At 61.7% G+C, this 44383-nt stretch carries 45 protein-coding genes and 1 riboswitch; of the genes, 26 read left to right on the top strand and 19 right to left on the bottom strand.

Translation table 11 applies throughout. The features are described 5' to 3' along the window. Positions 1–27 precede the first annotated feature (27 nt). Positions 28–1283 (bottom strand): IS3 family transposase gene (locus tag BJD99_RS20550; RefSeq protein ID WP_143542010.1). Its coding sequence is split into 2 segments (ribosomal slippage): positions 28–1010 and positions 1010–1283, totalling 1257 coding nucleotides; the frame shifts between segments, so codons are not numbered across the junction. Positions 1284–1393: 110 nt separating this feature from the next. Here BJD99_RS20550 and BJD99_RS21070 point away from each other — a divergent pair. The 12 genes from BJD99_RS21070 to BJD99_RS20490 all read left to right on the top strand — a co-directional run bounded on the left by BJD99_RS21070 (position 1394) and on the right by BJD99_RS20490 (position 12738). Beyond that, a complete protein-coding gene (locus BJD99_RS21070) occupies positions 1394–1534 on the top strand; it encodes a hypothetical protein (RefSeq protein WP_179142455.1) in 141 nt (46 codons plus the stop codon). A gap of 347 nt (positions 1535–1881) precedes the next feature. Next, positions 1882–2220 carry a hypothetical protein gene (locus tag BJD99_RS20545; RefSeq protein WP_084349059.1) on the top strand — a complete coding sequence of 113 codons (339 nt, stop codon included), beginning with the start codon at positions 1882–1884 and terminating at the stop codon, positions 2218–2220. Next, positions 2217–3068 (top strand): hypothetical protein, encoded by an 852-nt coding sequence (locus BJD99_RS20540; protein ID WP_084349058.1) that lies wholly within the window; start codon positions 2217–2219, stop codon positions 3066–3068. The genes BJD99_RS20545 and BJD99_RS20540 overlap by 4 nt, the downstream gene beginning before the upstream one ends. 423 nt (positions 3069–3491) lie before the next feature. Further along, a complete protein-coding gene (locus tag BJD99_RS20535) occupies positions 3492–4085 on the top strand; it encodes a hypothetical protein (protein ID WP_179142454.1) in 594 nt (197 codons plus the stop codon). Positions 4086–4095: 10 nt separating this feature from the next. Continuing rightward, positions 4096–4371, top strand: a complete 276-nt coding sequence (locus BJD99_RS20530; protein ID WP_084349056.1) for a hypothetical protein — start codon at positions 4096–4098, stop codon at positions 4369–4371. Positions 4372–4524: 153 nt separating this feature from the next. Then, positions 4525–4791 carry a hypothetical protein gene (locus BJD99_RS20525; RefSeq protein ID WP_084349055.1) on the top strand — a complete coding sequence of 89 codons (267 nt, stop codon included), beginning with the start codon at positions 4525–4527 and terminating at the stop codon, positions 4789–4791. A gap of 84 nt (positions 4792–4875) precedes the next feature. Further along, entirely contained in the window at positions 4876–8568 is a 3693-nt protein-coding gene (locus BJD99_RS20520; RefSeq protein ID WP_084349054.1) for a phage tail tape measure protein, read from the top strand. Positions 8569–9310: 742 nt separating this feature from the next. After that, positions 9311–9502, top strand: coding sequence for an AlpA family transcriptional regulator (locus tag BJD99_RS20510; protein WP_084349052.1), 192 nt, complete (start codon positions 9311–9313; stop codon positions 9500–9502). After that, complete coding sequence (locus BJD99_RS20505; protein WP_084349051.1) at positions 9499–9681, top strand: hypothetical protein; 183 nt, start codon at positions 9499–9501, stop codon at positions 9679–9681. The genes BJD99_RS20510 and BJD99_RS20505 overlap by 4 nt, the downstream gene beginning before the upstream one ends. 113 nt (positions 9682–9794) lie before the next feature. Next, positions 9795–10466, top strand: a complete 672-nt coding sequence (locus tag BJD99_RS20500) for a hypothetical protein (protein ID WP_084349050.1) — start codon at positions 9795–9797, stop codon at positions 10464–10466. A gap of 122 nt (positions 10467–10588) precedes the next feature. Continuing rightward, a complete protein-coding gene (locus BJD99_RS20495) occupies positions 10589–12418 on the top strand; it encodes a phage minor capsid protein (protein ID WP_084349049.1) in 1830 nt (609 codons plus the stop codon). A 2-nt stretch (positions 12419–12420) separates the two neighbouring features. Beyond that, on the top strand, positions 12421–12738 hold the full coding sequence (locus tag BJD99_RS20490) for a hypothetical protein (RefSeq protein WP_084349048.1): 318 nt from the start codon (positions 12421–12423) through the stop codon (positions 12736–12738). Here the strand turns inward: BJD99_RS20490 and BJD99_RS20485 are convergent. Then, positions 12716–14140: a recombinase family protein gene (locus BJD99_RS20485; protein ID WP_084349047.1), complete on the bottom strand. Its 1425-nt coding sequence runs from the start codon at positions 14138–14140 to the stop codon at positions 12716–12718. The genes BJD99_RS20490 and BJD99_RS20485 overlap by 23 nt on opposite strands. A 381-nt stretch (positions 14141–14521) precedes the next feature. Here BJD99_RS20485 and BJD99_RS20475 point away from each other — a divergent pair, with 381 nt between their 5' ends. Continuing rightward, positions 14522–14827, top strand: coding sequence for a YbaB/EbfC family nucleoid-associated protein (locus tag BJD99_RS20475; protein ID WP_256895972.1), 306 nt, complete (start codon positions 14522–14524; stop codon positions 14825–14827). Between the two features lie 15 nt (positions 14828–14842). Further along, positions 14843–16108: a primosomal protein gene (locus BJD99_RS20470; RefSeq protein ID WP_084349044.1), complete on the top strand. Its 1266-nt coding sequence runs from the start codon at positions 14843–14845 to the stop codon at positions 16106–16108. 7 nt (positions 16109–16115) lie between these two features. Here BJD99_RS20470 and BJD99_RS20465 read toward each other — a convergent pair whose 3' ends face one another. From BJD99_RS20465 to BJD99_RS20455, 3 genes are all read right to left on the bottom strand, one after another. Continuing rightward, positions 16116–17204, bottom strand: a complete 1089-nt coding sequence (locus tag BJD99_RS20465; RefSeq protein ID WP_373270571.1) for an adenosine deaminase — start codon at positions 17202–17204, stop codon at positions 16116–16118. 87 nt (positions 17205–17291) lie between these two features. Beyond that, a complete protein-coding gene (locus BJD99_RS20460; RefSeq protein WP_084349042.1) occupies positions 17292–18575 on the bottom strand; it encodes a thymidine phosphorylase in 1284 nt (427 codons plus the stop codon). Further along, complete coding sequence (locus tag BJD99_RS20455) at positions 18568–18981, bottom strand: cytidine deaminase (RefSeq protein WP_084349065.1); 414 nt, start codon at positions 18979–18981, stop codon at positions 18568–18570. The genes BJD99_RS20460 and BJD99_RS20455 overlap by 8 nt, the downstream gene beginning before the upstream one ends. 262 nt (positions 18982–19243) lie before the next feature. Here BJD99_RS20455 and sdhC point away from each other — a divergent pair, with 262 nt between their 5' ends. From sdhC to BJD99_RS20430, 5 genes are all read left to right on the top strand, one after another. Further along, positions 19244–19654 carry a succinate dehydrogenase, cytochrome b556 subunit gene (gene sdhC, locus BJD99_RS20450; protein WP_084349064.1) on the top strand — a complete coding sequence of 137 codons (411 nt, stop codon included), beginning with the start codon at positions 19244–19246 and terminating at the stop codon, positions 19652–19654. Continuing rightward, complete coding sequence (locus tag BJD99_RS20445) at positions 19654–20109, top strand: succinate dehydrogenase hydrophobic membrane anchor subunit (protein ID WP_084349041.1); 456 nt, start codon at positions 19654–19656, stop codon at positions 20107–20109. The genes sdhC and BJD99_RS20445 overlap by 1 nt, the downstream gene beginning before the upstream one ends. Positions 20110–20125: 16 nt before the next feature. After that, positions 20126–21877 (top strand): succinate dehydrogenase flavoprotein subunit, encoded by a 1752-nt coding sequence (gene sdhA / locus BJD99_RS20440; protein ID WP_084349040.1) that lies wholly within the window; start codon positions 20126–20128, stop codon positions 21875–21877. 1 nt (position 21878) lies between these two features. Continuing rightward, a complete protein-coding gene (locus BJD99_RS20435) occupies positions 21879–22658 on the top strand; it encodes a succinate dehydrogenase iron-sulfur subunit (RefSeq protein WP_084349039.1) in 780 nt (259 codons plus the stop codon). Positions 22659–23125: 467 nt separating this feature from the next. Then, complete coding sequence (locus tag BJD99_RS20430; RefSeq protein ID WP_084349038.1) at positions 23126–24427, top strand: D-alanyl-D-alanine carboxypeptidase family protein; 1302 nt, start codon at positions 23126–23128, stop codon at positions 24425–24427. Between the two features lie 9 nt (positions 24428–24436). Here the strand turns inward: BJD99_RS20430 and yhjD are convergent, their stop codons facing one another. From yhjD to BJD99_RS20400, 6 genes are all read right to left on the bottom strand, one after another. Then, a complete protein-coding gene (yhjD, locus tag BJD99_RS20425; RefSeq protein WP_084349037.1) occupies positions 24437–25465 on the bottom strand; it encodes an inner membrane protein YhjD in 1029 nt (342 codons plus the stop codon). A 40-nt stretch (positions 25466–25505) separates the two neighbouring features. Continuing rightward, entirely contained in the window at positions 25506–26546 is a 1041-nt protein-coding gene (gene trpS / locus BJD99_RS20420; protein WP_084349063.1) for a tryptophan--tRNA ligase, read from the bottom strand. A gap of 45 nt (positions 26547–26591) precedes the next feature. Continuing rightward, on the bottom strand, positions 26592–27338 hold the full coding sequence (locus tag BJD99_RS20415) for an exodeoxyribonuclease III (protein ID WP_373270570.1): 747 nt from the start codon (positions 27336–27338) through the stop codon (positions 26592–26594). 113 nt (positions 27339–27451) lie between these two features. Continuing rightward, positions 27452–28840: a DUF6297 family protein gene (locus BJD99_RS20410; RefSeq protein ID WP_143542257.1), complete on the bottom strand. Its 1389-nt coding sequence runs from the start codon at positions 28838–28840 to the stop codon at positions 27452–27454. Next, positions 28828–29454, bottom strand: coding sequence for an ABC transporter ATP-binding protein (locus tag BJD99_RS20405; protein ID WP_084349034.1), 627 nt, complete (start codon positions 29452–29454; stop codon positions 28828–28830). Before BJD99_RS20405 ends, BJD99_RS20410 begins: the two co-directional genes overlap by 13 nt. Positions 29455–29517: 63 nt before the next feature. Continuing rightward, entirely contained in the window at positions 29518–29805 is a 288-nt protein-coding gene (locus BJD99_RS20400) for a DUF6412 domain-containing protein (protein WP_084349033.1), read from the bottom strand. 123 nt (positions 29806–29928) lie between these two features. Between BJD99_RS20400 and BJD99_RS20395 the strand changes: the two genes are divergently transcribed. Next, on the top strand, positions 29929–30270 hold the full coding sequence (locus BJD99_RS20395) for a DUF2200 domain-containing protein (protein ID WP_084349032.1): 342 nt from the start codon (positions 29929–29931) through the stop codon (positions 30268–30270). A 17-nt stretch (positions 30271–30287) separates the two neighbouring features. On the opposite strand, the gene BJD99_RS20390 is transcribed toward BJD99_RS20395, so the two are convergent. From BJD99_RS20390 to BJD99_RS20370, 5 genes are all read right to left on the bottom strand, one after another. Then, entirely contained in the window at positions 30288–31793 is a 1506-nt protein-coding gene (locus BJD99_RS20390; RefSeq protein ID WP_084349031.1) for a DUF4153 domain-containing protein, read from the bottom strand. A 53-nt stretch (positions 31794–31846) separates the two neighbouring features. Then, the gene (locus tag BJD99_RS20385) at positions 31847–32848 is read right to left on the bottom strand and encodes a HAMP domain-containing sensor histidine kinase (RefSeq protein WP_256895969.1); all 1002 of its coding nucleotides are present in this window, start codon (positions 32846–32848) and stop codon (positions 31847–31849) included. Then, positions 32845–33519 carry a response regulator transcription factor gene (locus tag BJD99_RS20380; RefSeq protein ID WP_084349030.1) on the bottom strand — a complete coding sequence of 225 codons (675 nt, stop codon included), beginning with the start codon at positions 33517–33519 and terminating at the stop codon, positions 32845–32847. Before BJD99_RS20380 ends, BJD99_RS20385 begins: the two co-directional genes overlap by 4 nt. A gap of 102 nt (positions 33520–33621) precedes the next feature. After that, complete coding sequence (locus BJD99_RS20375; protein WP_084349061.1) at positions 33622–34773, bottom strand: MFS transporter; 1152 nt, start codon at positions 34771–34773, stop codon at positions 33622–33624. A gap of 284 nt (positions 34774–35057) precedes the next feature. Then, the gene (locus tag BJD99_RS20370) at positions 35058–36281 is read right to left on the bottom strand and encodes an NADP-dependent isocitrate dehydrogenase (protein ID WP_084349029.1); all 1224 of its coding nucleotides are present in this window, start codon (positions 36279–36281) and stop codon (positions 35058–35060) included. Positions 36282–36626: 345 nt separating this feature from the next. Continuing rightward, positions 36627–36753, top strand: a riboswitch (SAM riboswitch). A 158-nt stretch (positions 36754–36911) separates the two neighbouring features. On the opposite strand from BJD99_RS20370, the gene BJD99_RS20365 reads away from it, so the two are divergent. After that, complete coding sequence (locus tag BJD99_RS20365; RefSeq protein WP_084349028.1) at positions 36912–38249, top strand: bifunctional o-acetylhomoserine/o-acetylserine sulfhydrylase; 1338 nt, start codon at positions 36912–36914, stop codon at positions 38247–38249. Continuing rightward, a complete protein-coding gene (locus BJD99_RS20360; protein WP_084349027.1) occupies positions 38246–39400 on the top strand; it encodes a homoserine O-acetyltransferase in 1155 nt (384 codons plus the stop codon). Before BJD99_RS20365 ends, BJD99_RS20360 begins: the two co-directional genes overlap by 4 nt. A gap of 20 nt (positions 39401–39420) precedes the next feature. On the opposite strand, the gene BJD99_RS20355 is transcribed toward BJD99_RS20360, so the two are convergent. The 3 genes from BJD99_RS20355 to BJD99_RS20345 are packed head-to-tail and all read right to left on the bottom strand — an operon-like array spanning position 39421 to position 41235. Further along, positions 39421–39696: a DUF3017 domain-containing protein gene (locus BJD99_RS20355; RefSeq protein ID WP_084349026.1), complete on the bottom strand. Its 276-nt coding sequence runs from the start codon at positions 39694–39696 to the stop codon at positions 39421–39423. Between the two features lie 6 nt (positions 39697–39702). Further along, positions 39703–40572: a bifunctional methylenetetrahydrofolate dehydrogenase/methenyltetrahydrofolate cyclohydrolase gene (locus BJD99_RS20350; RefSeq protein WP_179142453.1), complete on the bottom strand. Its 870-nt coding sequence runs from the start codon at positions 40570–40572 to the stop codon at positions 39703–39705. A gap of 54 nt (positions 40573–40626) precedes the next feature. After that, entirely contained in the window at positions 40627–41235 is a 609-nt protein-coding gene (locus BJD99_RS20345; RefSeq protein WP_084349024.1) for a pentapeptide repeat-containing protein, read from the bottom strand. A 34-nt stretch (positions 41236–41269) separates the two neighbouring features. Between BJD99_RS20345 and BJD99_RS20340 the strand changes: the two genes are divergently transcribed. The 4 genes from BJD99_RS20340 to ctaD form a co-directional block, all read left to right on the top strand. Next, on the top strand, positions 41270–41734 hold the full coding sequence (locus tag BJD99_RS20340; RefSeq protein ID WP_179142452.1) for a tRNA (cytidine(34)-2'-O)-methyltransferase: 465 nt from the start codon (positions 41270–41272) through the stop codon (positions 41732–41734). A 102-nt stretch (positions 41735–41836) separates the two neighbouring features. After that, positions 41837–42022: a hypothetical protein gene (locus tag BJD99_RS20335; protein WP_084349022.1), complete on the top strand. Its 186-nt coding sequence runs from the start codon at positions 41837–41839 to the stop codon at positions 42020–42022. A gap of 164 nt (positions 42023–42186) precedes the next feature. Beyond that, entirely contained in the window at positions 42187–42663 is a 477-nt protein-coding gene (locus BJD99_RS20330) for a DUF6764 family protein (RefSeq protein WP_084349021.1), read from the top strand. A 125-nt stretch (positions 42664–42788) separates the two neighbouring features. After that, positions 42789–44383, top strand: a 1595-nt coding sequence (gene ctaD / locus BJD99_RS20325; protein ID WP_084349060.1) for a cytochrome c oxidase subunit I, incomplete at its 3' end; no start/stop codon positions are given.

The raw sequence follows: 44383 nt of genomic DNA, 5'->3' as shown, positions 1-44383 counted from the left end.
TGAACCGTCCCGGGTTTCTTGCCGCTCCTACGCTTGCAACATCTCCGGGCGGAGTGCCGATTCTTGACTGTAGTAGACCTCCTCGAACTCTTCTGGTGTGAGGTAGTCGAGGGTGCTGTGGAGTCGGCGTTGGTTGAACCAGTCGACCCACCCCATCGTAGCAAACTCGACATCGTCGATGGTCTTCATCGGCCCGTTCAGGAACGGGCTCCGCTTCGATACCGCCTCGGTCTTGAATAACCCAATTGTGCTCTCCGCCAACGCATTGTCGTAGGCATCTCCGACACTTCCGATCGATGCCGCAATGCCCTCGAGCACAAGCGTTTCCGCGAACGCGATCGAGGTGTATTGGCTGCCGGCGTCGCTGTGATGAATGAGGCCGGGTCCGACGCGGTGTCCACCGTGATCTCGTCGCCACAGCGCCATCTTCAACGCGGTGGTGACCATAGTGGTGTCTTTGACCGTCGAGGCGTGCCAACCGACGATCGCTCGGGAGAAGCAGTCGATGACGAACGCGACGTAGACGAACCCCGCCCACGTCCTGGTGTACGTGAAGTCGGTGACCCACTTCCGATTCGGGGCCTCGGAAGTGAAATCACGGTCGAGCAGGTCAGGGGCCCGTGTGGAATTCTTACCGCCCTGAATCGTGGTGCGGTGCCGCCTGCCTCGGACAACGCCGGACATACCCTCGTCGCCCATCAGTCGGTCGACTGTGCAGGCAGCCGCGCTATGGCCCTTCCTGCGCAGGTGGCGATACATCTTGCGGCGGCCGTAGAGCTCTTCAGGTTCGCCGACCGTGTCGCGGAGCGCGGCGGTGAGGTACGCATCGGAGATCGTGCGGGCCGATGGTGGTGCGCTCTTCCAGTTGCGGTACGTGCGTGGGGCGACCTGCACGCCGTGCTCGGTGAGCACGCGGCAGATCGACTCGACCCGGTAGTTCTGTGCACGCATCTGATCGATGAACTGGACTATCTGCGGCGGCGAGGGTCGAGCTCCCTCGCGAAGAAAATCGATGCCGACTTCAGAATTTCGTTGGCTTCCTTGAGATCTCGGTTCTCACGCTCGAGTTCCTTGATTCGCTGTTGCTCCTCGGTCGTTGCACCGGGAGTTTGGTTGGCATCGATCTGAGCTTGGCGTGTCCAGAGCCGGAGTGACTCCGCGCCGACACCCAGTTTCGGTCCGATTGCCTTGCATGCGCCGTAGACGGAGTTGTACTCGTGGAGGTGGTCGAGGACCATCTTCACCGCACGCTCACGTTGCTCGGCCGGGTAACGCTTCGACATGTGCTTCATCCTTCACAAAGAACGAAGCGGCATCAAACCCGGGACGGTTCACTCTACCTCCCGAATCTGTAGGCGCAACGCTCCGACGTAGACGTGATGCCTCTCGGCGCATGCCAGCCCTCGATTGCGGATGCCGAGACGAGCATCGCTGCGAAGACGACTACGACCCAGCCGACCGCACCATGATCCTCGACGGCTTCGGAATGTTGAAGCGCCTCGAATACCGCGACGAGCTGTTCCTACGCCGATGACGACCCGTGATCCGTTCTACTTTGAATGGACCGCTGGCGCGATCGCTTTTATTGCATCGCGCAGGCATCCCAGCTACATCCCAGCCGATCATTCGCCACGCACAACTCAAGCCCCGAATGCTCTGGTGTCTGACCTGGGTTGGCGACGCGTGCGACGCAATGCCCGCCTGTCAATCATGCGATCAGGCAATCCTGGCGCACTGCCCGATGAAGCCAAAGCCGACGTTCGCGAACTGTGGAAACACAATCCAACCCTGGCAATGCGCATTGCCCGACATAACGGTTGGATCTCCACTCCCGCTTCACTCCCCAGCGCTGCCTGACCGACCGAAAGACTACGCAAGACTATGCATACCCACTCGAACACCGCAGAAGACCTTGACCGCCAATGGATCGACAATGTCGAGGTGGTTCCGTTCCCCCGCGCGGCGACACCTGAACCAGTGTTTCCCGTTTCCCACCCCCCTATCCGGGAAACGGGAAACACTGAAACTGAACGCGACCTCTACACCGACATCGCAGCCCTACTCGACGGCACAATCCCTGAACCGCCCGCACCGGAGATACTCCAACGCAGCGACGGACACGCACTCTTCTACACAGGACAAGTCAATCTCGTCTTCGGAGATCCAGAGTCCGGGAAGACATGGGTGGCACTCGCCGCCGGTGCCGAGGTGCTCTCATGAAGCTCGCAGTCATCGACTTGGACCACAACGGACCAGCAGCCACCACAGGCCGACTCCTCAGCCTCGGAGCGAAACCAGACAACCTCCGCTCCAGAGATCACTTCCGCTACGTCGAACCCGAAGATGGATCGCACCTAGTCCACGTCGTCAAAGACCTCATTGAATGGCAACCCGATGTCGTTGTGGTCGACAGTCTCGGAGAGCTACTCCCCCTCTTCGGATCCAGCTCCAACAGCGCCGACGACTTCACTTCAGTCCACTCTCGCGTACTGAAGCCGCTCGCAGCATGCGGTGCAGCCGTCATCCTCATCGACCACCTAGCCAAGGGCACCGACTCCAGAGCATCCGGCCCCGGAGGTACCGCAGCGAAAAGACGCGCCATCGGTGGAGTCTCAATCCGAGTCGCAGTGAATGTCGCATTCACCCCAGGATCCGGCGGTAGCGCATGGTTGACCATAAACAAAGACCGTCACGGCGGTCTACGCCAGCACTGCCCCACAGGCGACCGTGAACCGACAGCAGGCCTCTTCCGTCTCCGACAAATCTCGGATACACGCATGGTGTACGAAGTGAAGGCACCAGACGCAGGAGACAACCGGGCACCGACCGAAGTTACTGTCCCCTCCGCAGACATCGAAGCCATTGCGGCACTGGTCCCGCCACCGACAAGCCAACGAGACGCACGCGAACGGCTCAAATGGCGCACCGAACGCACGAGCCACGCAATGAAAGCTTGGAAAGAAAAACAAGCACACGAGCTTGAAAATGGAGTGTTTCCCGTTTCCCACATAGGGGGTCCGGAAACGGGAAACACCCCAGAACGCCACCTCAGAGGACTACCCGCGTGAACACGACTCATCCGAAGACACCAGCACAGATCGCAATCAGCCGCGCACAGAATGAAGCCGACCGTGAGCGAAGGTTACGCATCCGCGCAGAACAAGAGCTATCACTACTCCGAGCATCCCTGAACATCACACCGGACCGACAGGACCAGCCAGCATGAGCGAGGAAATCGATCGGTATGTAGCCCGCCTACTGGCCACCGCGCCACCCTGTCCAACTGAGCGCCTAATTCGCGTGGCATCCCGACTCGGCGTGACCACCAATGCAGAGCACATCGCCACCGTCACCCCAATCAGGACACCCCGACAAGGCGAGCGGCACCAGCAAGCCGCCTAGACAGCCACCGCATCCAACACAGACGCACCCAAAGGGGCTGGCCCACACCCAAGGTAGGGCCAGCCCCCCACACACGCCCAAGAGGCACCATGAACACAACACCCCAAGCACCACCAAATCCGGATTCGCCCCATAAAAAGGAATCGAGAGCGGAATCCATCGCTGACGATGTGAAGCGGCTACACGATTCAGGCATGAGCCGGAACGAGATAGCCGAGCATCTGAAAGCCGGCAAGCAGACAGTGACTGACGCCGGCAAGCTCCGCAACCTGACCTTCGACGGTGCCGCGATGGCTCACGCAACCGCAGTTGCGAAGCTGTCCAACGAGCAGCGCCTCGAAACCCTGCACGAGGCCTTCCTGAAAGTCGCAGGTCTAGGGCTGGCGAAGGTTGCACGCGCGCTCCCAGACCTTGAGGTGAAGACCGCCGCCGACTCATTCCACGTCGCCCGCGTCTCAGCGATCTTTCTTGATAAGGCGATGGTCATTCGCAACGATCACCGGCTGAATGACGGCGTCACAATCTCCGACGTAAAGGCATACCTCGACGAGAAACGTGGGGCCGGCCGCGGTGCATCCGTCTCCGAGGCACAGCAATACATGCAGTACATCCTCACCGGCGGAGAGCACGAGGACAACGAATCTCCACGCGCATACGTCATCCCCGACGACAACGATGAATAGGAACACCACCATGACTGACCGTGAACCATCCCCCGTGCAGTTGCCCGACCTCGACGGTGCCGGCATCACCTCCCTGCTCGACGAACGCCTACACCGAGCCCGCGCAGTCAGATACGACCAGCGCGCCCGCGTGAAGAAAGCCAAAGCAGAAGTCAAACGTGCGCACGCCGAACTGGACCATGCCACACGTGAACGGGACACAGCAGAAGCTGACTACGTGCTACTGATCGACCGCCAAAAGTGGGAAACACAGATCGCAGCAGTCGGTGGTACCGCAAAGAATTAAGGCAGATGCTCGGTGCACCCCGCGGCGATGCCCGTAGCAACGATATTGCTGGTGAACTCGCTCGGATGATCATCGCCGCTGAGCCGGACATCTGCTAACTGGGAACGACGAAAACGACAGAAGATCATTCATACAAATGAACCGGACAACAATATGACCACCACTCTCATCGGTAAAGAGGCGGGAGCAGTATCCGCCCACCTCGTCATCCTCATTCGCAGCGGGCAGCTCGAAGAAGCCCAGAAGGTAATCAACACCCTCGGGTACAGCAATCTCCGCGCAGTTCTCATTGAATCGCTGGTGTCACAGAACGTCATAGCCGGCGAGATGCAAGCCAAAGTCACGCAGCTACAGAAGAATTGCTTGACCATCCTCAGCACCTATGCCATGCAGCGTCAAGCGGCGCTACACGACAAGTAGCAAACCCCACAGCGCCACCCAACCCCGTACATCACCCGATGTGCGGGGTTTTTCTATACCCAACAACACTTTTGGAGGCCCACAGTGGCACTCGACACCGGCACCATCTACACACGACTCGAACTCGACGACACCCGCTTCACCCAAGGACTAGCAACCGCAGAACGAAACGCCCGCGGACTATCCACACAATTCGATCGAACCTCCCAATCCGTACGCAACTCCCTCCGCGACCCCACCACACAACTAGACCGCCTCGGCACCAACGCCCGCAACGCCGGACAAGACGTCCGAAGGCTCGACGAAGTACCCAGCGGCCTCGGATCCTCCGCACGGCGCGCCGCCGAAGAAGTCGACGGAATCAGCGGCGCGGCAGAACGTGCAGCAGGCGGCCTCAGCTCCCTCGGTGGCGGACTCTCCGAACGCGCAGGATCCTCCATGGGCGGCGGCATCCTCACCGGCCTATCGTCCAAACTAGGAGATCTCGGCAGCAAAGGCGGACCCATAGCCGGAGCGTTAGCCGGAGTCGCAGTCATCGGGCTAGCAGCAGGAGCCGTCCTCGCCGATGCGATCGCAGACGGAATGCAGCAACAAGCCGTCCTCGACAAAGTACAAGCCCAGCTCGACATCCCCCAAGATGTAGCCCGATCGATCGGAGCCGCTGCAGGTAACTCCTACTCGGCAGGGTGGGGAGAATCCGTCGAAGCGAACGTCGACGGTATCCGCGCCGCCATCCAAGCAGGACTGGTACCCCGCGACGCCGACACTGGCGCATTCCAAAGCACCATCGACCAACTCAACATCGTGTCGGATCTGATGGGTGAGGAAGTCCCCAAGGTTGCGCAGGCAGCAGGGCAAGCCGTCAAAAACGGGTTGGCCGCAAATGCCACCGAAGCGATGGACATCCTCTACCAAGGCCAAGTTAACAACCTCAATGTCAGTGAGGATTTGGCAGATTCGTTCGTCGAATACTCCACCCAGCTACGCGCACTCGGCCTCGAAGGCGCGGAAGGCTGGGCCTTGGTCTCTCAAGGTGCCAATAACGGTGCTCGTGACACCGATGTCGTAATTGACGCCCTGAAGGAACTGAAACTACGGGCCGCTGACGGCACCGCAGCCGCAGCGGAAGGCTTCGACAAACTCGGAGTCTCAGCAGAGGACTACCGCTCCGCAATGGTTCGCGGCGACGAGTCATCGCGCGACATGATGGCCACCGTTCTACGGAACCTCCAGCAAATCCAAGACCCGCAGGACAAGTACAACGCCTCGCTTGCCCTGTACGGCACCAAGTTCGAAGACATTCAGGCCGCAGCAGATCACATGAACCTCGACACTGCGATGGCCCAGTTCGGCCAGGTGGAAGGTTCGGTCAAAAAAGCCGGCGACACCATGGCCCAATCCGGTGCAGCATCCTTCGAATCCGCAGCACGATCAATCGAGACCAGCGCCGACGACATCAAGCTAGCCCTAGCCGATGCATTCGGCCCCGAACTCGCCAACCTCGCAGACTGGGTCACAGCAAACAAGGGTGAACTGATCGGCCTGTTTACCGCCCTCGCGACAGGCGCACTCGACTGCGGAATCGCCCTCGCCCAATTCTCGGCAGACACCCTCCGCGTCATGGCCAACCTGTCGGAGGGCACAGGCCGCGCACTCGGCTTCATCGTTGGCGGCATGGGCGAAGTCGTTTCCCTCGCAGGATCCCTCGCATCAGCTCTCGGCATGGACGATGTCGCATCGAAGCTGCAAGGCGTCGGTGAAGCCATGCAAGGATTCCAGCAGTCCACCGCGGCAGGTGCCGACACGATGCGCGGCATGGCCGACACTATCGACGGATCGATACCCGGCCTGCAAAACCTCCGCAATGGTGTGTTCAACGCCGGCACCGAGGCCGCGAACTCCACGCGGCTGATGCAGGCACTCGGTGACGCTGTCATAACCGATGTACCCGATTCGAAAACGATCATGGTTTCCGATAACAGTCCCGAGACGATCGAACGTCTGCGGAACCTTGGATTGAAGGTCGAGCAAACACCCAACGGCATACGAGTCACCGCTGAAACCGTTGAAGCCGAAACCATCATCGCTGATTTCCTCGCCCGTGAGCGGCGCATGACAGTCGTCGTCGACACCGCGCGCACCGCGCAGGCCGAACGCGATTTCCGGCGTACAGGCGGTGACATGCCGATGCAAGGCCCCGTCGCCCCAGTGTTCGCCACACCGTCAGGAAGCAACCCCGCCACAGGAGGGTTCGGCGGCGGAGGCGGCTCATTCGCGGACGGTGGAGCTATCCGCGGGGCAGGTGGTCCACGTGACGATGTCATCCCACTGTGGGGTAGTAACGGCGAACACATGCTCGACGCTGGCGATGTCTCGAAGCTCGGCGGTCAGGCAGGTGTCTACCGTTTCCGTGCAGCGTTGGACCGCGGCGATGTAGGCGCGTTCGCAGACGGTGGCGCGATAGGCGACAAAGATGCGGCCCTGTCCTACGCAAGCAGCAAGAACGGCATGGCCTACGAATACGGCAAGCTGGACTGCTCGGGCTACTGGTCCGGTATCTACAACGCCTACACCGGCAAGGATGTCCGCTTCACCACCGACTCCGACTTCGCAGCCCTCGGTTTCGTCCCCGGATACGACGACGGTGGATTCAACATCGGCACCAACGGCGGATCGGGAATGAACGGCCATATGGCGGGTGACCTGTTCGGTACACCCGCCGAATCCGGCTCTGACGGAATCGTGTTCGGTGCAGGTGCGCAGTCAGCGCAGGACTTCCCGATGGTGTGGCATCTCCCGCGCGGGGATGATGGATCCGAGAACCTCGGTTCCGGCACGGCAGGCGGGGCTACAGCGGCTGGTGGAGACACAACCGGAGCAGGTGCAGCAGGTAGCGCAACAGGCGGCGACGTACGCAACGTGTACGTCACGAACTGGCCGGCATCGCTGGCGAGCGCCGCAAGCGGCAGCGCACCAACTGCATCGGGCGGATCAGGTGGCGGATCACCTCAAGGCGGCGGCACAGCGGGCCAGCTAGGCGGGATCCTCGGTGACCTGGCAGCGGCGGCTACATCGTTCGCGGACAGTGAACCGACCGGGCTCGCATCGCTGGCGAACGGCGCATACACACCGAAACTGCGAACCTTCCTCGGCGGTGTCGAAGAGGACGACCCGATGCTGCGGAGTTTCCTCGGGCAGCCCATCGCACCGACAGACACTGTCCCCGCCATGCTCGAACCAGGCGAAATGGTCATCCCGAAAGACATCGTCGACCAACACGGCGGTCTACTCGACATGATCCGCAGAAACGCTGTCGGCTCGTATGCAGACGGTGGCACTGTCGGGTTCTTCGGACCCTCTGACCGTTCCTACGAATCGGGTGGTTCGAAGCACGCCGAGTCGGTGCACTCGTGGGCGGCAGCACAGTCGGACTCTGACGCTGTCGGCTCCGGCAAGCCGTTGACGGTACTTCGGAACGCATCGAAGGAAGATGTCGCGAACGAGAACCTGTACCGCGGCATTGTCGGCGGCATAGGGGCAGTATCGGCCATCAGTGACCTTGCAGAAAGCCTGCTTGGTGGCGGCATCATCGGGCTTACGAAGGACTCCATCGAGCAGCTCGCGTCGGCGCTAGCGGAGAAGAACGCGGAGCTGGTCGCTCAACTCCCGACAGGCGACACGATCGATACACAGATCCAAGGCGACGTCGTACAAGGCGGCGGTTCTGACCCGTCGAGCATCATCTCGGACGCCTTCAAAAGGTTCAGCGTCTACTAACGTCCTGGGGTCGGACACTGCGACGACAATAGAACAATGGAAGCCGACATACGTTCTCGTGCAGCAGTTCTCATCGCCAATACCCCGCGGCAGATATGGGAGCTGCAGCAACACGTAGCGCCCTCGCATCGCAGAGGTGAAGCGGGGTCGGGAGGTGGGCAGCATGTCAAACCCACCTCCCGACCGCCCCTCTCGGTCGACCCTATCGACGCGATACTGGACGAGCAGCGCGAACTGATTCGGTGGAGCGGTTACTACGGGTGCACCCGAGGCACTGTCGTTCAGCGGGTCCGTCACTTGCTCGATGCTGAGATGCCGGATTGGGATTGCGAGAACCTTGTTGAGGCGTGGGGTCCGATCCGTAGCCGTATCGAGAATCGTTGGCCAACAGATTCGTACGAACCCCAGTGGATCAGCGAACGATCTGCAATCGAGTTCGTTGGGCGTAACAAGCGGACGTTGCGTCGGTGGCGCGCGTCCAGCCCACAGATCGGGCGAGTTGGGCCGCTAGGGCTGGAATACGACAAGGACAGCTTGACGAAGGTGTGGCACCAGCAGATGAGAAAAGCGGAGAACAGCCTGCCTACTGCGAGATCGATGCGCAGGTCAGCGTAGCGTGTCCACCCCCTCTGTAGAATGAAGACTAGAGGTTTGTTCGGGAGGTATTCCGAAGTATCGCAACCATTCACCCTAGCCGTGGCACACCAACGTGTCGCGGTTTTTTCATGCCCACTCACGACACATGGAGGTCGAAGCCGTGCTCGTCACCGTTACCGACGCCGCAGACAAGCTCGGCGTCAATCACCAATTCGTCCGCAAGCTCATCAAGTCCGGGGAGCTTCCCGCTATCCACCTGAACGCCCGCGCTGTCCGGGTTCGGTCCGAGGATCTGGACGCGTGGATCGCTGGACGCGAGAGCCGGGGTGTGGCATGACCGACACGCTCGAAGACATCCTCGACGAATCATTCACAGCCATCTCGTCACTGGTCGCAGCAGAGTCCGCCAACGATCAACCAGCGAAGTTCTCGGCACTCCTACGCTACCGGCAAGCCGACGCGCAGCTATGCAAATGGTACGACACCACCTACGGCGCAATCGATCCCAAGGCTTAACACATGGACACCGAGCAGCAGAGCGAACCCACACAGGCCGACCGCATCGACGCACTACGCGCCGAGTACCGCGAACGCCGCTACCCCACACTGAACCCCCAGAAGGAATCACAATGAGCACCGAGGCAACAGCCGAAAACACGACCGTCCACCTGACCGCCGAAGAACACTTAGCGGACCTGCAAGCGCGAGCATTGAACGGTGAACCTGTCGAAGCATCCGCCCTCGCTGAGGCACGCGCAGCCGTCGAACTCGATGGACTCAAGGCCGAGGGCCAGTCGCGCCGCGATCGTCAGGCAGCAGAGCATGCAGCGTTGCAGGCGCAGGCCGACGCGAAGGCCAAGGCTGCGACGATCGTTGCCGAAGCCAGCGCAGGTCAAGCGCTGAAAGCGTTCGATGGTGCGGTAGCTGCACTCGAGAAGCTGTACGCCGCGGTGGAGAACTGCAACGACGCCATCCAATCAGTCGCTGGCGTCTTCGATGAGGCAGGCGTCCGGTGCCAGTCCAGTTCAGCCGGCGAACGCCAGCGTGACCCGGACAATCACCTGGTCGATCCGCAGAACCACGCAGTAGCCGACCTCATAGGCGGCGGTACCTACGTCTCAGTGAAGGTCGACGGCAAGACGTACGGCAGACTCCGCACCTCCGAATGGGTCGGTCACGCCCTCGACCAGGTAGCGAAGCGGCACGACGGCCTGCCGATCCCGTACGCCCCAGCAATCCAGTCACGGCTAGGGCTTTCACGTCCGTCCAATGCTGAACTGGCTGAGCATCTTTCGGCATGATCCCAGTCTTCGGTTAGCCGTGTTTCACGTCAGACATGCGCACGGCTAACCGAACCTCACCATCAGCCCCGGCACCCTGTGTGGGAGTGCCGGGGTTGACGTCTTTCTGAAGGCAGGCATTCATGTCCGACGACATCGCCACAATGGATGCGACCGCCCGACGAGTCGCGGACATATACGCCGACGCCGAGAGCCATCTCATCGGTAGGGCAGCCGCAGCGGTCAAGCGTGGCTTGGGGCATGCGGACGATCCGAAGGTGATCGCCGAAGCGAAAATGGGCCGCGAAGAACCACTCCACCGAGCACTGCTCAACGAGATGACAGCACTCAAGGATGACGCCCGCAAGACCGCTACCGCACTGGATGAGTGGTCGAAGACTGCCCTGCCGAACACTGTCCGCGAGGGTGCAGACTTGGGTTCGAGATCGGTCGGTCGATCCCTCGCACCATTGAACCCGGGAATGAACATCAGCTCCCGTCGCGCCGTGAACACGCACGCCGTCGAAGCACTCTCACGTGAACTTTACGTCAAGTCGAATGCATTGCACCGCAACATCATTCGCAACATCGAAGACGACTACCGCACCGTCGTTTCTGACATCGTAGGCCGCGCCGTAACCGGATCGGCGACCCGCGAAGAGGCAGCCCAATTCGCTCTGAACAAGTTCGCAGAGCAGGGCGTCCGGGGCTTCACAGACAAGGCGGGCAGGCAGTGGAACATCTCGTCGTATGTCGAGATGGCGACCCGTTCGGCGACCATGCGAGCGCTGACCGAAGGTACTGTCGCACGCCTGGCAGAGAAGGGCCTCGACTTCCTACGCGTCTCCACACACAAGAATTGCGCGCCGCAGTGTGAACCGTTTCAAGGGAAGATTCTCTCGGCGTCGGGTGACTACATCGGGAAGGTCACTGCCGAGTCGGAACTCGACGGCTCCGACACCGTGTTCCATGTCGTGAACTCCCTCGAAGGGGCGAAGGCCCGCGGATTCCAGCACCCCGGATGCCGGCACACGGTGTCTGCGTACATCCCCGGTACCCGACAGACCACCCCGCAAGTTCAGGTGGACCCTGAGGGGTACAGGAACACGCAGGAACTCCGTAGGCTCGAACGTGAGGTACGCAAGGCGCGCCGTGAAGAGGCAGCCGCACTCGGGCCTGGTGATGCAGCAGCGGCGAAACGCAAGATCGCTGAGGGCCGTAAGCGTATTGCGGAGCACGTCGACGCGACTGGTGTTGTGCGTGAGCCCAAACGCGAACGTATTAGTGGTGTGTTCGGGCGCGGTGATTCGAAGAAGGCTCCCGCGAGTCTCCCCAAGATCTCACCCGCGAAACCGAACACTCCGTCGATCTTCACCGAAGACGAAGGCCGCCGCGGTGGCCACGCGATCTGGCATGACTACGCAGACAAGCTCGACGCACCGACCGCCGACGATGTCCGCAAGTACACAGGGACAGGCTTTAAGACGATCAATGGTCCGTTGCGTATCGACGCCGACCTCACTGCCGAAGCACGCGCTACGGCACGCAGCCTGGACCGTGCCATAGAGGATGCGCCACGCGTACCAGAAGCTATCCGGGTGTCCCGCGACGTCGGCGCATCTGTGTACGGCCTGACCGGGGGCAGTGACATCACCACACTGGTCGGGCAGTCGTTCCGCGACGAAGGTTTCATGTCGACAGCGATGCGGTCGGCGCTACCAGCGGACGGACTGGGCACGTTGGTTAACGAGCTGGTGGAGTTGCGTCTCGACGTACCAGAGGGCACCAAGGCCCTATATGTGTCCTCGCATCCGAAGGGGCAGCGGGGTCTCGGCGCATACGGTCCCGAAGAGAACGAACTGATCCTCGGTCGCGGTGTCGGATACGAAATCTACGACTCGTTCATCGAGGACGGTAAACGGGTACTTCTCGCTAGGATCACGTCACAGCAACCATCGAAGGGTGTGCTTTAGGCATGGGTAGTTTGTCCGATCCGAATGATGTGGGCGCGGCGGCGATCGGTGACACTCGGTTCTATGGCGGTGAGCGGGTCGGCCCCGGCAGGTGGGCGATTCTCGACGGCCTCGGCATCTTGTGGACCGATGATCGTGACGGTGTGCAGTTGTCGTACGTCGACGGTTCTGACCGCGATGCCGCGAACGGGTTACGTCGTGCGCTCACTGATGCGTGCAGGCGTGGCGAGTCTGCCACTGCCGCCTTCGATGCGACTGTCCGCGAACACGGCAACCCCGAGGTGGAGATAGGCGACCTCAAGACTCTTCTGAATTACTGATTCTGAATTGAATGTTCACGGTCTCGGGATCGAATTTTCGTAGCCCACGTTCGCCCTTTCTTATAGTCACTATCACTAGGTCGTTGATGATGGAACCGCGTACGTCCGGGGTGAGCTGGTCCCAGCGTTCCTGAATATCGTCACGTGACATTGCGAGGTCAAGCATCGGTGAACTACCCCGATACTGAGATAGCTTCGCATCGATCGCAGCGATTTGTGCCCGGACCTCCGCCGTGCCATCTTTGAACTGCTCGGCGCTGATGTCATCGCTCGCGAACATCAGCGTGTACTTCTTCAACTTGCCCTGTAAGCCGTCACGTTTACGTTGCTCCGCAGGAAAATCGACAGTCTCGACAGATAGCTTCTGCAACGCCTTAGCGCTACTGAGCCACCCGAGCACAGCCTTGGTCACCACCTCGTCGACAGCCTCACCCTGCCTCGACAGGTGGGTCGACTTGGTGCAGCGATAGTGCAGGCCGCTCGACTTTTTCACCACACCGTCTTTGTCGGGTCTCGACTCGTGCGGGGTTCCATGCATCATCGTCATCGGCGCACCGCAAACACCGCACCGATACACACCCGAGCCTTGGTAGCGGCGTTCGTAGCTGGCACGGTTCGATCTAGTGGGATCTGCAAGAAACCCAGTGACAGCGTGGTGGGTATCGACGTCGATCACTGTCGGCCAGTTCCCGGTACCAACTACTTTGCCGTTGTACTCCTGCAATCCTGCGTACCGCGGATTCGACAGGAGGCGACGAATACCCGTCGCGTTCCATCCCTTCGCTACACCGGTTGTCGTGATCCCACGTTCGTTCCAATCGCGAGCGATGGCCCTCAAGCTGACCCCGCGCAGTAGGTCGTCGGCAGCAGTTCGGAGCGCATCCGCTTCGGTCTCCACAAGCGCGGAACCGTCTTGCAGGTATCCGAAGGGGCGGCGTCTGGCACGCCACTTGCCGTCCATCGCGGCCTGTTCGTGCGCCCGTTTCATGCGCTTACGTGCGTGGTCCACCTCATGCCGTGCCACCGCGCCGGCAATGCGGGCCATCATCTGCCCCTGCGGGGTATCTAGGTCGACTTGGCCTGCTTGCACGGTGTGGACCATGACGCCGCCTAGCTCGCAGGCGGTAATGAACTGTTCTAGCTGTGATGGGTGGCGGGTGATTCGGTCACTGTGCCAGGCAACGATTACGTCGAAGTCTTTCCGCTGGATCGCTGCGAGCATCCGTTCGTATTCGGGTCTGTACTTGTTTCCGTATGCGGATAGGTCGTTGTCTGAGAAGGTGGCGACGACTTCGAAGCCTCGTTCGGCTGCCAACTTTTCGCAGTCTTCGAGCTGCCTTGCGATACCGAGCCCGGATCCTTCACGGTCGCGTGACATGCGGCAATAGATGGCAGCTCTCATGGTGTGAGTCTAGTTCATTCGGTTGGGGTTGACACTTTTAAGGCTTCTACAGGCCGACCGAATGATCGAGATCTCGGCTACTGCTGCCACGCGTTCGGACTCGGTTCGCGTCCGAGCCACCGAAAGTGGAATCCCGACCGAAATTCACGCCGATCAGCGCGAATTACAATACGGTGGAACAGAATTGGCCCGAACGATACTGCAGTTATGCACGCGTGCAACCGAACTCGCGCAAGCAGAGCGCCGGGCCCTTCTCGAAAACGACGGTATGGAGGCCCACATTCTCGATCGCCTCGGGCTGCCGAAGGCATCGACGGTAGCCGCCGAAGATAATCGGCGACTGGATGTAGAACCTGCACCTACGAGCTGGCTGAGGTCGGTATGACCGAGAAAGCCGTCGAAGCACTCGTGGCCCGAGCCGACCTCGCCCTGGACACCATGCACCTCGTCTCGGACGGGCTCGCACGCCTGCGTATCACCAGGCATTCGGTAGATGGACTGGTCGGTGTGACGGTCGACAGCACCGGGGCGATGGTGGGCCTGGAATTGGCAGAGGATCTCTCTCGCCAGTCCGCACCAAAACTCACCGAGACCATCACCGAAGTCGCCGCGGCGGCTGCTCGCGACGCACTCGACCAGCGTCGGCGGATCCTCGAACAGATGCGAAGCTCGCTATCGGCGACCTGAGATAGGCTTCCGGCCATGGCTGGCGACATCATCCCGATCGAACTCCGACTCACCCGCGGCGACTTCGTCACCCTCTGGGCTCCGGAGTGGCACGAAGGAGACGATGAGTGGGAGGCATTCCTCGGACACGACGAAGACCTCTACGGATTCGAGGCCGTCGCGCACCTCGCTGCGTTCATCAGAAACGACAGCGACAACGACCTCGTCGATCACCCCTCGTGGACCGTGGTCTCGGCTCTCGCAGCCAATGAACTCGAACCCGACGATCTTCACCGTTTCGACCTCGTCGGTGTTCCCGAACTGGTCGCCGAGGATCCCGACTCCGATGTCCTCGGCGAGCTCGCGGCAACGTTCGAAATGGTCCAGACCCTCGGTGATGTCTGTGAACTGAACACGGTCACCGCATTTTTCGCCGGCAACCCACATCTGGGATCAGTGGGAATGGGCGTGGAGGCATACCTGGGCAAGGACGGTCAGGACCTCTGGGATCGGATCGGCACCTCGATCGCGAAGAGTTGGGGTGCGGTGATCGACGCCATCGACTCGGTCGTGACGACACCCGATGTCGACAGCGCGGCCGTCGACGTGGCCGAAGCGGAACTGCTCGCGGCCGCGGAGAACATCGTCGACGTAGACGATGTATCGAACGACGAAGAATCCGATGACGACGATGACGATGACGATGAGACCGACGACGAAACTCCGGATCCCATCGCTGACGCAGCCGCAGAGGAGAGCTTCTGGACCACTGTCGGCATCGACCCGATCCGGATCATCACCTCGGACGAAACGCTGTACACCCTGCGCTGCTACATCGACGACGATCCCATCTTCCTCGGCCGCGCCGGCGCCATCACCGTCTTCGGATCCGAACGCGCACTGGCTCGCTACCTCGCCGACGACCATGACCACGAACTGGCAAAGGTGAGTACATACGCCGAAGTACAGATCGCCGCCGTGGACGGATCGCTCCGTATCGAGGTGACCGACGAGAACGTGTACGTCCTTCCCGGACTGGCGGACGATCTGGCCGACGGGCCCACGGCCGTCGACGCGGATCAGCTCGATCTCGCCGTGGAGTTGTTCACCGACGCGGCCGACTTCGCGGAGGACGATTCCGTCGAAACGGCGCTGGCGAGATCCACCCCGTTGGGCTGGTTCGTGTCCTACACGCTCGAGCCCGATCCGAACAGGCTCGCGCCCAGTGCCCCGTTCCATGTCGAGTCGGAGGCGTGGCGTGAACTCGAGCGCGAGTTCGAGGGGCGCCTACGCAAGGAGTGAGGTTCCGCTAGCCGATCAAGACTGCGTAACCGGGCTTGACGATGTCGTCGATGATCTCGAGACGCTCGTCGAACGGAATGAATGCCGACTTCATGGCATTGATGGTGAAGCGCTCGAGATCGGTCCAGCCGTAGCCGAACGTGGTGACGAGCTTGTGCATTTCACGGCTCATCGAGGTGTCGCTCATGAGCCGATTGTCGGTGTTCACCGTGACACGGAACCGCAGTCTGGCAAGCAGGTCGAACGGATGCTTCTGCAGGCTTTCCACGGCTCCGGTCTGCACGTTCGAACTCGGACACAATTCGAGTGGCATCCGCGTATCCCGAACGTAGGCGGCGAGTAGCCCGAGTGACGCCGTGCCGTCGGGCGCGACGGTGATGTCGTCGGTTATCCGGACACCGTGACCGAGCCGATCCGTGCCGCAGAATGCGACAGCCTCTTGAATGGACGGCAGACCGAAGGCCTCGCCGGCATGAATTGTGAAGTGCGCGTTGGCTGCTCGCATATACTCGAACGCGGCAAGGTGGCGACTCGGAGGGAACCCTGCCTCGGCACCGGCGATGTCGAAGCCGACGACGCCGCGGTCACGGTCACGGAACCGTACGGCCAGTTCGGCGATCTCCCGCGAGCGCGCGGCATGCCGCATGGCGGTGAGCAGACACCCCACCCGAATTCGCTTGCCTTTCACTTGCGCTGCAGATTCTCCGGCACGAAAGCCCGCGAGGACGTGTTCGACGACTTCGTCCAGCGAGAGCCCCCGCTCGAGATGTTGTTCGGGTGCGAATCGAACCTCGGCATAGACGACCGAGTCCTCGGCCAGATCCTCGGCGCATTCCTGGGCTACCCGCGAAAGACCCTCGGGTGTCTGCATCACCGCAACGGTGTGGGCAAAAGTCTCCAGATACCGCTCGAGGGAACCACTGTCGGCGGCATTGCGAAACCACTCCCCCAGCGCCGCGCCGTCGGTCGCGGGAAGATCGTCGTATCCGCACTGATCGGCGAGTTCGAGAACCGTCTGCGGGCGCAATCCACCATCGAGATGATCGTGCAGCAGCGCTTTCGGAGCGGTCTTGATGGAATTGGAGTCGAGCGGCATCGCGCCGCCGGAAGGTGTCGAAAAAATCTCGGCGGTGCTCATACCGTGAACGGTAGCCCGCCTAGGCCGAGCTGTCCTGGGCTCGACCTACCGTCCGACGCGATCGAGCACGATCGGCGATATGCCGGGCGCGGAGTCACCGATGCTCCAGGCTGCATCGATAGCCTCGGTCGCATAGTCGAATTTCTCCGGCGTGTCGGTATAGAGCGTGGCGAGCTGCTGGCCGGCGACAACTCGATCCCCCGGCTTGGCATGCAGGCGTACCCCCGCACCGGCCTGAACGGGCTCGCCCTGGCGCTCACGTCCGGCACCCAATCTCCAGGCCGCGACGCCCACCGCCATGGCGTCGAGTTCGGTGATGAAACCGTCCTGCTCGGCCGTGACGGTCCGAGATTCCTTCGCTACTGGAAGGGGCGCATCCGGATCGCCACCCTGGGCGGCCACCATCGCTCGCCACCGATCCATCGCGGAGCCGTCGGCAAGCTTGTCCGCGGGGTCGATTCCCTCGATGCCGGCCACGGTCAGCATGGTTCGAGCCAGCGTGATCGTCAGCTCGACGATGTCCGCGGGCCCGCCGCCGCTCAGCACCTCGAGCGATTCCTCGACTTCGAGAGCATTGCCCGCAGTCATCCCCAGCGGGGCATCCATCGCGGTGAGAAGTGCGACCGTGCGCACCCCGGCATCGGAGCCGAGAGCAACCATGGCCGTAGCGAGTTCACGAGCATCGTCGATGTTCTTCATGAAGGCCCCTGCCCCGACCTTGACGTCGAGCACCAGCCCGCTGGTTCCCTCGGCGATCTTCTTGCTCATGATCGAGCTGGCGATCAGGGGAATGGATTCGACAGTTCCGGTGACGTCGCGAAGTGCGTAGAGCCTCTTGTCCGCGGGTGCCAGGTCTGCGCCCGCTGCGCACACCACCGCGCCCACAGCCGAATCGGACAGAATCGAGTGGATTTCCTCTGCGCTCAGGTCGGCGCGCCACCCGGCGATGGACTCGAGCTTGTCGAGTGTGCCGCCGGTATGTCCGAGTCCCCGACCGGACAGCTGCGGCACCGCCGCTCCACATGCGGCGACGAGCGGAGCCAACGGCAGGGTGATCTTGTCGCCGACGCCTCCGGTCGAGTGCTTGTCGACGGTCGGTCGAGCGATATCGGAGAAGTCCATCCTGCCGCCCGAGTCGATCATCGCGGCCGTCCAGTCGCTCAGCTCTCTCCGGTCGAGACCGCGCCAGACAATCGCCATCGCGAGTGCGGACATCTGCTCGTCGGCGACGGTGCCGCGAGTGAACCCGTCGATGACCCAGTCGATCTGCCGCTTGGTCAGTATGTGCCCGTCGCGCTTGGCGGCGATGATCGATACGGCGTCAGACATGCTCGCTCTCCCGTCCGGCTGCGAGATCATCGGGGCCGAATGCGGAGGGCAGTAGATCGCCCAGCGGCACAGGGCCGGCGTCGGTGTCGACGATCAACTGCGCGCCACCGAACTCGAACAGAAGTTGCCTACATCGGCCGCACGGCATCAGCTTTGCGCCGCGACTGTCACAGCAGGTGAAGGCGATCAGACGTCCGCCGCCGGTGGAATGCAAGTTCGAGACCAGCCCGCACTCTGCGCACAGGCCCAAACCATATGAGACATTCTCCACATTGCATCCCGTCACGATTCGGTCATCGTCTACGAGCGCGGCCGCACCCACGGGGTAGTTCGAATACGGTGCATAGGCCTGCCTCATTACTCGATGAGCTTTGTCTCGCAACGTTTTCCAGTCAATTTCCGGCATACCTGCAATCAAATCACGAACACCCATCGTGCGCAGCCTCGCTACTGAACCGATCATGTAAAATTGGGAAGGCATACCTAACAAAGATTTTGGGGTCGGTACGAACCTCGAGTCGAATTAGTTCCGTGTTTCCAAGGGGATTACAGTTCGAAGACGGAGGCTCTTCCCTAACCGTTGAGCCGGAGTAAGACAAATCGAGCCGGCCACAGTCCGGGGCCCAGGCTCGATGCGTCCATCAATGACGTTGGAGGCATTGCACTCGATGAGTAGCACGACGGAAGCCGCTCCGGCCAAGGAGCGAAAGCGGTCGCTGTACCGCGGTGATCCGGGAATGTGGTCCTGGGTCCTACACCGAATCACGGGCGTGTTGACGTTCTTCTTCTTGTTCGTCCACGTCTTGGACACGGCAATGGTTCGTGTCAACCCCGAAACGTACGACGCGATCATCGACACCTACAAGACGCCACTCGTGGGGTTGATGGAGCTCGGTCTCGTCGCTGCGGTGCTCTATCACGCACTCAACGGCATCCGCGTCATGCTGGTGGACTTCTGGTCCAAGGGACCGAGGTACCAGAAGTTGATGTTGTGGGTCATCGCCGCGGTATGGATCGTGGTCATGGTTCCGGGGGCAGGCAGAATCTTCTACAACATGTTCACAGCGAGCGGGCACTGATGGCAATGACACACGGACCCGAGGCCAAGTCCCTCGGCAAGATCTACGACCGTCCGGCAAGTCTGGACAACCCACGTTCCCCGCGCCGTAAGTCGAGGAGCAACTTCGAGCTCTACGCGTGGCTGTTCATGCGCTTCTCAGGGTTGGCGCTCGTCGTCCTCGTCCTGGGCCACATGTTCATCATGCTGATGCTCGACGAGGGTGTGCACCGCATCAACTTCGCATTCGTAGCGGGCCGCTGGTCGAGCCCGTTCTGGCAGTTCTGGGACCTCTCCATGCTCTGGCTTGCTCAGTTGCATGGCGGCAACGGTCTGCGGACGATCATCGCGGACTATTCACGCAAGGATTCGACGCGATTCTGGCTGACGACACTGCTCGTGCTGTCCATGATTCTCATCATGGGACTGGGTACGTACGTCATCTTCACCTTCGATCCGAACATTTCGGCGAGCTAAGGGAACTGAAGCATTCATGCAGGAATATCGTTATGACGTGCTCATCGTCGGCGCCGGTGGCGCAGGCATGCGAGCGGCCATCGAGGCCGGGCCCCGCGCCCGCACCGCAGTTCTGACCAAGCTCTACCCCACTCGTTCGCATACCGGCGCAGCTCAGGGCGGAATGTGCGCGGCGCTGGCCAATGTCGAGGAAGACAACTGGGAGTGGCACACGTTCGACACCGTCAAGGGTGGCGACTATCTCGCCGACCAGGACGCCGTGGAGATCATGGCCAAGGAAGCGATCGACGCCGTTCTCGACCTCGAGAAGATGGGCCTGCCGTTCAACCGCACGCCCGAGGGCAAGATCGACCAGCGTCGCTTCGGTGGCCACACCCGTGACCATGGCAAGGCGCCCGTTCGTCGCGCGTGTTACGCCGCCGACCGCACCGGGCACATGATCCTGCAGACGCTCTACCAGAACTGCGTCAAGCACGACGTCGAGTTCTTCAACGAGTTCTACGCGCTCGATCTGTGCCTCACCGAGACCGAAGACGGCCCGGTAGCTACCGGCATCATCGCGTACGAACTGGCGACCGGTGAGCTGCACATCTTCCACGCCAAGTCGATCATCTTCGCAACCGGCGGCTCGGGACGTATGTACAAGACGACGTCGAACGCCCACACCCTCACCGGTGACGGCATGGGCATCGTCTTCCGTAAGGGCCTCCCGCTCGAAGACATGGAGTTCCACCAGTTCCATCCGACAGGCCTTGCCGGTCTTGGGATCCTGATCTCCGAAGCCGTTCGTGGTGAGGGAGGCATCCTTCGTAACGAATCCGGCGAGCGCTTCATGGAGCGCTATGCCCCGACCATCAAGGATCTCGCCCCCCGCGACATCGTTGCGCGGTCGATGGTTCTCGAAGTTCTCGAAGGGCGTGGCGGCGGTCCCAACAAGGACTACGTCTACATCGATGTCACGCACATCCCAGAAGAAGTTCTGGACGAGAAGCTCCCCGACATCATGGAGTTCTCCCGCACCTATCTCGGTGTGGATCCGGTCAAGGAGCCCGTGCCGGTCTACCCGACGTGCCACTACGTCATGGGCGGTATCCCCACCAAGATCAACGGTGAGGTGCTGCGCAACAACGACGACATCGTGCACGGCCTGTACGCGGCCGGCGAGTGTGCATGTGTTTCGGTACACGGCGCCAACCGCCTCGGCACCAACTCGCTTCTGGACATCAACGTCTTCGGTCGTCGCGCCGGAATCGCCGCAGCGCTGCACGCCAACTCGGTCGACTTCACGCCTCTTCCCGAAGAGCCGGCGAAGATGGTCCAAGATTGGCTCGCACTCGTGTTGTCCGATCACGGTCACGAGCGTGCGGCCGATATCCGGACCGAACTGCAGCAGTCGATGGACAACAACGCCTCGGTATTCCGTACCGAGGAGCGACTCGAGACTGCACTGAAGGATGTTCGCGCCCTCAAGGAGCGTTACAACCACATCACAGTGCAGGACAAGGGAGCTCGGTACAACAGTGACCTCCTCGAGGCAGTCGAACTCGGCTTCCTGCTCGAAATGGCGGAGGTCACCGTCGTCGGTGCACTCAACCGCAAGGAGTCACGTGGCGGACACGCTCGTGAGGACTACCCGGACCGCAACGACGCGGAATACATGAAGCACACCATGGCCTACAAGCAAGGCGAAGGTCTGCTGACCGACATCCGTCTGGACTACAAGCCGGTAGTGCAGACCCGCTACGAGCCGATGGAGCGGAAGTACTGATATGAGCGCCCCCACTCTCGACAAGGCAGACCAGTCCTCGCAACCGCCCGTTCCCAACGGCGCGGTCATGGTGACTCTCAAGATCGCCCGCTTCAATCCGGAGAGCGGCGACGGACAGCGCTGGGACAGCTTTCAGGTCCCGACGTTGCCGACCGACCGCCTGCTGAACCTGTTGATGTACGTCAAGGGTTACCTCGACGGCACGCTGACCTTCCGCCGCTCCTGCGCCCACGGCGTGTGCGGTAGTGACGCGATGCGCATCAACGGAGTCAACCGTCTCGCCTGCAAGGTGCTGATGCGCGACATGCTTCCGAAGGATTCGTCGAAGTCGCTGACCATCACGATCGAGCCCATCAAGGGTCTTCCGGTCGAGAAGGATCTGATCGTCGACATGGAGCCGTTCTTCGACGCGTTCCGTGCCGTCAAGCCGTTCTTGATGACCACGGGCAACGAGCCGACGCGTGAGCGGATCCAGTCCGCCGCCGACCGCGCTCGGTTCGACGACACCACCAAGTGCATCCTGTGCGCTTGCTGCACGACCTCGTGCCCCGTGTTCTGGAGCGACGGCAGCTACTTCGGACCCGCCGCCATCGTCAACGCTCACCGGTTCATCTTCGACAGCCGCGACGAAGGTGCATCCGAGCGTCTGGACATCCTCAACGATGTCGAAGGCGTGTGGCGTTGCCGCACCACCTTCAACTGCACCGATGCCTGCCCTCGCGGCATTCAGGTGACAAAGGCGATCCAGGAAGTCAAGCGGGCTCTGCTCTTCGCTCGCTAGTTCGTGCAACCGCGTGAAAGGCGCATTCATACGATTCGATCGTATGAATGCGCCTTTCACGCGTCAGGTGGCGTTGCACCCCGTATTACACCGATAGTCGCCTCTCGGTCACTGCACGCGATTATCGTGCGGCACCGCACCGAACGCACCCGAGATCTTCGATACGTGTTTTGGGAACACCGCGCGGACTGCACTCACGTGCCGAAGGGGGCGAGCCACAACTTCTTGACGATGCGGCTCACCTCGGGTTGCGTGACGGCCAAATTTTTCGCGATGACCCTATCGGCCTCCACTGGCGGAGCCTGTGCTGAGCAACCCGAGCAGGTCGAGGAGAGGACGGATGGGACAGGGGTTGATGTCGGTGGAGGTGCAACCGATCGTCGACGACCCAAGGCCTGCGACTGGATGCGGCACTGATCGGTGGGTCGGCGCAGATTCGCCGATCGGAGCGCATACGGTGGTTCGCGATGAGAACGATCCTCCGGGTGACCGCTGCCCTCGCCACGACCGCTGCCCTGTTCACCGCGGGCAGCCCTGCCCTCGCGCAGCCTGCCGCCGAGCCTCCGGCCGTCACGACTCCACCGTTCACGACGCCGAACACCGACGACTGCCCGTTCGCCACGTCGCCGCCTCCGGCAATCGACCTCTCCGAGGTGCCGTCGCCAGGCGAGACGGTTCCTGCGCCGCGACCCGTCCCCGCCGACCCGGTCGGTGGCTCACAACTGAGCCGATGTGGAACCATTACCCCGGACGACGCTCCTCCGCTTCCCGCTGATATTTCCGCAACCGGGTGGGTGCTCTCGGATCTCGATTCCGGCGACGTCATCGCCGCGAAGGACCCACACGGCCGCTATCGGCCCGCGAGCACCATCAAGATCCTGTTGGCACTGGTGGCGTTGGAAGAACTCGATCTCGACAAAGTCGTCGTCGCGACGGCAGAGGATGCCAGTGCCGAAGGTAGCGCAGTCGGCATCGGAAAAGACGGCGTCTACAGCAACTTCCAGTTGATGCAGGGTCTCGTGATGGCATCGGGCAACGACGCAGCCCACGCTCTGGCGACCCAGCTGGGTGGTGACGCCGCGGCGGTGAACAAGATGAACGCTCTCGCCGAGTCGCTGGGTGCGCTGGACACGCACACTGCAACCCCGTCCGGCCTCGACGCTCCGGGGATGTCCAGTTCTGCCTACGACCTCGCCTTGTTCTTCCGTGCCGCACTGGAAAATCCGACCTTCGCTGCGCTCATCTCGACCGAGAATGTTCAATTCCCAGGATTCCCCAAGGACCCCAGCATCCCGGATGATCAAGACCGCCCGGGCTTCATCCTGTCCAACGACAATCAGCTTCTCTACAACTACGAAGGCGCTCTCGGTGGCAAGACCGGCTATACCGACGACGCCCGGCAAACTTTCGTCGGCGGTGCACAGAAGGACGGGAGACGGTTGGCGGTGACGATCATGATGGGCGACGTCCTGCCCATCCGGCCTTGGGAGCAAGCAGCGCGCCTGCTGGACTACGGATTCGCGCTCCCCCCAGGAACGAGTGTCGGCACTCTCGTGGAGCCCGATTCGGCCGGCGACGTCACGAGCACTCGAACCACCGCCCCCGTCCCTGCGCTTGCTGCTCCCCCTGCGCACGCTGGGTCGATCACCCGTGCGTCCGCTCTGGAAGCGAGCGGGGACACGGCAGTCCGGGTCGGCATCGGTGCGATCGGGCTACTCGTGGTGATCGGGCTGATGCTGGGTGCGCGTCAACTCAACCGACGCAGGTGATGTCGGCCGTCATTTACGACGGCCGAGCAATCCCGTAAGACCTACCGCAGCGAGTGCTCCCGCACCGACGAGGGCAATGCCGCCTTTGAGTGACGGGCCGTCGTTGACCTCGACGCGGGTGGTGATGATCGCTGGGTCCGGCGGCGGTACGAATGCCATGGACATACTTTCAGTCGTGGTCGCCGAGAATGCTGTCGCGAACAACACGAACCGTGAAGTTGTGAAGACGAATACGAGTAAACCGATGATGGGACCGAACACCACGCCTGCAGGCCCACTGGTAACCGACGCCAGATAGATCACCGCAATCTGCTTGAAAATCTCGAAACCGACGGCAGCCAGCAGACCGCCCACCAAGGCACTACGAAATGGCACTGGCTCGCGTGGCAGGCGCGAGATCACCCAGGTGAAAAGGCCCCACGTCGCAACGAGCGCCAACAACACCGAAAAGACCCGTAAGAAGATTCCGACACCCGGCACACTGTCGAGCTTGAAGAACTCGAGCAGGCTCCGCATCACCGACCCGCCATTGAGCGCAGACAAGCCGAGCGAAAGGACGATAGCCAGGCCGAGACCGAAGAGCGCCGCCAGATCCTTCAATTTGGTCGAGACGAAACCGCCCTGCTCGCGCTGACTCTCCCACATCGCAGTCAGCGCGGCTCGAAGTTTTGCCACCCAACCCAGCCCCGCGTACAAAGCGCCCAAGAGACCGATGATGCCGACGCTCGCGCGCGACTCGATGGCCGACTCGATCAGCGAATTGATGGTCTCGCCCAAGCTGCCGGGAATGCTCTCGGTCACCTGAGTACTGATGCTGTTCAGCCACTCCGGATGTCCCACGAGGACGAATCCGGCCACCGCGAACGCGACCATCAGCAGCGGGAACAATGCAAGCACACTGAAGTAGGTCATTCCGGCGGCATAGTAGTCGCCGTTCTGGGCTTGGTATCGCTGTGCGGCCCTGACCGTATGGTCGAGCCATGGCCACTTGTCCCGGCGTTCCTGCAGTATCGCTGTGAAGTCGGGAACGACAATCACCCTCTCGCTGTCTCTGGCCTCGTCGGTGCTCTCGAAGCTGTTACGAGCGCGGAGTCAGGAACCCCACTCGGTCGTACACCTGAGCCAATGTCCGTGAAGCTACCTCCCTGGCCCGATCCGCGCCGTCTGCGAGGATTCGGTCCAACTCGGCAATATCGGACATATACCCATCGACCCGGGCCTTAAGCGGCGTGACGAACTCGGTGAGCACTTCTGCCGTATCCGACTTCAGGTCGCCATAGCCCTTGCCCTGGTAACTCTCCACGAGGTCGTCCACGGATCGACCTCCCAACGCCGACTGAATGACCAGCAAATTGCTGACGCCGGCCTTCTTCTCCGGGTCGAATGCGATCTCGCGCTCGTTGTCGGTGACTGCCGAACGAATCTTCTTCGCCGACAGAGCCGGGTCGTCGAGCATGTTGACGATGCCCGCAGGATTGGAACCGGACTTGCTCATCTTGGCCGTCGGTTCCTGCAAGTCGAAGATCTTGGCCGTGCCCTTGATGATGTGAGCATCCGGCACCACGAAGGTCTTCTTGAACCGGGTGTTGAAACGCTGTGCCAAGTCTCTCGTCAGTTCGAGGTGTTGACGCTGATCCTCCCCTACCGGAACGAGATTGGGCCGGTAGAGCAGAACGTCGGCTGCCATGAGAACCGGATACGTGAACAACCCGACAGTCGTCTGATCACGTCCCTGCTTGACGGACTTGTCCTTGAACTGAGTCATGCGGCCGGCTTCACCGAAACCGGTGATGCAATTGAGGACCCATGCGAGCTGAGCGTGCTCGGGCACCTGGCTCTGCACGAACAAGGTGGATCGTTTCGGATCGATCCCCACTGCCAACAGTTGCGCAGCAGCAATCCGAGTCCGCTGACGTAACGCCTTCGGGTCCTGCGGAACGGTGATGGCGTGCAGATCCGGAATGAAGTAAAAAGCGTCGTAATCGTCTTGGAGCGCCACCCACTGACGTACTGCCCCCAGATAGTTGCCGAGGTGGAACGAATCGGCAGTCGGCTGGATTCCGGACAGGACGCGCTGTCGCGGACCTTGCGGTGTATCGGTGGTGGCGGGGGCAGACATGGTCACGATCTTTTCATGTGGTGACAACCGAATTACGCGCAGGTTCTAGCGGTAGCGAACGGTGACCGGGGCGTGGTCGGACCAACGCTGGTCGTATGCCTCGGCGCGTTCGGTGACGGCGTCCTTGGTGCGCTCGGCCAGCGACGGCGTCGCCAACTGATAGTCGATCCGCCAACCCGCGTCGTTGTCGAAGGCCTTGCCGCGATACGACCACCAGCTGTACGGGCCCTCGACCTCAGGGTTGAGCTCGCGCACGACGTCGGTCCACGGGGACGTCGGAGCAAGAAGTGCGGCCACCCACTCGCGCTCCTCGGGCAGAAATCCGGACTTCTTCCGGTTCGTCTTCCACGCTTTGATATCGAGTTCGGTGGGCGCGATGTTCCAGTCTCCACACACGAGGACATCACGGTCCTCCGCGATCGCGGACGTGGCCGTCCTCGCGAGATATTTCGCGAAGACCGCCATGAAACGTTCCTTTTCATCCTGGCGCTCGGTGCCGACCTCACCGGACGGCAGGTACAGACTGGCCACCGTCACATCGGAGAAGTCCGCTTCGATGTAGCGGCCGGACTCCGCAAACTCCTCTGCACCAATCCCGACGCGAACGGCGTCCGGAGCGGTACGCGAGAGGATGGCCACACCGTTACGGCCTTTCATCGACGGCTCTGCCGACGCCAGATGCCAGCCGCTGTCCAATGCTGGTGCCAGCGCCTTGGTCAACTCGCCGTCGTTCGCACGGGTCTCCTGCAGGCAGATCACGTCGGCTTCGGTCGCCTCCAACCATGGCAGCATTCCTTTACGCGTGGCAGCACGGATTCCGTTGACATTGACTGTGGAGACGGTGATAGGCACGTGGGGCACCGTATCCGAGCCCTGTGACACTCGAAGTCACCGCTACCATCCCTTCACATAGCGACGGCAAGTTGCAGGAAGGCTGCTGCAGCGACGACGAGCGGTCCCCGCACAAGTTGACGAATCATGTCCACCGGAATCTGGCCGGACGGCGTCTCGAGGATCAGGCCGCCGTAATCCAGTGGCGGCCGACTCGTCGATCTGTAGAGGGCCAGCAGCGCAACCACCGGAATGACCGTCACCGCGATCACGGAAGCGTGCCAGAGAATCGGTAAGCACACCACGAAAAGGATCGAGACTGCCGCCGCCGGCGTCGCCAGGTGCGCCATCCTGATCCCGGCGTCGCTACCTCCGAACACCGCTCGAAACGTGTTCGACGCATTCATATCTCGCAACCCTCGCCCGAACCGGCCGGCGACCGTCACCGCGCACAAGAGCACCACGACGGGAATCGCCGCCGCGCTGACCGTCGCACCGGACACATACGGCAGAACGCACATGTAACCGAGCAGGCGAACCGCCCCACGATCGCGATGGACACGTCGAAAGTCTGCTTCGATCAGCGCTTTTGCGCCGTTCCAGCGAAAACGGCGTGAGGGTGCCGAGCCCATCAGTCGCCACGTCCTGGATGCCAACTCGGCGGACAGTATCGAACCGTCGATCATGGTCGTCGATGCACGCAGGGCGGTGAGCAGGTCCGATCCGGCGCTCAGGGAGACAGCGTCCAAGTGGCGCAAGCGGTATGCCCCGAGTGCTACTCCGACCCCCGATGCGACGATCGCGCCGACAGCGAGAGCGAGCGCAACGTGCGGCGAAACTCGCGGGGTCGAAAGGAACACCCCCGCACAACAGATCGCTCCGATCGAAGCAATCATTGAAATTGCCACTCGATAGAGCGTGGCGGCATGCCCGTCCTGCTGTCGAACGACACCGAATCCGACTGATCCCGCGCCGAGCGCCGCACCGAGAAGGCCACACCACCACCATGGAACCGGGGTTGTGGTGAACAGCGTCGACATTCGCACCAGAACAAGCCCGCCGATCGCACCGAATGTGGTGGACATCGCGAATCGGGGTGCCAACAGCGCTCCGCGAGAGACCGGAGACGAGTAGAGCCAATGCCTGTTCGTAGAACCGATCGCGAGTGGACCGAGTTCCGAGATTGCCTTCATCAGAGCGGCGAAGGCGATCATCGTGATACCGAACCCGACCTCGACCTCGACTTTCGCCGCACCACCAGGTAGAGCATTGGAGAAGGACATGGCTCCCGATTCGTGCCCGATCAGCCACCAGAGCAACCCGGCACCGACGAAGATCGGTAGCCCCCACACCGTCAGGTGATCACCTAGGTCGATCGGCTGACGTTCCCGGCGCCACCCGCGGACCCGGCGCCGAATCGAAGGCGCGGAAGGATACGTTCGCGCGAGTTCTATCGTGGCCACACGTCACCGTCCAGAGTTGTATCAGCAACAGAGGAAACGAGTTCGCGGTCGTGTGAGGCCATCACGACGATGCATCCCGACTGCTTCTCCCGGACGAGCGCGGCCGCGAGCCATTTCCTGCCTGCTGTGTCGAGGCGTTGCTCGGGCTCGTCCAGCACGAGCATCTTTCGCGGGCGCACGAACACCGAACCCAGTGCAAGCCGGCGCCTCTGGCCACTGGACAAGGTGCCGGGCAGCTGATCGGCGGCGCGTCCGAGCCCCACTCCCTCCAGAACCTCCGTCGCGATCTCGTACGAGTTCGGTGCGCCGTGGGCGGCCGCGACGAGCTGAAGATGCTCGCTCACCGTCAGGTGTGGAAACGTGCCAGGGTCGTCGAGAACGGACGCGACCCGAGATCGAAAAACCGGTGAGGACTCGTCGACCTCCGTCGCGAAGAGCGAAATCGTGCCTTCGTCGAGCCTGTCTGCTCCTGATATGCATCGCAGCAGGGTCGTCTTCCCCGAACCGTTGGACCCGACGATCGCGCACGCGCAACCTTCGTCGACTCTGAAATTGATGCCGCCGAACACGGTCAGCGAACCGAAACGCCTGGTGGCGTTGGTAATGACAAGCATATGAATTCTCCCGTGGATTCCTCGCAAGTGCACAAAAGCTAAGGAGTGGGAGAACTCGACGACTCAGAGTGCCCCCACCACGGAACCGGGTGCTCGCGGCATAGGCCGACCTGGCTCGTCGGGCCGATACTGTCTACGGAAGGACCCGCGAAGTCGACGTTGCTCGTGGTCGGGGCCGTGATCGGTCCGTGGAAGCAGAAGAATGAGACCGCGCCGACCCGAGATGACCACGACTGTGACGACGACGGCTGCGAGCACGAGTCCGAATGCGGCAGCGAACACCGAATCTTGGAACGTGGCAAGTACCACGAGTAGAACGAGGTAGGTCGCAACGAGGTGGAGGAACTTCACTCGGCTCCCCTTCCTCGTTCAGTCGTGAAGCAGTGATGCATCGCCGAAGCGAGTCTCGACCATACTTGCTCAACGGCGTCTCCGGAAGCCCAACTGTCAGCTCGTGAAACTACACTCGAACACATGCACAGGATCTTCACCTCGAGCTTCGCGTCCGTGTATCCGCTGTATGTGAAGAAGTTGGAACGCAAGGGCCGCAACAAAGCCGAACTCGATGAGGTGATCGAGTGGCTCACCGGATTCGACGAAGCCGCATTGAACGCGCATCTGGCCGCCGAAACGACGTTCGAGGACTTCTTCGCCGACGCGGAGATGAACCCTGATACGTCGTTGATCACCGGCAAGGTGTGCGGGGTGCGCGTCGAAGAAGTCGAAGATCCATTGATGCAGAAGATCCGTTTCCTCGACAAGTTGGTCGACGAGTTGGCCAAGGGCCGTGCGATGGAGAAGGTCCTACGGGCATAGCTCGACGCTTCGGGATGTCACCGAACTGCATGGCTTGCGCACTGTCGTCGCGGCTGTTCGGTCAGTATGCGACGGGCTTGGGCGTCGGCCAGATTCCATTCGTTCCAACTCGACTCCGCTGCGACAGCTCTGCCGATCGCGCAACTGCGATACGGCTCTTCGAGTCGGTCGAGTTCTTCGGTGGCGTCGGCGGACAGACGTGAAAGATATGTCGTGTCGATCTTTCCTGTCTGCTCGAAGCGATCCACGTTCTGCCGAGCGATGTAGGCGTCGGGGTTGATCACTGCCAACGCGAGGACGGTCAGAACTGCACTTCCCACAACCGCGCGGGGTAGCCATCGGCCGGACATCGACACTCCGGTGGCCATCAGGAGGACGAACACCGATCCGAGCCACAATTCCACCGCGGTGACGAACACCCTCAATGTCGTATATCCGTATTGCTGTTCGTACAGAGACATACGATGAAGTGCCGATCCGACGATCACGAGCGACAGTGCGCAGAGCACGCCCAGCAGCAGACGCAGTGCGAGGCGGTCGGATCCGGACACGCGGGACGCCTTTCGGATCGTGACCGCGAGCACCAGCAAAGTCAGGACCGTCACCGCGAGAAGCTGCCAGAACCCCTGGCGTGCATATTCGGCGTTGGTCAATCCGTCGGTCGTCCTGACGTGTGCTTGGCCACCGAACAGGGTTCGAAGTTGAACGAAGACGAACATCGCGAACAGAACGATCAACGTTCCCAGCGGAACAGTCCACTCCCACAGCCGGAGTGACCCCGCGCTCGGCCGGGCCAGAGCATCGAATCGGGGCGGATTTGCTACGACGTACGACACCGCGAGTGTCCCCGCGGCAACCAGCGCGAAGAGGAGAATCCGGGCGAATCCACTGTCGACTCGCACCGTCGGTGTCGCGCTCGACAGGACTTCGGCAAACTGCGGGTCGGCTCCGGCGAAAAGACCTGCGAAGACGAGGAACAGCACTGCCGTCGTGGCTGCGACGCGAAATACTCGACCAGGTGCAAGTCCCCCCATGTCGATTCTGCGCGATCCGCGGGTGCACCAACGCACTACGCGGGCCGGTACCAGCGCGGGAATGAGTGCACCGAGAGCGACACCTGTCCACGTCCACGAGCGGGAGAGCACCACCCCGGCGACGAGAACGGCCATTACGACGGCGAGCGTCACGAGCCACTCCGCAGCACGGAATGCGGCGATCGAACTCAGGGCAACGACTCCCACAGCACCGACCATCTGCCACCGCGTCGGTGCACCCTTCGATGCACGTAATGCCGCAAAGATGATCGCCACGGCAGTGATGGGGTAGCCGATCCCGCGATCACCGAGAACTACCGCACCGATGCACCCGACGACCAGCGCACCGATCAAGACGTTGCGCGGCGCTGCCGCGTAACGGCGCGGCGGCCAGACTCGACGCGGCCACAGGGACCAGTTCTGCTTTCTCACAACGGTTTCGGGTTTGTCTACGACGATCACGAAAAGACCTCTTTCTGTTGCGGGCATGACAGAGCTCCACGGCACTGTCAAGCCGCGGTGGTGGTGAGCTGAATTTCGCTTCAGTTACAAGGAATGGATACCCGGATGTGACATCCAGGACTACGATCGAGCACTTCGATTGTGCCGCCGTGCAATTCGGTCGCCCAGCGGGCGATCGTCAGACCCAGCCCGGTGCCACCATCGGTGGAACCGCCGCGAGTGAACCGGTCGAACACCCTCGAGCGCTCTTCGGGTGCGATACCCGGGCCGTCGTCGACCACGTCGAACAGAAGATCGCCACCGACCTGCCGAACCGAGAGTGCAACGTCTGCTCCGGACGACGCGTGCCGAACGGCATTGTCCACCAAGTTGTTCACGACCTGGGTCAGTCGAGCTTTGTCGGCAACGATCGACAGGGTCGGCGGCACCACGTCGAGATGCACACGGGGTTGCCCCTTAGTCGTGTCCGACAGGAAGTCGTACACGAGAAAGAGTTCCTCGTGGAGGGTGAGTACGCCTGCTTCCAACCTCGACAGATCGAGTAGCTCGGTCACGAGGTCACCGAGCTTTTCCGTCTGCCGCAGCGCAACGGACAAGGTTGCCGGGTCGGGTTCACTGACTCCGTCGACCAGGTTCTCCAGTACCGCTCGCAACGCTGAGATAGGGGTCTTCAGCTCGTGCGAGACGTTACCGATCAGCTCTCGCCGATACTTCTCGGCTGCTTCGAGATCTGTCGACATCGTGTTGAAGGCTGCAGCGAGCTGCCCGATCTCGTCTCGAGAGGTAGCACGTACCCGTCTCGAATAGTCTCCTCGCGCCATCGCCCCCGCAGCCACGGTCATTTCTCGCAACGGCGAGGTCATCCCGTGTGCCACAACCTGTGTCGCCACCAACGAGATGACAAGTGCGGCCAGTAACGCATAACGAAACTGCCACCCGGCCCCGAACCAGAACGTGATGCTTGCCGCTGCCAGCACCAACCCCACGATCAAGGACACCTTCAACTTGAACGAACCCAGCGGATCGAGCGGGCGCGGCAACCTACGCGTCATCGACACGAAGGCGTCGGTCACGGAGGTCATCGTGGCACCTCCAGCGCGTACCCGACGCCGTGCACGGTTCTGATGAGGTCGCCACCGAGCTTGCGTCGCAAGGCCTTCACGTGACTGTCGACGGTACGGCTACTCGCCGAGTCCTCCCATCCCCACAACGCCGCCAGCAGCGTGTCACGGCCGACGGCGGTCCGGGGGCGAGAGGCAAGGTACGTCAGAATATCGAATTCGGTTCGTGTCAGATGAATTTCGCCGTCGGCGCCCGACACTCGGCGTGCATCGTGATCGATCCGAATGGCACCGATCCGCGTGGGAGCAGATTCATCGACCATCACGCGTTCCGAACGCCGGACGAGCGCATGAACGCGGGCAACCAGCTCGCGCATGCTGAAGGGCTTCGACAAGTAGTCGTCCGCACCGACACCCAAGCCGACCAACATGTCTGTCTCGTCGGACTTCGCGGTGAGCATCAGGACCGGCACCGAACGCTGTGCCTGAATTCGCCGACACACCTCGAGCCCGTCGAAGCCCGGCAGCATCACATCGAGCACCACCACATCGGGCCGAGTTCTCCCGCACACCTCTACTGCGGTGGGACCGTCAGCGGCCGTCACGACGTCGAAGCCCTCACCACGCAGGCGCGCGGCAAGAGCGTCGGAGATAGTCGGTTCGTCGTCGACGACCAGGACTGTGCGGTTCATGTCCCTGACCCTAGAGGTCGGCCATGGAGGGGAACGACGGGAAATGTGGAGGTTCGGTGAAGATCGCACCGCACAGTCACAACCCGCCCGGCGGGGTCTCGGCTAGAGCGCGGCTTTCGCGTCGGACTTCTTCTGCATCATGACCGCGGCAGTCAGCACGAGCATGCCACCGAGGGCCAACACACCGCCGACAGCCGCAGGAGCGGTGTATCCGAAGCCGGCAGCGATCACCGCACCACCGACGGCTGCTCCGATCGCGTTGGCAAGGTTGAACGCGGCATGGTTGAGCGAGGCGGCAAGAGTCTGTGCATCGGCTGCGACGTCCATGAGTCGGGTCTGCAAACCAGGCACCATCGACGAACCGGATGCTCCGATCAGAAACACGAACAGCAAGGCCGTGTACGGGTTCTGCGCCGCGAACACGAAACCGAACAAACTGAGGGCGATCGCGGTCATCGAGATGTACATCCCCCGAATCAGCATGCGGTCCGCGATATGGCCACCCGCATAGTTGCCGGCGACCATACCGAGCCCATAAATCATCAGCGCAACGGGAACGAAAGCCTTCGACAGGCCCGAGACGTCGGTGAGAGTGGTCGCAATGTAGGTGTACACGGCGAACATCCCGCCGAAGCCGACGACGGCGATGATCAGTGTCATCCACACTTGCGGACGCCCCAAGGCACCGAGCTCGGTTATCGCCCGCGTGGTGGGCATTCCGTCCAGGCGAGGCATCCACGCAACGATCGCGGCGACGGTCAGGGCACCGATGACCGTCACGATGCCGAAGGCACTGCGCATTCCGAAGGACTGCCCGACCCACGTGGCCACCGGCACTCCGACGACGTTGGCGATCGACAGACCCATCATGACCATGGCGACCGCTTTGGCACGTTTGCCCGGTTCCGCCAGGTGTGCGGCGACCAACGCCGCGACACCGAAATAGGCACCGTGAGGAAGGCCTGCAACGAAACGCGACGCCATCAACTCGTAGAAACTCGGCGCGAAGACCGTGCCGAGGTTGCCGAGGGTGAATGCGACCATCAAGGCGAGCAGCAACACCCGGCGAGGTACCCGTGCTGCCAGTATTGCGATGACGGGAGCGCCGATGACCACTCCGAGTGCATAGGCCGAGATGAGATGTCCGGCGCTCGGCTCGGACACGTCCATCGCGGTCGCCATTTCGGGCAATAGACCCATGGACACGAACTCGGTGGTGCCGATACCGAAGCCGCCGATGGACAGGGCAAGCATCGCGAACCTTCGCCGCGTGGACAACGTTCTTCGACCGCCATTCGGACCGTTCGACACCCGCTCACGCACAGCGGTGACATTCTTGGCGAACGCCGAATCGGTGACACTCACAGCAGAACAACCTTTTCATCGAGATGGGAACACGATCTCTGTCGAACATGAAGAAAGGGACGACCCTGGTAGGGAACGTCCCCTTCTTCGATTCTCGTCCCGCGCCACCTGATTTCCGAGTCCACGCCCGGTGATTGTCCTCACCCGAGCAGGTGCTCAGCTGTTTCATGCAACTACTTCAGCGCCCTCTGCAGGTTTTCGTCGAGTGCTCCGAGAAATTCTTCGGTGGAGAGGTAGCCCTGATCTCCTCCGACGAGTGCGGCCAGATCCTTCGTCATCTGGCCACCTTCGACGGTCTTGACGACAATGTCTTCCAAGGACTGAGCGAAGCCGGTGACGTCGGGAGTGCTGTCGAGCTTGCCGCGGTGTTCGAGACCTCGAGTCCACGCGAAGATCGATGCAATGGGGTTGGTCGAGGTCGGTTTCCCTTGCTGGTGCTGACGGAAATGGCGCGTCACCGTGCCGTGTGCAGCCTCTGCTTCACAGGTCCTACCGTCCGGCGTGAGCAGAACCGACGTCATGAGGCCGAGCGAACCGAAGCCCTGCGCAACGGTGTCCGACTGGACGTCGCCGTCGTAATTCTTGCAGGCCCATACGTATCCGCCCTCCCATTTCATGGACGACGCGACCATGTCGTCGATGAGGCGATGCTCGTACGTCAGTCCGGCGGCGTCGAACTCCGCCTTGAATTCCTTTTCGTAGATGTCCTGGAAGGTGTCCTTGAATTGGCCGTCGTAGGCCTTGAGGATCGTGTTCTTGGTCGACAAGTACACCGGGTAATTCTGCTGCAAACCGTAATTCAGCGACGCACGGGCGAAGTCGATGATCGACTGATTGAAGTTGTACTGACCTTGCACGACGCCGCCGAGGCTCTCCTCGGTGAACCTGACCAGCTCGTGCTGGATCGGCTCACTGCCGTCCTCGGGCATGTAGGTGATGGTCACGGTGCCAGGTCCCGGGACCTTGAAGTCGATGGCGCGGTACTGATCGCCGAAGGCGTGGCGGCCGATGATGATCGGCTTGGTCCAGCCCGGAACCAGTCGCGGAACGTTGGAGATGATGATCGGTGCCCGGAAGATGGTGCCACCGAGAATATTGCGAATGGTCCCGTTCGGCGAACGCCACATCTTCTTCAGGCCGAATTCCTCGACGCGAGCCTCGTCCGGAGTGATCGTCGCGCATTTGACCCCGACGCCGTGCTTCTTGATTGCGTTCGCGGCATCGACGGTGACCTGGTCATCCGTCTTGTCCCTGGATTCGATTCCCAAGTCGTAGTACTCGAGATCGACATCGAGGTACGGATGGATGAGCTTGTCCTTGATGAACTGCCAGATGATGCGTGTCATCTCATCGCCGTCGAGTTCGACGACCTTGCCTTCGACCTTGATCTTGGACATGTGGGGTTCGCGTCCTCCTGGGAAGTATGCCGTTTTCGTCTTCCGAAGCTGCCAGTGTTGCCGCAGAACCGACGTTGTGAGTCGATCGGCGGTCCCACCCGTATTACGCCTTTTCACTGCTGGGCCGAGTGCGTGTACTCGACTTCGAACGTATACGCCGCGCGCGCTGTGCGTGAGCGTGCGAGGAAACAAGACAAGCGTACTGCTTGGCCGCTCAGGCATGGCCGGAGACCCTTTCGTCGTATCTCCGACCGGCGACCACTGTGGGCCCTGGTGACAGCCCGATCGACACTGACGACGGTGTCGCTATTCCACGTGTCGGAGGACACGCTAGGATTCTGCGAAGGTCATGAGTGCCAGCGTCAAAGCCCCGGCTTGCTGGCCGGCAACCCTCCAACCGCGGTGGGGTGCCCCGGGTGAGAAGACCTGGTTAGTCGACTGCGTTCGCGCAGTCGGAGAACAAGCGCGGGTTCGCCAGGGGCGAACCCAACAACCGAGCACAACCATGCTCGGTTGCTAGCCCCTAGGAGGTTCACGATGTGTTGTCGCTTCGATACGCCCCGCCCGGCTCGCTACGCCGAGCCCCAGCCGAATCGCACTCTTGAATCGAAAACGGAGTAGTCAACCACCATGAGCGAGAACACACCCGACGTCGTAGATGCCGCCGGCTCACCCATCGAAGATCCCGCCGCGTCGTGGAGCTTCGAAACCAAGCAGATTCACGTAGGCCAGAACGCTGACGGCGTCACACGCGCACGCGCGCTACCGATCTACCAGACGACGTCGTACACCTTCGACAGCACCGACCACGCTGCCGCGCTCTTCGGACTGACCGAGCCCGGCAACATCTACACCCGCATCATGAACCCCACGCAGGATGCCGTGGAGCAGCGCATCGCAGCGCTGGAGGATGGCGTCGCGGCGCTGCTCTTGGCCTCCGGACAAGCCGCCGAGACTCTTGCAATTCTGAACATCGCCGAAGCAGGCGATCACATAGTCTCGAGCCCGCGCTTGTACGGCGGCACGTACAACCTCTTCCACTACACGTTGCGGAAACTGGGTATCACCGTCAGCTTCGTCTCCGACCCGGACGACCTCGAACAGTGGCGATCCGCGATCACACCGAAGACGAAGGCGTTCTACGGCGAAACGATCTCGAACCCGAAGAACGACATCTTCGACATTCCCGGAGTGTCGAAGATCGCGCACGAGAACGGCCTTCCGCTCATCGTCGACAACACCGTCGCGACGCCGTATCTCATCCAGCCGCTGAAGCACGGCGCCGACATCGTCGTCCATTCGGCCACCAAGTACCTCGGTGGCCACGGCACAGCAATCGCAGGCGTCATCGTCGACGGTGGCACTTTCGACTGGACCCAAGGGCGCCACGCCAACTTCACCACTCCTGACCCGAGCTATCACGGCGTGGTGTTCGCGGACCTCGGTGCACCGGCCTTTGCCCTCAAGGCTCGGGTCCAACTGCTTCGCGACATCGGGGCCGCAGTCGCACCGTTCAACGCATTCTTGATCAGCCAGGGACTCGAGACGCTGAGCCTTCGGATGGAACGCCACGTCGAGAACGCGCAGAAGGTAGCAGCCTTCGTCGAGGCTCGCAGCGAGGTCGTCAGCGTCAATTACGCAGGTCTGAAGTCCTCCCCGTGGTTCGAACGTGGCCAGGAATTGGCACCGAAGGGGCAGGGTGCCATCGTCGCTTTCGAACTGAAGGGCGGCATCGACGCGGGCAAGAAGTTCGTCGACGCACTGAGCCTGCACAGCCATGTAGCTAACATCGGTGATGTGCGCTCACTCGTAATTCATCCCGCATCGACAACTCACTCACAGCTGTCACCCGAGGAGCAGACCGCGGCGGGTGTCACTCCAGGACTCGTGCGCCTCGCGGTGGGCATCGAAGGGATCGACGACATCGTCGCTGATCTCGCGCGCGGATTCGCTGCGGCGGCGTCTTGACCATCAGCTCAGTGCACGACGTCCGTTCGGCCGCAGGGTTTCCTGCGCCGGACGGACGGCTCGGCAGTATCGACATCGGTCGGCTGGACCTCGAGAACGGTGCGTCCCTGCCGCAGGTGACCATCGCCGTTCAACGTTGGGGTGAGCTGTCCCCGAACCGCGACAACGTGGTGCTCGTCGAGCATGCGTTGACCGGGGACTCACATGTGTCCGGACCTGCCGGAGGCGCTCATGCCTTGCCCGGGTGGTGGAACGGGATGGTCGGGCCCGGCGCTCCGATCGACACGGACGAATGGTGTGTCATCGCCTCCAACGTGCTCGGTGGTTGCGGTGGAACGACAGGACCGTCGTCACTGAACCCGAGCGGAGTCCCATACGGCAGTACCTTTCCGGAGATCTCGATCCGCGATCAGGTGTCCGCCGAGATAGCACTCGCCGATGTACTCGGCATCGAAAGATGTGCGGCCGTGGTCGGCGGCTCCATGGGAGGCATGCGCACTCTCGAATGGATAGTCGGATACCCGGACCGCGTCGCGTCAGCTCTGGTGCTTGCGGTCGGAGGTCGTGCAACTGCCGACCAAATCGGTACGCAGACAACTCAGATCGAGGCGATCAAGGCCGATCCCGACTGGCAGGGCGGCAACTATCACGGAACCGGCCGGGCCCCACGGGTCGGACTGGGCATAGCGCGCCGAATCGCACACCTGACGTACCGAACCGAGAGCGAGCTCGACCTCAGGTTCGCCAACTCCGGCCAAGGCGAAGAAGATCCATGGCAGGGCGGACGGTACTCGGTAGAGAGTTACCTACAGCATCAGGCGAGCAAGCTGGTCGACCGTTTCGACGCGAGCACCTACGTATTGTTGACCGAAGCCATGAACAGGCACGACATCGGACGTGGGCGAGGTGGATTCGACGCTGCCTTGGCCATGGCTACCGTCCCGACGATCGTCGGCGGCGTCGACTCCGATCGGCTCTATCCCTTGCGGTTACAGAAGGAACTCGCCCGCGGCCTACCGGAATGCCGCGGTCTCGAGGTCATTCAGTCACGTGATGGCCACGACGGATTTCTGACCGAAGCCAGCGCTGTATCCGCACTACTCGGCGAGACGATGAAGCATGCGCGCGTCTCGAAGGGTCGCACCAGCTGAGTATTCGACCGGACGAATACTCAGTCGGTGCCGAGCGGATCGATCGACGCCGACAGCAACACGATAGCTCCCCCGACCAGGGCCATAGCCGAGACGTCGAAGGTTCTGCTTCGGACCTGCAGTAGGCCGACGTTCTTCTCCGGCATGCACAACCGGAAGCCTGCGGCCACTATTGTCGCCACGCCGAATACGAAGGCGCCGCGGCGCCACCGATCCGCAAGAACGAGTACGAGCGCCGCCGCAATGATCACGAGCACGATGACGAGCGGCAGGTTCTTGCGAATCTGGGACCACATCGAAGGTCAGACCGCTTCTGGGGTGGTTGCGAGAGCCTGCTCGGCTCGCTCGACCACGTTCGAGAGTAGGAACGCTCTCGTCAACGGCCCGACTCCACCCGGGTTGGGTGAGAGAAAACCGGCGACTTCGGCCACCTCGGGCGCAACGTCCCCGCGCAGTCCCTCATCCGTTCGAGTAACCCCGACGTCGAGCACTGCGGCACCGGGCTTGATCATGTCCGCGGTGACGATTCCGGGGACACCCGCAGCAGCAATGACGATGTCGGCGCGGCGAACCTCCGCGGCCAGGTCTTTGGTCCCGGTGTGGCACAGGGTAACGGTGGAGTTCTCGCTCTTGCGAGTGAGCAGCAGACCGATAGGACGGCCAACTGTCACCCCTCGACCGATGACGACAGCATGGGCCCCGTCGAGCGCTACGTCGTAGCGACGGAGGAGGTGGACGATCCCACGTGGGGTACAAGGCAACGCCGCTTGCTTACCGAGGACGAGTCGGCCGAGATTGATCGGGTGCAGTCCATCGGCATCCTTGGATGGATCGATTCGTTCGAGTGCAGCGTTCTCGTCCAGATGCTTCGGAAGTGGAAGCTGCACGATGTAACCGGTGCACTCGGGATTGGCATTGAGCTCGTCGATCACGGCGTCGAGCTCCGCCTGCGAGATGTCGGCAGGCAGATCACGCCGAATCGAGGTGATACCGACCTTGGCGCAGTCATTGTGCTTGCCGCGAACGTACGCCGCCGAGCCGGGATCATCGCCCACCAGCACCGTGCCGAGCCCGGGAACGATCCCGTGTTCTCGTAGCTTTGTCACTCGCTGAGTGAGATCGACGAAGATCTCGTCTCGGGTTGCTTTGCCGTCCAGAATCGTCGCAGTCACGATAGCTATTGTTCCAGGTGCCGGCAGGTGGAGCGGACGCCGGTCCGCAAGTAGTCAGCCCTCGACCGAAAGCCCGTGCGCCTGGGCGTATGCGACCGCCTGTGTCAGCTCGATCCGGGCACCGGTCACCGTCGCAGACATCCAGAGGTGTGCGTCGATCCGGGCACCACGAAGATCGGCCTCCTGCATCTTGGCGCCTACGGTTCTTGCGCCACTGAGATCCACCGAACGCAATATCGCCTTGCGCAGGTCGGTGTTCACCAAGTTCGCCTCGACCATGCGGCAGTTGGTCAAGTCCATCCCGCGCATGTCGGCTCCCCCCATTCCTACCAACGTGAAGTCGACCTCGTCGAAAGTCGACGGGCGCATCCGACAATCGACGAACGTCGAGCCGATCATGGTCGAATGACGGAAGACGCTGTGTTGCAGGTTGGTCCGCGCGAAGGTGCAGGAGCGAAAAGCCGCGTTGACATGGACCGACTCGGTCAGATCCGTGCCGGTGAAGTCACATTCCGTGAAGACCACCGCGGTAGTCTTCACGCCGCTGAGGTCGGCGTCTCGAAAGTTGCACGCCACGTACTCACGGTCGTCCCATTGCTGTTGGTCGAGTCTCGCGTCGGAGTAGTCCTCGCCGATAATCTGTTTCTCGTGCACCTCTGCCATTGTTCCCGGTACCGCTGATGGCAGAGTGAGCCGGGTGTTTCGCCTCATGTTCTTTCAGCCGCGTATCCCTCAGAACACCGGGAACGCGATCCGACTCGTCGCCGGCACCGGATGTGAACTGCACCTGGTCGGTCCGCTGGGCTTCGATATGTCCGAGCCCAAGCTCAAGCGCGCCGGCCTGGACTACCACGATCTGGCCTCGGTGACCGTCCACGAGAACCTGCCTGCCGCCTGGGAGGCCTTGGCGCCGGAACGGGTGTTCGCCTTTACCGCGCATGCGAGCAAGTTTCACGCGGACGTGTCCTATCTACCGGGTGATGTCTTGTTGTTCGGTCCCGAACCGACCGGTCTCCCCGAGGAAGTGCTCGGCGATCCGCTGGTCACCGAGCATCTGCGTATTCCGATGATCGAGGGTCGACGATCGCTCAACCTAGCCAACGCGGCCGCCGTCGTCATGTACGAGGCATGGCGCCAACACGGATTCGCTGGGAGTGTGTGACGGCGGACGATCCTGACGATGACGTAGCCGAGCTGAGCACCCACTGTGAGAGTTCCCAACCACAAAACGGCCCGCCCGAGCGCCACGAGCGCGTCTCTCCCGGTGTCGACAAGCGAATTCCATCCGGCGACGATTCCGTACCAGAAATTGTCCGGCCCCGGTGACGGTGTGAGGTCCTCGGCAGATTCAGCCGCGAGCAGATCCGCGGTGGTGACCGCTCCCGCGATCAAGGCCATCAGGCGACCGAGCGAGGCCCGCGAAGACGAGCCGAACCGTTACACGGAGTAGGGATAATTCACTGATGACCGCAGCGCAGAACCGGGGTACGGTGTGCCGCACCGACCCATTTCGTTTCCTTGAAGGAGCCCCTGTTGTTCTCCGCTTTTTCTTCGCTCGTCCGCTCGGCATCGTTCACCTCGACATCACAGGGCCTTTCACGGTCGGCTAGTCGATTGTCCCGCACCGCAGCAGTTTTCGCTGTTTCCAGCGGTTTCGTCGCCGCCGGATTTGCCGGAGCCGGCGTGGCAAATGCAGCTCCGGTGACGTGCGTATCCCCTCCGTCTGCCAATCAGATTCTCGTCGACGGGACTGCCAGCTGCGGCGCAACGTCCGCAGAAGGATCGCGCGCGACCGCCACAGCAGCAGACAGTGGAACGGCCGTCAGTGTCGCCGAAACCGGCGGCACCTCGACCACATACGCGACGGGATTCGGAACGGCCCTCGGCGCGTCACGCGCAGGCGGCACGTCCTACGCGGGCGCAATCGGCGGCGGCATCGCACATTCATGGGCAGACGCAGGTTCGACCACCATCGCGATCGCCGGTTGGGGCTCCGGCGCAACTGCCGAAGCTGCAGGCGTCGACTGCGTCGGGCCACTGTCTCTCGCGTTGAACCTCGCTTCCGGACAGTTCTGCATCCTCGGAAGTTGACCCTTCGCGCGCGCCTCGTGCACACGCGCGAGGCGCGCTTGGGCCGGACTTGATCTACGACAAAAGGTAGTAACTCCCCCTCCAGCGGTTTATGATTATGGTCACTTCCATCGTCAGGAGGATCAGTGACCGCTGTTGAGCCCAAGCCCACTGCCACGCTGGAAGCGGTGAGGCCTTTCCCGCCGCGGATGGGACCGAAAGGTTCTTTCATTCACAAGGCGGTGACGACGACAGATCCCAAGATGTTGGGGATCATGTACATCGCGACTTCCATCTCGTTCTTCCTCATCGGCGGCTTGATGGCGTTGCTCATTCGTGCCGAGCTCGCGGTACCGGGCTTGCAATTCCTCTCGACGGAGCAGTACAACCAGCTGTTCACCATGCACGGCACGATCATGCTGTTGCTGTACGCGACGCCGATCGTGTTCGGCTTCGCCAACTACATTCTGCCGCTGCAGATCGGTGCCCCGGACGTGGCGTTCCCGCGCTTGAACGCTTTCTCGTATTGGCTCTACCTGTTCGGCGCGATAATCGCTACATCCGGTTTCATCACCCCTGGTGGCGCTGCTGACTTCGGTTGGACCGCATACACCCCGCTTTCGAGTGCGGTGTACTCGCCGGGTGTCGGTGCAGATCTGTGGATCTTCGGTCTCGCCGTGGCTGGTTTGGGCACCATCTTGGGCGCCGTCAACATGATCACGACGGTCATCTGCTTGCGAGCGCCAGGTATGACGATGTTCCGGATGCCCATTTTCACATGGAACATCCTGGTCACCAGCATTCTGATTCTTCTTGTCTTCCCGTTGTTGACGGCGGCACTGTTGGGGGTAGCGGCCGATCGACATCTCGGTGCGCATCTGTTCGACCCGGCGACCGGTGGAGTGTTGTTGTGGCAGCACTTGTTCTGGTTCTTCGGCCACCCCGAGGTGTACATCATCGCGTTGCCGTTCTTCGGGATCGTGTCCGAGGTGTTCCCGGTCTTCTCGCGTAAGCCGATGTTCGGATACACCACCTTGATCTACGCAACGATTGCCATCGCTGCTCTCTCGATCGCGGTGTGGGCCCACCACATGTACGCCACGGGTGCGGTGCTGTTGCCGTTCTTCTCGTTCATGACGTTCTTGATCGCGATTCCGACCGGTGTGAAGATCTTCAACTGGATCGGCACTTTGTGGCGAGGTCAGGTGACACTGGAAACCCCGATGCTGTTCGCATTCGGCTTCTTGATCACGTTCCTCTTCGGCGGTCTCTCCGGTGTCCTGCTCGCCAGCCCGCCGATCGACTTCCACGTCACCGACACCTATTTCCTGGTGGCGCACTTCCACTACGTGGTCTTCGGCACGGTGGTGTTCGCAACGTTCTCGGGCATCTACTTCTGGTTCCCGAAGATGACCGGCCGGATGATGGACGAGACGCTGGGCAAGTGGCACTTCTGGCTCACGTTCCTCGGCTTCCATGGCACTTTCCTGGTCCAGCACTGGCTCGGTAACGAGGGCATGCCGCGTCGCTACGCCGACTACCTGGCCTCCGATGGATTCACCACGCTGAACATCATCTCCACCATCGGTGCGTTCGTGCTCGGTGCTTCGACACTGCCGTTCGTATGGAACGTCTTCAAGTCCTATCGCTACGGCGAGGTGGTCACCGTGGACGATCCTTGGGGCTACGGCAACTCGCTGGAATGGGCCACATCATGCCCACCGCCGCGGCACAACTTCAC

It is taken from the genome of Rhodococcus sp. 1163 (genome assembly GCF_002091985.1).
Taxonomy (GTDB): domain Bacteria; phylum Actinomycetota; class Actinomycetes; order Mycobacteriales; family Mycobacteriaceae; genus Rhodococcoides.
Note: the sequence above shows the minus strand (reverse complement) of the source record. Positions and strands in the feature narration are given on the sequence as shown.

Bases quoted from the DNA above. Each gene is read 5' to 3' on its own strand.
- BJD99_RS20500 (WP_084349050.1), top strand. From the start codon at position 9,795: ATGAGCACCGAGGCAACAGCCGAAAACACGACCGTCCACCTGACCGCC.
- BJD99_RS20385 (WP_256895969.1), bottom strand. From the start codon at position 32,848: ATGACCTCCGTGACCGACGCCTTCGTGTCGATGACGCGTAGGTTGCCG.
- BJD99_RS20395 (WP_084349032.1), top strand. From the start codon at position 29,929: ATGCACAGGATCTTCACCTCGAGCTTCGCGTCCGTGTATCCGCTGTAT.
- BJD99_RS20435 (WP_084349039.1), top strand. From the start codon at position 21,879: ATGAGCGCCCCCACTCTCGACAAGGCAGACCAGTCCTCGCAACCGCCC.
- sdhC (WP_084349064.1), top strand. From the start codon at position 19,244: ATGAGTAGCACGACGGAAGCCGCTCCGGCCAAGGAGCGAAAGCGGTCG.
- BJD99_RS20455 (WP_084349065.1), bottom strand. From the start codon at position 18,981: ATGCCGGAAATTGACTGGAAAACGTTGCGAGACAAAGCTCATCGAGTA.
- BJD99_RS20375 (WP_084349061.1), bottom strand. From the start codon at position 34,773: ATGCTTGCCCTGTCCATCGGCGGCTTCGGTATCGGCACCACCGAGTTC.
- BJD99_RS20505 (WP_084349051.1), top strand. From the start codon at position 9,499: ATGACCGACACGCTCGAAGACATCCTCGACGAATCATTCACAGCCATC.
- BJD99_RS20390 (WP_084349031.1), bottom strand. From the start codon at position 31,793: ATGCCCGCAACAGAAAGAGGTCTTTTCGTGATCGTCGTAGACAAACCC.
- sdhA (WP_084349040.1), top strand. From the start codon at position 20,126: ATGCAGGAATATCGTTATGACGTGCTCATCGTCGGCGCCGGTGGCGCA.
- BJD99_RS20475 (WP_256895972.1), top strand. From the start codon at position 14,522: ATGACCGAGAAAGCCGTCGAAGCACTCGTGGCCCGAGCCGACCTCGCC.
- BJD99_RS20405 (WP_084349034.1), bottom strand. From the start codon at position 29,454: ATGCTTGTCATTACCAACGCCACCAGGCGTTTCGGTTCGCTGACCGTG.
- BJD99_RS20540 (WP_084349058.1), top strand. From the start codon at position 2,217: ATGAAGCTCGCAGTCATCGACTTGGACCACAACGGACCAGCAGCCACC.
- BJD99_RS21070 (WP_179142455.1), top strand. From the start codon at position 1,394: ATGCCAGCCCTCGATTGCGGATGCCGAGACGAGCATCGCTGCGAAGAC.
- BJD99_RS20525 (WP_084349055.1), top strand. From the start codon at position 4,525: ATGACCACCACTCTCATCGGTAAAGAGGCGGGAGCAGTATCCGCCCAC.
- BJD99_RS20460 (WP_084349042.1), bottom strand. From the start codon at position 18,575: ATGTCTGACGCCGTATCGATCATCGCCGCCAAGCGCGACGGGCACATA.
- BJD99_RS20545 (WP_084349059.1), top strand. From the start codon at position 1,882: ATGCATACCCACTCGAACACCGCAGAAGACCTTGACCGCCAATGGATC.
- BJD99_RS20380 (WP_084349030.1), bottom strand. From the start codon at position 33,519: ATGAACCGCACAGTCCTGGTCGTCGACGACGAACCGACTATCTCCGAC.
- BJD99_RS20445 (WP_084349041.1), top strand. From the start codon at position 19,654: ATGGCAATGACACACGGACCCGAGGCCAAGTCCCTCGGCAAGATCTAC.
- BJD99_RS20430 (WP_084349038.1), top strand. From the start codon at position 23,126: ATGAGAACGATCCTCCGGGTGACCGCTGCCCTCGCCACGACCGCTGCC.
- BJD99_RS20530 (WP_084349056.1), top strand. From the start codon at position 4,096: ATGACTGACCGTGAACCATCCCCCGTGCAGTTGCCCGACCTCGACGGT.
- BJD99_RS20370 (WP_084349029.1), bottom strand. From the start codon at position 36,281: ATGTCCAAGATCAAGGTCGAAGGCAAGGTCGTCGAACTCGACGGCGAT.
- BJD99_RS20355 (WP_084349026.1), bottom strand. From the start codon at position 39,696: ATGTGGTCCCAGATTCGCAAGAACCTGCCGCTCGTCATCGTGCTCGTG.
- BJD99_RS20345 (WP_084349024.1), bottom strand. From the start codon at position 41,235: ATGGCAGAGGTGCACGAGAAACAGATTATCGGCGAGGACTACTCCGAC.
- BJD99_RS20485 (WP_084349047.1), bottom strand. From the start codon at position 14,140: ATGAGAGCTGCCATCTATTGCCGCATGTCACGCGACCGTGAAGGATCC.
- trpS (WP_084349063.1), bottom strand. From the start codon at position 26,546: ATGTCTGCCCCCGCCACCACCGATACACCGCAAGGTCCGCGACAGCGC.
- BJD99_RS20415 (WP_373270570.1), bottom strand. From the start codon at position 27,338: ATGCTGCCATGGTTGGAGGCGACCGAAGCCGACGTGATCTGCCTGCAG.
- BJD99_RS20535 (WP_179142454.1), top strand. From the start codon at position 3,492: ATGAACACAACACCCCAAGCACCACCAAATCCGGATTCGCCCCATAAA.
- BJD99_RS20365 (WP_084349028.1), top strand. From the start codon at position 36,912: ATGAGCGAGAACACACCCGACGTCGTAGATGCCGCCGGCTCACCCATC.
- BJD99_RS20470 (WP_084349044.1), top strand. From the start codon at position 14,843: ATGGCTGGCGACATCATCCCGATCGAACTCCGACTCACCCGCGGCGAC.
- BJD99_RS20510 (WP_084349052.1), top strand. From the start codon at position 9,311: ATGGAGGTCGAAGCCGTGCTCGTCACCGTTACCGACGCCGCAGACAAG.
- BJD99_RS20465 (WP_373270571.1), bottom strand. From the start codon at position 17,204: ATGCCGCTCGACTCCAATTCCATCAAGACCGCTCCGAAAGCGCTGCTG.
- BJD99_RS20490 (WP_084349048.1), top strand. From the start codon at position 12,421: ATGGGTAGTTTGTCCGATCCGAATGATGTGGGCGCGGCGGCGATCGGT.
- BJD99_RS20495 (WP_084349049.1), top strand. From the start codon at position 10,589: ATGTCCGACGACATCGCCACAATGGATGCGACCGCCCGACGAGTCGCG.